The 55,602-nt window shown below is 66.5% G+C and carries 54 protein-coding genes (2 of these 54 running past the window's edge); 23 read left to right on the top strand and 31 right to left on the bottom strand.

Annotation, left to right across the window (positions count from 1 at the left end):
• Positions 1–856, top strand: the final stretch of a protein-coding gene (locus tag IFT65_RS10735; RefSeq protein ID WP_192081423.1) for a prolyl oligopeptidase family serine peptidase. 1,106 nt of this gene lie to the left of the window's left edge; only the last 856 of its 1,962 coding nucleotides appear in the window; its start codon lies off the left edge, out of view; the stop codon is at positions 854–856.
• Positions 857–881: 25 nt separating this feature from the next.
• Here IFT65_RS10735 and IFT65_RS10730 read toward each other — a convergent pair whose 3' ends face one another.
• Positions 882–2,630, bottom strand: a complete 1,749-nt coding sequence (locus tag IFT65_RS10730) for an oligopeptide:H+ symporter (protein ID WP_192081422.1) — start codon at positions 2,628–2,630, stop codon at positions 882–884.
• A gap of 19 nt (positions 2,631–2,649) precedes the next feature.
• Complete coding sequence (locus tag IFT65_RS10725) at positions 2,650–3,801, bottom strand: heparan-alpha-glucosaminide N-acetyltransferase domain-containing protein (RefSeq protein WP_192081421.1); 1,152 nt, start codon at positions 3,799–3,801, stop codon at positions 2,650–2,652.
• A gap of 142 nt (positions 3,802–3,943) precedes the next feature.
• On the opposite strand from IFT65_RS10725, the gene IFT65_RS10720 reads away from it, so the two are divergent.
• The 3 genes from IFT65_RS10720 to IFT65_RS10710 all read left to right on the top strand — a co-directional run bounded on the left by IFT65_RS10720 (position 3,944) and on the right by IFT65_RS10710 (position 9,496).
• On the top strand, positions 3,944–5,911 hold the full coding sequence (locus tag IFT65_RS10720; RefSeq protein ID WP_192081420.1) for an oligopeptide transporter, OPT family: 1,968 nt from the start codon (positions 3,944–3,946) through the stop codon (positions 5,909–5,911).
• 138 nt (positions 5,912–6,049) lie between these two features.
• The gene (locus tag IFT65_RS10715; protein ID WP_192081419.1) at positions 6,050–8,128 is read left to right on the top strand and encodes a S9 family peptidase; all 2,079 of its coding nucleotides are present in this window, start codon (positions 6,050–6,052) and stop codon (positions 8,126–8,128) included.
• A 126-nt stretch (positions 8,129–8,254) separates the two neighbouring features.
• Positions 8,255–9,496, top strand: coding sequence for a DUF819 family protein (locus IFT65_RS10710; RefSeq protein ID WP_188326483.1), 1,242 nt, complete (start codon positions 8,255–8,257; stop codon positions 9,494–9,496).
• Between the two features lie 172 nt (positions 9,497–9,668).
• On the opposite strand, the gene IFT65_RS10705 is transcribed toward IFT65_RS10710, so the two are convergent.
• The 5 genes from IFT65_RS10705 to IFT65_RS10685 are packed head-to-tail and all read right to left on the bottom strand — an operon-like array spanning position 9,669 to position 12,705.
• A complete protein-coding gene (locus IFT65_RS10705) occupies positions 9,669–10,148 on the bottom strand; it encodes a hypothetical protein (protein WP_192081418.1) in 480 nt (159 codons plus the stop codon).
• A gap of 46 nt (positions 10,149–10,194) precedes the next feature.
• The gene (gene minE, locus IFT65_RS10700) at positions 10,195–10,455 is read right to left on the bottom strand and encodes a cell division topological specificity factor MinE (RefSeq protein WP_188326485.1); all 261 of its coding nucleotides are present in this window, start codon (positions 10,453–10,455) and stop codon (positions 10,195–10,197) included.
• Between the two features lie 2 nt (positions 10,456–10,457).
• Positions 10,458–11,267 carry a septum site-determining protein MinD gene (minD, locus tag IFT65_RS10695; RefSeq protein WP_188326486.1) on the bottom strand — a complete coding sequence of 270 codons (810 nt, stop codon included), beginning with the start codon at positions 11,265–11,267 and terminating at the stop codon, positions 10,458–10,460.
• A gap of 36 nt (positions 11,268–11,303) precedes the next feature.
• Entirely contained in the window at positions 11,304–12,095 is a 792-nt protein-coding gene (gene minC / locus IFT65_RS10690; RefSeq protein ID WP_192081417.1) for a septum site-determining protein MinC, read from the bottom strand.
• A 13-nt stretch (positions 12,096–12,108) separates the two neighbouring features.
• Positions 12,109–12,705 (bottom strand): GNAT family N-acetyltransferase, encoded by a 597-nt coding sequence (locus IFT65_RS10685; protein WP_188326488.1) that lies wholly within the window; start codon positions 12,703–12,705, stop codon positions 12,109–12,111.
• A 140-nt stretch (positions 12,706–12,845) separates the two neighbouring features.
• Here IFT65_RS10685 and IFT65_RS10680 point away from each other — a divergent pair, with 140 nt between their 5' ends.
• The 4 genes from IFT65_RS10680 (at position 12,846) to IFT65_RS10665 (ending at position 16,435) form a co-directional block, all read left to right on the top strand.
• Entirely contained in the window at positions 12,846–14,036 is a 1,191-nt protein-coding gene (locus IFT65_RS10680; protein ID WP_188326489.1) for a sensor histidine kinase, read from the top strand.
• Positions 14,036–14,677 carry a response regulator transcription factor gene (locus IFT65_RS10675; protein WP_188326490.1) on the top strand — a complete coding sequence of 214 codons (642 nt, stop codon included), beginning with the start codon at positions 14,036–14,038 and terminating at the stop codon, positions 14,675–14,677. Before IFT65_RS10680 ends, IFT65_RS10675 begins: the two co-directional genes overlap by 1 nt.
• 229 nt (positions 14,678–14,906) lie before the next feature.
• Positions 14,907–15,980 carry an SRPBCC family protein gene (locus tag IFT65_RS10670; protein ID WP_188326491.1) on the top strand — a complete coding sequence of 358 codons (1,074 nt, stop codon included), beginning with the start codon at positions 14,907–14,909 and terminating at the stop codon, positions 15,978–15,980.
• 83 nt (positions 15,981–16,063) lie between these two features.
• A complete protein-coding gene (locus tag IFT65_RS10665; RefSeq protein WP_188326492.1) occupies positions 16,064–16,435 on the top strand; it encodes a DUF423 domain-containing protein in 372 nt (123 codons plus the stop codon).
• Between the two features lie 175 nt (positions 16,436–16,610).
• On the opposite strand, the gene IFT65_RS10660 is transcribed toward IFT65_RS10665, so the two are convergent.
• The 6 genes from IFT65_RS10660 to IFT65_RS10635 all read right to left on the bottom strand — a co-directional run bounded on the left by IFT65_RS10660 (position 16,611) and on the right by IFT65_RS10635 (position 20,620).
• Positions 16,611–17,420: a M15 family metallopeptidase gene (locus tag IFT65_RS10660; RefSeq protein ID WP_192081416.1), complete on the bottom strand. Its 810-nt coding sequence runs from the start codon at positions 17,418–17,420 to the stop codon at positions 16,611–16,613.
• A gap of 80 nt (positions 17,421–17,500) precedes the next feature.
• Positions 17,501–18,049, bottom strand: coding sequence for a hypothetical protein (locus IFT65_RS10655; protein WP_342029557.1), 549 nt, complete (start codon positions 18,047–18,049; stop codon positions 17,501–17,503).
• A 29-nt stretch (positions 18,050–18,078) separates the two neighbouring features.
• Positions 18,079–19,365: an alpha/beta fold hydrolase gene (locus IFT65_RS10650; RefSeq protein ID WP_249405133.1), complete on the bottom strand. Its 1,287-nt coding sequence runs from the start codon at positions 19,363–19,365 to the stop codon at positions 18,079–18,081.
• A gap of 2 nt (positions 19,366–19,367) precedes the next feature.
• Positions 19,368–19,544: a DUF4177 domain-containing protein gene (locus IFT65_RS10645; protein WP_188326495.1), complete on the bottom strand. Its 177-nt coding sequence runs from the start codon at positions 19,542–19,544 to the stop codon at positions 19,368–19,370.
• A complete protein-coding gene (locus IFT65_RS10640; protein WP_188326496.1) occupies positions 19,541–19,720 on the bottom strand; it encodes an Arc family DNA binding domain-containing protein in 180 nt (59 codons plus the stop codon). Before IFT65_RS10640 ends, IFT65_RS10645 begins: the two co-directional genes overlap by 4 nt.
• Before the next feature lie 21 nt (positions 19,721–19,741).
• A complete protein-coding gene (locus tag IFT65_RS10635; RefSeq protein WP_192081414.1) occupies positions 19,742–20,620 on the bottom strand; it encodes an SPFH domain-containing protein in 879 nt (292 codons plus the stop codon).
• A 132-nt stretch (positions 20,621–20,752) separates the two neighbouring features.
• On the opposite strand from IFT65_RS10635, the gene purT reads away from it, so the two are divergent.
• A complete protein-coding gene (purT, locus tag IFT65_RS10630) occupies positions 20,753–21,937 on the top strand; it encodes a formate-dependent phosphoribosylglycinamide formyltransferase (RefSeq protein WP_192081413.1) in 1,185 nt (394 codons plus the stop codon).
• Between the two features lie 476 nt (positions 21,938–22,413).
• On the opposite strand, the gene IFT65_RS10625 is transcribed toward purT, so the two are convergent.
• A complete protein-coding gene (locus tag IFT65_RS10625; protein WP_192081412.1) occupies positions 22,414–23,631 on the bottom strand; it encodes an endonuclease/exonuclease/phosphatase family protein in 1,218 nt (405 codons plus the stop codon).
• Positions 23,632–23,669: 38 nt separating this feature from the next.
• Positions 23,670–24,425: an arginyltransferase gene (locus tag IFT65_RS10620; protein ID WP_188326500.1), complete on the bottom strand. Its 756-nt coding sequence runs from the start codon at positions 24,423–24,425 to the stop codon at positions 23,670–23,672.
• Positions 24,426–24,582: 157 nt separating this feature from the next.
• On the opposite strand from IFT65_RS10620, the gene IFT65_RS10615 reads away from it, so the two are divergent.
• Positions 24,583–25,152, top strand: coding sequence for an EF-hand domain-containing protein (locus tag IFT65_RS10615; RefSeq protein ID WP_192081411.1), 570 nt, complete (start codon positions 24,583–24,585; stop codon positions 25,150–25,152).
• 74 nt (positions 25,153–25,226) lie between these two features.
• Here IFT65_RS10615 and IFT65_RS10610 read toward each other — a convergent pair whose 3' ends face one another.
• The 5 genes from IFT65_RS10610 to IFT65_RS10590 all read right to left on the bottom strand — a co-directional run bounded on the left by IFT65_RS10610 (position 25,227) and on the right by IFT65_RS10590 (position 29,281).
• Complete coding sequence (locus tag IFT65_RS10610; RefSeq protein WP_192081410.1) at positions 25,227–25,469, bottom strand: hypothetical protein; 243 nt, start codon at positions 25,467–25,469, stop codon at positions 25,227–25,229.
• Between the two features lie 192 nt (positions 25,470–25,661).
• On the bottom strand, positions 25,662–26,882 hold the full coding sequence (locus tag IFT65_RS10605) for a sigma-70 family RNA polymerase sigma factor (protein WP_192081409.1): 1,221 nt from the start codon (positions 26,880–26,882) through the stop codon (positions 25,662–25,664).
• Positions 26,883–26,996: 114 nt separating this feature from the next.
• Complete coding sequence (locus IFT65_RS10600; RefSeq protein ID WP_192081408.1) at positions 26,997–27,521, bottom strand: pathogenicity-like protein; 525 nt, start codon at positions 27,519–27,521, stop codon at positions 26,997–26,999.
• Between the two features lie 13 nt (positions 27,522–27,534).
• A complete protein-coding gene (gene tesB, locus IFT65_RS10595; RefSeq protein WP_188326504.1) occupies positions 27,535–28,443 on the bottom strand; it encodes an acyl-CoA thioesterase II in 909 nt (302 codons plus the stop codon).
• A gap of 61 nt (positions 28,444–28,504) precedes the next feature.
• Positions 28,505–29,281 carry an enoyl-CoA hydratase/isomerase family protein gene (locus IFT65_RS10590; RefSeq protein WP_192081407.1) on the bottom strand — a complete coding sequence of 259 codons (777 nt, stop codon included), beginning with the start codon at positions 29,279–29,281 and terminating at the stop codon, positions 28,505–28,507.
• A 34-nt stretch (positions 29,282–29,315) separates the two neighbouring features.
• On the opposite strand from IFT65_RS10590, the gene IFT65_RS10585 reads away from it, so the two are divergent.
• Entirely contained in the window at positions 29,316–29,768 is a 453-nt protein-coding gene (locus IFT65_RS10585) for a copper chaperone PCu(A)C (protein WP_188326506.1), read from the top strand.
• A gap of 445 nt (positions 29,769–30,213) precedes the next feature.
• Here the strand turns inward: IFT65_RS10585 and IFT65_RS10580 are convergent, their stop codons facing one another.
• On the bottom strand, positions 30,214–30,621 hold the full coding sequence (locus IFT65_RS10580; RefSeq protein WP_192081406.1) for a thioesterase family protein: 408 nt from the start codon (positions 30,619–30,621) through the stop codon (positions 30,214–30,216).
• Positions 30,621–33,623: an excinuclease ABC subunit UvrA gene (uvrA, locus tag IFT65_RS10575; RefSeq protein WP_188326508.1), complete on the bottom strand. Its 3,003-nt coding sequence runs from the start codon at positions 33,621–33,623 to the stop codon at positions 30,621–30,623. The genes IFT65_RS10580 and uvrA overlap by 1 nt, the downstream gene beginning before the upstream one ends.
• 292 nt (positions 33,624–33,915) lie before the next feature.
• Between uvrA and rplU the strand changes: the two genes are divergently transcribed.
• The 3 genes from rplU (at position 33,916) to cgtA (ending at position 35,749) form a co-directional block, all read left to right on the top strand.
• The gene (rplU, locus tag IFT65_RS10570) at positions 33,916–34,236 is read left to right on the top strand and encodes a 50S ribosomal protein L21 (RefSeq protein ID WP_188326509.1); all 321 of its coding nucleotides are present in this window, start codon (positions 33,916–33,918) and stop codon (positions 34,234–34,236) included.
• Positions 34,237–34,247: 11 nt separating this feature from the next.
• On the top strand, positions 34,248–34,511 hold the full coding sequence (gene rpmA / locus IFT65_RS10565) for a 50S ribosomal protein L27 (protein WP_188326510.1): 264 nt from the start codon (positions 34,248–34,250) through the stop codon (positions 34,509–34,511).
• Positions 34,512–34,693: 182 nt separating this feature from the next.
• The gene (gene cgtA, locus IFT65_RS10560) at positions 34,694–35,749 is read left to right on the top strand and encodes an Obg family GTPase CgtA (protein WP_188326511.1); all 1,056 of its coding nucleotides are present in this window, start codon (positions 34,694–34,696) and stop codon (positions 35,747–35,749) included.
• 913 nt (positions 35,750–36,662) lie between these two features.
• Here cgtA and IFT65_RS10555 read toward each other — a convergent pair.
• Entirely contained in the window at positions 36,663–37,490 is an 828-nt protein-coding gene (locus IFT65_RS10555) for an inositol monophosphatase family protein (protein ID WP_192081405.1), read from the bottom strand.
• A gap of 115 nt (positions 37,491–37,605) precedes the next feature.
• Between IFT65_RS10555 and IFT65_RS10550 the strand changes: the two genes are divergently transcribed.
• From IFT65_RS10550 to IFT65_RS10540, 3 genes are all read left to right on the top strand, one after another.
• The gene (locus IFT65_RS10550; RefSeq protein WP_192081404.1) at positions 37,606–38,370 is read left to right on the top strand and encodes an RNA methyltransferase; all 765 of its coding nucleotides are present in this window, start codon (positions 37,606–37,608) and stop codon (positions 38,368–38,370) included.
• A gap of 77 nt (positions 38,371–38,447) precedes the next feature.
• Positions 38,448–39,380 (top strand): phosphate/phosphite/phosphonate ABC transporter substrate-binding protein, encoded by a 933-nt coding sequence (locus IFT65_RS10545; protein ID WP_192081583.1) that lies wholly within the window; start codon positions 38,448–38,450, stop codon positions 39,378–39,380.
• A complete protein-coding gene (locus IFT65_RS10540; protein WP_188326810.1) occupies positions 39,377–41,503 on the top strand; it encodes a GGDEF domain-containing phosphodiesterase in 2,127 nt (708 codons plus the stop codon). Before IFT65_RS10545 ends, IFT65_RS10540 begins: the two co-directional genes overlap by 4 nt.
• Before the next feature lie 79 nt (positions 41,504–41,582).
• Here IFT65_RS10540 and epmB read toward each other — a convergent pair whose 3' ends face one another.
• Positions 41,583–42,587, bottom strand: a complete 1,005-nt coding sequence (gene epmB, locus IFT65_RS10535; RefSeq protein WP_192081403.1) for an EF-P beta-lysylation protein EpmB — start codon at positions 42,585–42,587, stop codon at positions 41,583–41,585.
• A 120-nt stretch (positions 42,588–42,707) separates the two neighbouring features.
• Between epmB and efp the strand changes: the two genes are divergently transcribed.
• The 5 genes from efp (at position 42,708) to IFT65_RS10510 (ending at position 46,940) form a co-directional block, all read left to right on the top strand.
• Complete coding sequence (efp, locus tag IFT65_RS10530) at positions 42,708–43,274, top strand: elongation factor P (protein ID WP_188326812.1); 567 nt, start codon at positions 42,708–42,710, stop codon at positions 43,272–43,274.
• 156 nt (positions 43,275–43,430) lie between these two features.
• Positions 43,431–44,774: a TRZ/ATZ family hydrolase gene (locus IFT65_RS10525; RefSeq protein WP_192081402.1), complete on the top strand. Its 1,344-nt coding sequence runs from the start codon at positions 43,431–43,433 to the stop codon at positions 44,772–44,774.
• Between the two features lie 42 nt (positions 44,775–44,816).
• Positions 44,817–45,533 (top strand): bifunctional 2-polyprenyl-6-hydroxyphenol methylase/3-demethylubiquinol 3-O-methyltransferase UbiG, encoded by a 717-nt coding sequence (ubiG, locus tag IFT65_RS10520; RefSeq protein WP_192081401.1) that lies wholly within the window; start codon positions 44,817–44,819, stop codon positions 45,531–45,533.
• Positions 45,530–46,225, top strand: coding sequence for a phosphoglycolate phosphatase (locus tag IFT65_RS10515; protein ID WP_192081400.1), 696 nt, complete (start codon positions 45,530–45,532; stop codon positions 46,223–46,225). Before ubiG ends, IFT65_RS10515 begins: the two co-directional genes overlap by 4 nt.
• A 10-nt stretch (positions 46,226–46,235) precedes the next feature.
• Positions 46,236–46,940, top strand: coding sequence for a squalene/phytoene synthase family protein (locus IFT65_RS10510; protein WP_192081399.1), 705 nt, complete (start codon positions 46,236–46,238; stop codon positions 46,938–46,940).
• Positions 46,941–47,553: 613 nt separating this feature from the next.
• Here the strand turns inward: IFT65_RS10510 and IFT65_RS10505 are convergent.
• From IFT65_RS10505 to yidD, 3 genes are read right to left on the bottom strand one after another with little or no spacing between them, the layout of a single operon-like run.
• Positions 47,554–48,396, bottom strand: a complete 843-nt coding sequence (locus IFT65_RS10505) for a M23 family metallopeptidase (RefSeq protein WP_192081398.1) — start codon at positions 48,394–48,396, stop codon at positions 47,554–47,556.
• Positions 48,396–49,742, bottom strand: a complete 1,347-nt coding sequence (locus IFT65_RS10500; RefSeq protein ID WP_192081397.1) for a dihydroorotase — start codon at positions 49,740–49,742, stop codon at positions 48,396–48,398. Before IFT65_RS10500 ends, IFT65_RS10505 begins: the two co-directional genes overlap by 1 nt.
• A gap of 1 nt (position 49,743) precedes the next feature.
• Complete coding sequence (gene yidD / locus IFT65_RS18710; RefSeq protein ID WP_223203044.1) at positions 49,744–49,998, bottom strand: membrane protein insertion efficiency factor YidD; 255 nt, start codon at positions 49,996–49,998, stop codon at positions 49,744–49,746.
• Between the two features lie 374 nt (positions 49,999–50,372).
• Between yidD and dksA the strand changes: the two genes are divergently transcribed.
• Positions 50,373–51,608 (top strand): RNA polymerase-binding protein DksA, encoded by a 1,236-nt coding sequence (dksA, locus tag IFT65_RS10490; protein WP_192081395.1) that lies wholly within the window; start codon positions 50,373–50,375, stop codon positions 51,606–51,608.
• A 250-nt stretch (positions 51,609–51,858) separates the two neighbouring features.
• Here the strand turns inward: dksA and IFT65_RS10485 are convergent, their stop codons facing one another.
• The 4 genes in view from IFT65_RS10485 to IFT65_RS10470 are tightly spaced (at most 37 nt apart) and all read right to left on the bottom strand, a layout consistent with a single transcriptional unit that may run on beyond the window.
• Positions 51,859–52,863 carry a cytochrome C biogenesis protein gene (locus IFT65_RS10485; protein WP_342365879.1) on the bottom strand — a complete coding sequence of 335 codons (1,005 nt, stop codon included), beginning with the start codon at positions 52,861–52,863 and terminating at the stop codon, positions 51,859–51,861.
• Positions 52,860–53,291, bottom strand: a complete 432-nt coding sequence (locus IFT65_RS10480; protein ID WP_249405138.1) for a cytochrome c-type biogenesis protein — start codon at positions 53,289–53,291, stop codon at positions 52,860–52,862. The genes IFT65_RS10485 and IFT65_RS10480 overlap by 4 nt, the downstream gene beginning before the upstream one ends.
• A gap of 37 nt (positions 53,292–53,328) precedes the next feature.
• A complete protein-coding gene (locus IFT65_RS10475; protein WP_192081393.1) occupies positions 53,329–53,946 on the bottom strand; it encodes a DsbE family thiol:disulfide interchange protein in 618 nt (205 codons plus the stop codon).
• 14 nt (positions 53,947–53,960) lie between these two features.
• Positions 53,961–55,602, bottom strand: partial view of a heme lyase CcmF/NrfE family subunit gene (locus IFT65_RS10470; protein ID WP_188326823.1) — the 3' portion only. Its footprint extends 278 nt past the window's final position; the window shows 1,642 of its 1,920 coding nt (coding positions 279–1,920); its start codon lies off the right edge, out of view — the gene reads right to left on this strand; the stop codon is at positions 53,961–53,963.

Here is a 55,602-nt window from a genome sequence, read left to right as displayed (position 1 = left end):
CCAGAAGGCGAAGGCGGCCGAGCACGTGGTCAGCCGCAGCCAGTGGATCGATCCGGCGCAGGCCGCACCGGTCCGCGCTGTCACCCTCAAGGCCCGCGACGGCATGGTCCTGCATGGCTTCCTGACCACCCCGCCCGGTGGCCCATCGCGCAACCTGCCCACGGTGGTGATGCCGCATGGCGGACCCTTCGGCGTGTTCGATGAAGGCACCTACGACGTGCAGTCGCAGATGCTGGCCGCTGCCGGCTATGCGGTGCTGCAGCTGAACTTCCGGGGCTCGGGCAACTATGGCCGCGCGTACAAAGCGGCCGGTGCCCGGCAATGGGGCGGTGCCATGCAGGACGATGTGACCGATGCCACGCGCTGGGCGATCAGCGAGGGCATCCCCGACAAGGGAAAGATATGCATCTACGGCGCGAGCTACGGTGCCTATGCGGCGCTGATGGGCGCGGCCAAAGAGCCTGCTCTGTATAAGTGCGCGGCCGGTTATGTGGGCGTCTACGACCTGCCGATGATGCATGCCCGCGGCGACATCCAGCAGAGCGACTCGGGCGTGAACTACCTGCGGGAGTGGGTGGGCGAGCCGGCGACGCTGGCGGCGGTCTCACCGGTCAACCTGGCGCAGCAGATCAAGGTGCCGGTGTTCCTTGCCGCCGGTGGCGAGGACGAACGCGCCCCGATCCAGCACACCCAGCGCATGGAAGCCGCCCTCAAGCGTGCCGGCGTGCCGGTGCAGAGCCTCTACTACCCCCGCGAAGGCCACGGCTTTTATGTCGATGCCAACCGCCGCGCGTACTACGGCAAGCTGCTCACCTTCCTCTCGCAGAACCTCGAAAAAGGGGACGGAGGGAATTAATTTCAATTAATTACCTCCGTCCCCTTTATTTGACGCCGTGCATCATGCGCCGCAGCAGCGGCGCACAGGCGAAGGCGATCACCGCGCAGCCCAGCCCGATCCACATCAACAGCCAGAACAGGTGGGCGTAGCTGGCTGACGCGGCGACGATGTCCAACGTCTCGCCTTCGGGTACTTCGATGGCGGCCAGTTTGCCGAACAGGGCCGCCAGCGTTTCGGAAAACGCGGTGGCCAGGAACCAAGTGCCCATCATCAGGCTGACCACGCGCGGCACCGCCAGCTGGCTGACTGCCGACAGGCCCACCGGCGACAGGCACATCTCGCCACTGGCCAGCAGGAAGTACGCCAGCACCAGCCACCACACGCTGGCCATCTGGCCGGTTTCGCCGACCTGCTGTGCGGCCAGCGCCAGCGGCACGAAGGAGAGCGCGCCGATCACCAGGCCAATCGCGGATTTGTACGCCTTGCCCGGTTCGGCGCGACGGCGGTCCAGCCACGCCCACAGCAGCGCGAACAACGGCGCCAGCAGCACCAGGAACAGGCTGCCGAGGTAGGTCAGCGAACCGGCGGTCTGCGGTATGACCAGGCAGTCGCGCACCAGCAGCACCACCATCACCAGACCGATGGCAATGAACATCCGCCGTGGCAGCGCCGAGCCGGGATGGCGATCGGACAAGCGCGCGCTGACCACGAAGCCCAGCGGTGCCAACACCAGCGAGAGGATCGACCACGGCAGCGGGGTGCCTTCGCGGATCACCAACGCGGGCACGATGTCCTTGGTCAACAGGCGGTCGGTGAAGGTGACCCATGACCCATACGACTGCTCGTACAGGGTGAAGAACACCAGTGCCATGGCGATCAGCGCCATCAGCGCGATCATCTGCTGGCGTTGCACCGGCGTGCATTGGGTGCCGGTGAACCAGGCAAACCACACCAGCACACCGCCCAGCACGACGATCATCAGCAGCAACGCCAGGCTGATCTCGCCACCGAGCGCGAAGGCGCCGTTGCCGGCGGCCCACATCAGCCAGGCGATCGGCAGCACGGCGATCACCGCGCCGGCGTAGATCAGCCACTCGCGTGGCAGGCCGAGCACGCGGTCTTTCAATGAGGCCGGATCGCGTGGCTCGGCCAGCCCATGCAGGTATTTCTGGCCCCACAGGAACATGCCCAGGCCGACCAGCATGCCGATGCCGGCGGCACCGAATCCGTATTTCCAGCCGTAGGCTTCCCCCAGGAAACCGCAGATCAGCGAGGCGAACAGCGCACCGAGGTTGATGCCGGCGTAGAACAGCGAGAAGCCGGAGTCGCGACGCGGATCGTTCTCGGCATACAGCTTGCCGACGATGGTGGAGATGTTCGGCTTGAGGAAGCCGACGCCCATGATGATCAGCGCCAGCGACAGGTAGGTGATGGACAGCGCGCCCGTATCACGCACCACCTGGCCGTCGCGCACGTAGGCCGCGTGGCCTTCGAAGGCCATGCCCAGGTGCCCCAGCACCAGCAGCACACCGCCGAACAACACGGCCCGGCGCATGCCCAGCCAGCGATCGGCGAGCAGCCCGCCGAACACCGGGATGCAGTAGACCAGTCCGCCATACGCGCCGAGGAGGTCCAGCCCGGCCTTGTCGCCGAACAGGTGGTACTTGGTGAGGTAGAGCAGCAGCAGCGCCTTCATCCCATAGAAGGAGAAGCGCTCCCACATTTCGGTGAAGAAGCAGACGTAGACGCCCTTGGGGTGGCCGAGGAAGTCGTCGGAGGCAGTGGTGGTCATCGGGCAGAGTATGAGCCCGTTACAGATACCTCAGCCAGAGCAGATCCTTGCGTCGTGCCTTCAGGGCAGCAAACGCGCGCGTGGGCAGGTACAGCAGCAGCGCCAGTGCGGTGCTGATCAACAGCAGGGCGGCCACCGATTCCACCGCGAACAGGGACCCGTTGGTGGGCCCCCACAGTGCGAGCGCGCCCAGGTACATCAGCTTCAGCACATACAGGTGCAGCAGATAGAAGAACATCGGCGCCGCGCCGATCCGCGCCAGTGGCCGCAATGCGGCGTCCACGGCAGGTACTTCGTACAGGCGCAGCAACAGCAGCCCGACGCCGAGCGTGGCCAGCAGGAACAGCAGCGAGGGCGGGTACTTGGTGATGTTGACGATGCTCATCAGCGTCCGCAGCGCGGTGTCCTGCACCTGCCACGGTGCATCGCCATACCCATTGAGCGCGCGCAGCATCACGAACGCGGCCAAGGCGCCGATGCCGCCCATCAGCAGCCAGCGCTGGCGCTGTGCAGCCGGCCGGCCGTTGGCGAACCACGGTCCCATCAGGTAGCCCAACGTGATCACGCCGATCCACGGCAGCAGGGGGTACGAGGTGCGCAGGCGCAGCCCGTCACCGAGTGCGATCCAGTCGCGCTGGTGCAGCACTTTCCACAGGGTCGCCACGATGCCGTTGCCGTCCATATGCACACCGTCCAGCAGGTTGTGCCCGGCGACCAGCAGTACCGCCAGCGGCAGCAGCACCGCACGCGGCAGCCACACCAGCCCGGCCAGCGCGATCATGCTCAGGCCGATCACCCAGATCACCTGCAGGTAGATCGTGTCCGGCGGGAACTGGAAGGTCCACGCGAAGTTGACCAGGGTCAGCTCCAGCACCACCAGGAACAGGCCGCGCTTGAACAGGAAGCCGGCGATGGCGCGCCGGGGATCGGCCTGTCGCTGGCCGTAAAGCCAGGCCGACAGCCCGGTCAGCAGCACGAACACCGGCGCACACAGGTGGGCCAGCAGGCGGCACGCGAACAGCGCCGGCGACACCGTGCCGACATCCATCGGGTCGCTGACCTGATACTGCATGAAGAAGGTTTCGCGCACGTGGTCGAGCAGCATCAGCAGCATCACGGTGCCGCGCAGCTGGTCGATCGACGCCAGCCGGGTGGAAACAGAAGGGGGCATACGGGCGGCAGGAAAGGGTGTGGAAAAGATATAACATATCATTTGGAAGGTGTGCCAAGCCAGTCTTCCTGCGTGCGCGTGCTGGACTTGCCGCAGCCCGGACGCTAGCGTTGCAGGGATTTTTTTCGTATCAGGGGCTTCAATGAACAACGTCGCTGCGCCCAAGCAGCTCACGTTCCGCGCGGTGGTGCTTTCCATCGTGCTGGCCGTGGTGCTGTCGGCCGCCAACGCCTATCTGGGTCTGTTCGCAGGCCTGACCATCGCTACGGCGATTCCTGCCGCAGTGATCTCCATGGGCGTGCTGCGCCTGCTCGGCGGCGGTTCCATCCTGGAAAACAACATCGTGCAGACCGGTGCGTCTGCCGGCTCGTCGATCGCTGCCGGTGTGATCTTCACCATCCCGGCGCTGGTGATCATGGGCTACTGGCCGGACTTCAAGTACTGGTGGGTGCTCGGCATCGCCGGTCTGGGTGGTCTGCTGGGCGTGCTGTTCTCGGTGCCGCTGCGGCGCTCGATGATCGTCGAAGATCCACTGCCGTTCCCGGAAGGAAAGGCCGCGGCCGAAGTGCTCAAGGCCGGTGAGAACCCCGGGCCGGGCATGAAGATTCTTGCCGTGTCGGCGGTGATCGGCGCCGTGGTGAAGGTCGCCGCCGCCAGCGGTCTGCGGCTGATTCCCGACGCGTGGGCCACCGCAGCCTACGTGGGCAGCTCCAAGGTCACCGCGTTCATCGGCACCAACCTGTCGCCGGCATTGCTGGGCGTGGGTTACATCGTCGGCCTCAACGTCGGCATCGTGGTGGTGGGCGGCTCGATCCTCACCTGGCACATCGCCATTCCGATCTACCAGGCGTTCTTCCTCAACACCGACCCCGCCCTGGCCGCGTCCATCGCCACGGCATCGGCCACCGATGCGGCCTTCGCCATCTGGGGCGCGAAGATGCGCTACCTGGGCGTGGGCGCGATGCTGATCGGTGGCATCTGGACCCTGTTCTCGCTGCGCAAGTCGCTGCTGAGCGGCGTCAAGAGCGGCTTCGCCGCAGCCCGCAAGAGCACCGGCCCGGCCGTCGCCGAGACCGAGCGCGACCTGCCGATGAAGTGGATGCTGGTGGCGCTGGTGGTGTTCACCCTGCCGCTGCTTGCGCTGTACCAGGCGATCGTTGGCCAGTGGCATGTGTCGATCCCGATGACCATCATCATGATCGTCGCCGGCTTCCTGTTCGTGTCGGTATCTGCGTACCTGGCCGGCCTGATCGGCTCGTCGAACAACCCGGTGTCGGGTATCACCATCTCCACCATCCTGTTCGCGTCGGCGGTGCTGGTGCTGCTGCTGGGCAAGGACGGCCTGACCCCGGTCGGCGCCTTCGGGGCCCCGCTGGGTGCGGTCGCGGCGATCATGATCGGCGCGGTGGTGTGCTGCGCCGCTGCCGTGGGCGGTGACAACCTGCAGGATCTGAAGGCCGGTTACATCGTCGGCGCCACCCCATGGAAACAGCAGCTGATGCTGGGCATCGGCGCGTTCTCGTGCGCGCTGATCATGGCCCCGGTGCTGAACCTGCTGGCTACCGCCTACGGCATCGGTGCGCCGACGCCGGAGCATCCCAACGCGCTGGCCGCACCGCAGGCCAACCTGATGGCGTCGGTGGCCCGTGGCCTGTTCGGCGGCGAGCTGCCGTGGAACTTCATCATCATGGGCGCCGTGGTGGGTGCGGCGATCATTGCCCTCGACGAGTGGCTGAAGAAGACCGGCAAGCGCTTCCGCGTGCCGGTGCTGGCGGCCGCCATCGGCATCTACCTGCCGCTGGAACTGATGGTGCCGATCTTCCTCGGCGGCCTGATTTCCTATCTGGTGGAACGCTTCCACAAGATCCGCGCTGAAGACGAAGAGGGCCGTGACCGCGTGCACCGCCCGGGCGTGCTGTTTGCCGCAGGCCTGATCACCGGTGAAGCCCTGATGGGCATCGCCATCGCCGTGCCGATCGTGGTCAGTGGCAGCGCCGACGTGCTGGCGCTTCCGGTCACGCTGCCGGCTGCGCAGTGGATCGGGCTGGCCGTGCTGTTCCTGGTCGGCTGGCTGATCTACCGCACCGGCAAGCGCGCCAGCGCTGCCTGATCACGTGCTGATCCGGGGTCGGATCCCGTTTGCCCTGCGAACGGAATCCGGCCCCGACCTGGCCCCATGACCGATGGGCTAGGCAGGGTGGGCCGCGCAGGCCTACCATCGACGTTTTGCCGTCCTGCGGAGAACCCGATGAAACTGCGCCATGCCCTGTTGCCGTTGAGCCTGCTTGCGGCCCTGCCGTCCGTGGCGGCCGCCCGCGGTCTCGATGTCCGCGACATGATCGCGATGGACCGGGTGTCTTCGCCCGTGCTCAGTGCCGACGGTGGCACCGTGGTGTTCGCCAAGCGCAGCGTGGATGCGCAGCAGAAGGCCAGCAGCGCGCTGTTCGTGCGCAACCTGCGTACCCGCGATGCGGCGCCGCCGAAGCAGGTCACCCCGGCCGGCTGGAACGTCAACTCGGCGTCGCTGTCCGCCGACGGCCGCACCGTGTACTTCCTCAGCAGCAAGAACGGCAGCCAGCAGCTGTACGCGCAGGGCCTCGACGGCGTCGCACCGCGCCAGCTGACCGATTTCCCGGTGGACGTGGACAGCTACCACGTGTCGCCGCAGGACGACCGCGTGCTGTTCAGCGCTGGGGTGTTCCAGGACTGTGGCTCCGACCTGGCCTGCACCGAGAAGAAACTCGCCGCGAAGAAGGACACCAAGGCCAGCGGCCAGGTGTTCGACACGATGTTCGTGCGTCATTGGGATACCTGGAACGATGGCCGCCGCAACACCTTGTTCGTCGCTCCGCTGCCCACGGGCAAGGCCGCTGGCGTCAAGGGCGCCTCGGCGCTGAGCGCCACTCTGGCCGGTGATGCACCGTCCAAGCCGTTCGGCGGCAACGATGATTTTGCGTGGTCGCCCGATGGCCGCAGCGTGGTGGCGAGCATCCGCGTGGCCGGTCGCGAAGAGCCGTGGTCGACCAACTTCGATCTGTACCGCTTCGATGCCGCTGGCAAGCAGGCGCCGGTCAACCTGACCGCCGACAACCCCGCGTGGGATGCCGGCCCGGTGTTCAGTGCCGACGGCAAGACGCTGTTCTACCGCGCGATGAAGCGTCCCGGCTTCGAGGCCGATCGCTACGCCCTGATGGCGATGGACCTGGGTACCGGCAAGCGCCGCGAAATCGCCGCAGACTGGGACCGCTCCGCCGGCGGCATCGTGCTGTCGGCCGACGGCAGCACGATCTACACCACCGCCGACGACATGGGCGAGCATCCGCTGTTCGCGGTGGACGTGGCCAGCGGCAAGGTGGAAAAGCTGGTGGGCGAGGGCAGTGTCACGGCGGTGGATGTGGCCGGCGGCAGCGTCGCCATTACCCGCAACAGCCTGAAGAGCAATGACCAGGTGCTGGTCGGCCTGCTGCCTGCGGCAGGCGAGGCGATGGGTGCGCTGCGTGCCCTGACGCCTTCCGCGGAAGAGGTGCTGAAGGACGTTGATTTCGGCGACTTCGAGCAGTTCTCGTTCAAGGGCTGGAACAACGACACCGTGCACGGTTACGTGGTCAAGCCGCACGATTACGTGGAAGGCAAGCAGTACCCGGTGGCGTTCCTGATCCACGGTGGCCCGCAGGGCAGCTTCGGCAATGGCTGGAGCTACCGCTGGAATCCGCAGACCTATACCGGCCAGGGCTATGCGGTGGTGATGATCGATTTCCACGGCTCCACCGGCTACGGCCAGGCGTTCACCGATGCGATCAGCCAGCATTGGGGCGACCGTCCGCTGGAAGATCTGCAGAAGGGTTGGGACGCTGCGCTGAAGCAGTACGCGTTCCTGGATGGTGACAAGGCCTGTGCACTGGGTGCCAGCTACGGCGGCTTCATGGTCAACTGGATCGCCGGCAACTGGAACAGCCCGTTCAAGTGCCTGGTCAACCACGATGGTGTGTTCGACCAGCGCATGATGGGGTACGCCACCGAAGAGCTGTGGTTCACCGAGTGGGAGCAGGGCGGCACGCCGTTCGCCAAGCCGGCCAACTACGAGAAGTTCAACCCGGTCAACCACGTGGCGGACTGGAAGAAGCCGATCCTGATCATCCACGGCCAGCTGGATTACCGCATCCCGGTGGAGCAGGGGTTGGCCGCGTTCACCGCCGCGCAGCGCCAGGGCATCGACTCGAAGTTCCTGTACTTCCCCGATGAGAACCATTGGGGGCTGAAGCCGGCCAACAGCGTGCTCTGGCACGACACGGTCAACGCGTGGCTGAAGCAGCACATCGGGCAGTAAGGCCCGTTTGAAGCGCCGCTCCTCGGGGCGGCGCTTTCATGTGAGGTAGAGCCGACTTTAGTCGGCTGCCATTCCGTTTCACTGACAGCAGCCGACTGAAGTCGGCTCTACCGGGTGCCTGCGTCCATGCCTTCGACTCCCTTGATCCAGAACGACATCGTCGTCTTCGGTTTGATTGCCGCTACCCTCGGTGCGGTGTTCTGGACGGCTTCCCGCGAGCAGGGGCTGTGGAAGCGGTTCTACGCCTTCGTGCCGGCGCTGCTGTTGTGTTACCTGCTGCCCGGCATCTACAACACGGTGGGCCTGATCGACGGCCAGAACACCAAGCTGTACAACCCCATCGCCCGCGACGTGCTGCTGCCGGCCGCGCTGGTGCTGCTCACCCTGGCGGTGGACATCAAGGGCATCCTGCGGCTGGGGCCGAAACTGGTGCTGATGTACCTGGGGGCGTCGGCCAGCATCATGATCGGTGCCGTCGTGGCGTTCCTGCTGATGCGCGCGCTGCACCCGGAAACGGTCGCCGGCGATACGTGGGCCGGCATGGCGGCGCTGGCCGGCAGCTGGATTGGTGGCGGCGCGAACATGCTGGCGATGCGCGAAGTCTTCGACGTCAATGCGACCACGTTCGGCCAGTTCGCGGTGGTCGATGTCGGCGTGGGCTATGTGTGGATGGCCGTGCTGATCTTCATGGCGGGGCGTTCGGCGAAGATCGATGCGCGCAGCGGGGCCGACACCACGCCCATCGATGAGCTCAAAGAACGCATCGCCCGCTTCCAGGCCGAACACGAGCGTGTGCCGACCTTGACCGACCTGATGCTGATCGTGGCGGTGGCCTTTGGCGGTGTGGGCCTGGCCCATGCGCTGGGTGCGCCCTTGGCGGCGTGGTTCAAGCTCAATGTCAGCTGGGCATCGCAGTTCAGCCTGGACGCGCCGTTCGTCTGGGTGGTGGTGCTGTCCACCACGTTGGGCCTGGCCCTGAGCTTTACCCGGGCACGCACCCTGGAAGGTGTGGGTGCATCGCGCGTCGGCTCACTGCTGCTTTACTTCCTGATCGCCTGCATCGGCATGCAGATGGACCTGCTGGCGCTGCTGGACCGGCCGTGGCTGTTCCTGCTGGGCATCATCTGGATCGCGGTGCACATCGTGCTGCTGTGGCTGTTGGCGAAGCTGCTGAACGTGCCGTTCTTCTACTTCGCCATCGGTTCGCAGAGCAACATCGGCGGGCCGGCATCGGCACCGGTGGTGGCCGCGGCATTCCATCCGTCGCTGGCGCCGGTGGGCGTGCTGCTGGGCACGATGGGCTACGCGACCGGCACGTACCTGGCCTACGTGGTGGGCATTACATTGCGGGCGCTGGCGGGGCAGTAGTTTTTTCGTCTTTCGTGGTGGGACCAGGCAGAAGCAGGTAGCGCCGAGCCATGCTCGGCGGAATCCATCCGTGCCCGTCAGCAGAAAGCCGCCGAGCATGGCTCGGCGCTACCGCTTTTGCGTTTGCTTTTCTTCCCGCCCTCGGCCCACCCGCACACACGGACACACCCGCTCAGCCGACCAACAACCCCCGTTCGACCAACCATGCGCGCGCGTCTTCGGCGTCCTGCTCGAACCAGGCGCGGGTGGAGCCCAGCCGGTAGGTGTAGCCCCAGGCATCCATGTCCGCCATCAGGCGGTCGCTGCCCACGCCGGGCAACTGCCCGGCCAGCACGATCTGCAGATAACAGGTGGCGTCTTCTTCGGGCACCGAATCGGTGGCGTCGGTGTGCACCAGCGCGCGGCGCTCCGGCGGCAGCACGATCAGATGGCAGGACTCGTGCAGCATCGAATGCACCGGGGTGTCATCGCGCACGTAGACATTGTGGGCGATGATGCCTGCCTCCGGTTCGCCCCAGTAACTGCCGGGGATCGGTTCCCCCGCCGCCACATGGTGCAGGTGCAGGCCGTGCGTGGCGAGCAGGCACGCGGCATCGGCGAAGGCGATGTCGCCCACGCAGGTGACGATGGGATCGGATGCAGGATCGGTCATGGCAGGTGTCGACCCCGTCCGCACCGGGTGCGGACGGGGCAAAGAATCAGGGCTTGTCAGGCCCTTCGGGCAGGGCCACGGAAATATCCAGCACGTCGTGCTGTCCATCCTTGACCAGGTCCACCCGTACCGCATCAACGTCGATGTTGACGTACTTGCGGATCACTTCCAGCAGCTCGCGCTGCATCAGCGGCAGGTAATCCGGACCGCCGCGATGGCTGCGTTCCTGCGCGATGATGATCTGCAGGCGGTTCTTCGCGGTCTCGGCGGTGGTCTTCTTCGCTTTCAGGAAATCGAACAGGCCCATGCTTACCCTCCGAACAGCTTGCTGAAGAAGCCCTTCTTGTCTACGGCGGTGAAGCGCATCGGGCGGTCTTCGCCCATGATGCGCGCGACGGCATCGTCATAGGCCTGGCCGGCCGGTGAGGTGCCATCCAGAATGACCGGCTCGCCCTTGTTGGAGGCATTGAGCACGTCGCCCGATTCCGGAATCACGCCGATGGCCTTCAGGCCCAGCACTTCTTCCACGTCGGTGATGCTGAGCATTTCGCCAGCTTCCACCCGGGTCGGGGTGTAGCGGGTCAGCAGCAGGAAGGCGGGTACGTCCTGGCCGTTCTCGGCCTTGTGGGTCTTCGAGTCCAGCAGACCGATGATGCGGTCCGAGTCGCGTACCGACGACACTTCCGGGTTCACCACCACGACGGCGCGGTCGGCGAAGTACATGGCCAGGAACGCGCCTTTTTCGATGCCGGCGGGCGAATCGCAGATGACGTACTCGAAGCCGTCGGCGGCCAGATCCTTCAGGACCTTGCCCACGCCTTCCTGGGTCAGTGCATCTTTGTCACGCGTCTGCGAGGCCGCCAGCACGTACAGGTTGTCAAAGCGCTTGTCTTTGATCAGGGCCTGCTTGAGGCTTGCTTCGCCATGCACGACGTTGACGAAGTCGTACACCACGCGGCGCTCGCAGCCCATGATGAGGTCAAGGTTGCGCAGGCCGACGTCGAAGTCGATCACCGCCACCTTTTTGCCACGACGTGCCAGGCCGCAGGCAAGGCTTGCGCTGGTGGTGGTCTTGCCGACGCCGCCCTTGCCGGAGGTGACTACGATGATTTCAGCCAAAGGACTTCTCCTGCTCTAGTTCTGGTTGGGGCTGCGTCAATCAAGCGCAGCGATCATGATCTGGTCCTGTTCCAGCCAGACCTGCACGGCCTTGCCGCGCAGGTTGTCCGGTACATCGTCCAATACCTTGTAGTGGCCGGCAATGGCTACCAGTTCGGCATGGAAATCGCGGCAGAAAATACGCGCCGCGGTGTTGCCTTGGGCACCGGCCAGCGCGCGTCCGCGCAGGGTGCCGTAAATATGGATGCTGCCATCGGCGATGACTTCGGCGCCGGCGCCCACGGTTGCCATCACCGTCAGGTCGCAGTTTTCCGCGTACAGCTGCTGGCCCGATCGTACATTGGCCAGTTGCATGCGGCCCGGCTTCGGTGCGCCGCCGGTGGCCGGCGGGGGCGCCGCCAGCGCTGCGCTTGCCGCCGCCGCACGGCGCGGTTCACGCGTCGGCGCGGGCGCAGCAGCAGCAGGGGCCTGGCGTGCCGTTACCGGCTCGGCATCCCCGCGTTCGTACTGGGCGCGGAACTTGGCCAGCAGCGGCAGGCCAAGCTGCTGGGACAGCAGCTCGATTTCCGACGTGCCGTAGGCCAACGCCACCGGCAGCACGCCGGCGCCGCGCAGCCCGTCCAGCAGCGCCTGCGCACTGGCAACATCCGGTGCGCGGGTCAGGCCGCCGAAATCCAGGATCACTGCGGCGCGGCCGAACAGCTTCGGCGCCCGCGTGACCCGCTCGTTCATTTCCTGCACCAGCCGTTCGACATCCATCGTGCGGATGCGCAGGTTGGCAATGCCCACCTGGCCGATCTTCAGCTCACCGGCCTGTTCGTAATCCATGTTCACCGCCACCTCAAGTACCCGTCGGCTGCTGTGCGTGCGCCGGCAACTGCCGGCCACGCGCCCATGCCACGTCTGGCAGCTTGCCGCCGTAGGTATCACTCACCCAGGCGTAGCTGCACAGTTCCTTGGCCAGCATGCTGGCGCGTACATCGACGTGCGGCATGGTGTTCTGGCCCAGTTCGCGGAAGCCGAAGCTGCCGTGGAAGAGCAGTGCCGCATCGGCGCCGTGGTCCTGGAAGACCTCGCACGTCATCTGCGGGTAGCGCAGTTCGGCATAGCTCTGCGCGTCGGCGTAGAACGCCCGCCCGACACCGCCGCCACGCCGACGGCTGGCGACCACGATGCGGTCGATATAGAAGAATCCGCTGTCCAGGTGCTGCTTGAACCAGGCGAAGTTGCTGCTGTCGTGCTCGCTTGCGCTGCCGAACCCGATCAGGAAGCCGGCAAGGTTGCCGTCGCGCTCGGCGACGCGGAAATATTCGGCCGTTTCATAGAACAGATGCAGCCGGTGCGCGTCCAGCGGCAGGATCGCCAGGCCGGCATTGTTGTTCAAGGCCAGGACGGAATCGAGCTCATGCTCGCGCACGTCGCGGATGACAATCGACATTGTGACTCCGTGGGGTGGTGCGTGTGGCCCGTTTCCGGACCGCTCCCATTGATTATTGCATGGGGGGACCGTCGCCGGGGGAATCCGGGGCATGACTTCCGTGGGAGTGACGCGGGCCGGGTTCAGCCTAAGATGCAGGGATGTTGGGAGCCCTCAGTCATACCCGCGTCCTCCGGCTGGCCGGCCTGTTCACCTGGGTCATGGTCGGCCTGCCGCTGGTTTATTCACAGATAGAGAACCTGCAGCGGCAAGGCGCTGACAACGGGCCGGCCATGCTGTTGTTCGGTGCCTACCTGGTGTTCGGCGGGGCCTACTTCCTGCTCACACGTGATCTGCGCAGTGGGGGCCACGCCAGCTGGATGGACCGCGGCATGCTCGTACTGCTGACCATTTCCGCGCTCGGCGTCAGCTTCCTGAGCGGCTCGGGGCTGGGCAGCATCCTGATGATGGTCGCCGCCGGGGTGATCCCGTGGATGCTTGCCGCGCACTACGGCGTGATCTGGCTGCTGTTGAGCCAGTTGGCGGTGGCGCCGGTGTACTACGTGCTGCTGCGCTTTCCCCTGTTCGAGGCGGTGATGCAGTCGCTGCTGTACGGCGGGTTCTCGATGTTCATCTTCGTCACCAGTCTGGTGGCCCGACAGCAGACCGATGCCCGTGAAGAACAGCGTCGTCTGAATACCGAGCTGCGCGCCACCCGTGTACTGCTGGCCGAAAGTGCCCGCGTCAACGAGCGCACGCGCATTTCCCGCGAGCTGCATGACCTGCTGGGCCACCACTTGACCGCGCTCAGCCTGAATCTGGAGGTCGCCGGTCACATCACCGAGGGGCGCGCGCAGGAGCACGTGCATCAGGCACACACGCTGGCGCGGCTGCTGCTGACCGATGTGCGCGAAGCGGTCAGCCAGCTGCGCGACAGCGGCGCGATCGATCTGGCCGCGGCGCTGCGCCCATTGACCCTGCGCGTACCGGCGCTGGAGGTGCACCTTGACGTGCCCACGCCGCTGTATGTGGAAGATCCCGAGCGCGCCCATGTGCTGCTGCGCTGCACCCAGGAGATCATCACCAATACCGTGCGCCACGCCGGTGCGCGTAATCTGTGGCTCAAGGTCCGCCGGGAAGAGGGCGGAGTGAGCCTGGAAGCACGCGACGATGGTGCCGGTACGGACGGAATCGTGGTAGGTAATGGCCTGCGCGGAATGCGCGAACGCCTGCAGCAATGCGGCGGGCAGCTGGAGATTGAAACCCGCCGTGGCGAAGGCTTCTGCCTGCGTGCCACGGTTCCCGGTGTTCCGGCCTTGGCGCTGAGCACTGCACCTGAAGGAGTTCGTTGATGATTCGCGTATGCCTGGTCGACGACCAAACCCTGGTGCGGCAGGGAATCCGCTCGCTGCTTGCACTGGACGATGGCATCGAAGTCATCGCCGAGGCGGCCGACGGCCGGCAGGCGGTGGAGCTCATTCCGCAGGTGAAGCCGGACGTCGTGCTGATGGACATGCGCATGCCGGCGATGTCGGGGCTGGAGGCGCTGCAGATGCTGTCCAAGCTGGGGCAGCTGCCGCCCACCATCATCCTCACCACCTTCGACGATGACCAGCTGGTGCTGGCGGGGCTGAAGGCCGGTGCGAAGGGCTATCTGCTCAAGGATGTGACCCTGGACCAGCTGGTCGGGGCGATCCGCACGGTGTCCGAGGGCGGTTCGCTGGTACAGCCGGCGGTGACCCAACGGCTGCTGTCCGGACTGGAGCACATGCGCAACGAGTTCGTCAGCCTGGACCGGCCGGACCCGTTGACCGATCGCGAGACGGAGATCCTCCGGCTGATGGCCAGCGGCTTCTCCAACAAGGAGATCGCCAATTCGCTCGGCGTGGCCGAGGGCACGATCAAGAACCACGTTTCCAACATCCTGTCCAAGCTCGGCGTGCGCGACCGTACGCGCGCCGTGCTCAAGGCATTCGAGTTGCAGTTGGTGTGAAAAACCTTGAATGACAAGGGTTTGGCGATAAACTGAACGACCCCCTGAAGGGGAACCCCTACTGGTGGGTAGCGGATGTGCGCTACCCTTCGGTCCCTTGTATGTACAAAACGGTTGCCGGCACGGAAACCGGTACGCCAAAACCAGATCTACAACGCCAACGAAGCTGCTAGGATTGGCGCTTCGCTTCAATCAACCCGGCCGTGGGATCGGCCCCGGAGACTTCTGAATGACCCGTATTATCGAGTTCCTGATCGCTTTGGGGATCGTGGCTGGCCTGTTCGTCATCATCGGCGTGGTCTTGCCGGGCCAGCGCCATGTTTCGGAAAGCATCGAAACCAACCGCAAGATGACGATCGTGTTCGACACGGTGAACAGCTTGCGCCGCTTCAAGGATTGGAACCCACTCCTGCTGCGTGATCCCGCTGCCGAACTGAAGTTCTCCGGCCCGGCTGCCGGCGTCGGTGCCACCTTGGATTACACCTCCAAGGACCTGGGCAACGGCACCTGGAAGATCACCGAGAGCGAAGAAAACAAGCGCGTTGCCATCGCTGTCGACGATGCCACCAAGGGCAGCGACAAGGTGACCACGTTCCTGCTCGAGCCGACTGGCAAGGGTGGCCGCAACGTCAAGATCACCCAGGATTACAGCGTCAACTACGGCTTCGATCTGTTCGGTCGTTATGCCGGCCTGTACGTCAGCCGCCACATCGGTGACGACCTGAAGCTGGGTCTGTCGCGCATGGCGAACATGCTGGCCACGGTGCCGAACATCGATTACCGCACCGCCGAAGCACCGTTGAACGACCTGGCCATCGTGGATGTCCCGGCCGAAGATCTGCTGGTCGTCAACGCGGGCAACGTGGATCGTGGCGAAGCCACCATCACCAAGTCCATCGCTGACAACGAGGAGTGGATCAAGCGCGTGATGGAAGCGAACAACCTGGAAGCTGCAGGTCCGTTCCGCCTGATCACCACCGATTTCGGTGCAGAGAAGTACGCCTTCGACGTGGCCCAGCCGGTCAAGAAGAAGGGCACCGAGGGCGTGTCGGCTGAAGAGCTGACCGTCAAGATCGACGGTGGCGCGCCGGTGAAGTACGTCCGCGTTGCACCGCACCGCTCGGCCCATGCGACCTTCACCGGTCACATGGCTGGCCTGGACATTGCCCGCAATGCCCTGCGCGCCTGGTCGGTGACCGGCGGCAACGAAGTGATCGACCGCCCGTACGAGACCTGGAATGGTGGCGTGCAGAAGTCCTTCACTGCAGAAGGTACGTACGACATCTATTGGGCCGTCAAGTAAGCCTGGACGCCTGATGTAACGTACGAACGAAAACGCGCCGCTCACTGCGGCGCGTTTTTTTTTGTAGTGCCCAAGGAGCCGCTATGTTTTCCATGGATCGACGTACCCGCAGGCCTTCGTTGCTGGCCTGCATCGGCGCGCTGTTGGCCGCAGCGTCCATCGGCGTGTCTGCCTACGCCTCGCACGGTGTCAGCGACCCGCTGGCGCAGCAGCACCTCAACATGGCCGCGCTGTATGCGTTCGCGCACGGTGCGGTACTGGTGGCATTGGGGCCGCGGGCGAGCACGTTCTTCGCGCAGTTGGGGTTGTGCGTGCTGCTGCTGGGCACGCTGCTGTTTGCCGGCAGCCTGGCCGGCAACGCGCTCTGGCAGTGGCCGACACGCTTCGCACCGATCGGCGGCAGTGCATTGATGCTGGGGTGGGTGCTGGTGGCGGTAGACGCCTTGCGGCGCTGAGTGACCTGGTAGCGCCGAGCCGTGCTCGGCGGAGGTGTCAGGCGCCGCTGCGCTCGCCGAGCGTGGCTCGGCGCTACCGATCACGGGCATTTCGGGGCAGGCTGTTGTAGCGCCGAGCCGTGCTCGGTGGAGGGGTCAGGCGCCGCTGCGCTCGCCGAGCGTCAATCAGGCGCGTTCAGGCGGCGGCCGGGTGCCATCGCCAATGCCACGGTTCGTAGACGATGCCATGCGGGTTGTCCTGCGGGTAACTCATCCGGAATCCATGCCGGTGCGCATGTTCCTGCAGCCAGGCGAACGCCGGGCTGTGCTCGAACGACGTTTCCGCAGGCGGCTCGCCAGGCGTGCCGATGTCCAGCGCCATGCCACTGTGGTGCTCGCTGAAACCCGGCGCCGCGTTCACCTGCAGAATCTGTTCGACCTGCTGCCCGCGGGCCCGCTTGCGTTCAAAAATTCCCAGCTGGTACGCGTGGCTGCGGTAACCGGAAATCGCGTCCAGGGCGACGCCGCTGCGTGCTGCCTGCAGGCGCATGCGTCGCCACGCCAGGGCGGCCGCTCGACGCAGCCACAGGGGGCGATGGAAACGGTCGCGACCGGCGTAGTGAAGCAGCACCGGTTCCGGCTCAAGCATCAGGCCACTCTGGTCCGCGTACGCATCAGCATCCAGCCCAAGCGGCTCGAGCCGATCCCGCAGGCCCTGCGGGGACAGCAGGTGCGTGTCCAAGGCGCCCGCGCCGCGTGCAGGATCCAGCCACGACAGCGCGTCGAGCGCCTCGGCGGTTCCGGGTTCCCGTGGCAGCTGGGCGATCAGCGAATGCACGCCCTGATCGAGCACCGCGGCAAGATAGCGGCCGTCGCGCTTGCGCCGGAGCACCCAATCCGCCCGCGCCAACAGGCGCGCATCGGCATTGCCGTGGGCGCGCAGCAGCGGGGCGGGCCACACTTCGATGGCGTCGGTGTTCAGCAGCAGGGGGATCGAGCGGTGCATGCGGTCAGCTTAGCGCGAAGCGCCGTGGGGGGCAGCCTGGGCAGGCCGCTCGGTGGCCCCGACCATGGCGCAGCCCCCGCTCACCCGCGATCGTTACGCAGCGCCTGCAGCAGCTGCTGTGGCTGCTCCACGCTCAGCAGCAGGGTAGGCCCCTCGCGCACCGGGATCACCAGCACCCGGCGCAGGTCGGTCACCAGGGCGAAGCCCTTGCCGCCACCGCGCAGGCGGTAATGGCCGGAGTGGAAGCCGGGCAGGCTGTATGCATTCGTCCTGCACTGCAGCCCTTGCCGCCGGTCCCGCGTCATGTCGATCACCACGGCTTCGTCCAGTTGCATGTCCAGGACGGCCGTGCGGCGGCGATAGAACGTGGACCACACCGTCAGCACGCCATTGTCCAGCTGCACCCGGCGCTGGAAGTACTTCCAGCAGAGCACGCCAGTGACGGTGATCGCCACCAGCAGACTCCATCCGGGGCTGCCCCCCATCGTGAAGTAAGGGGGCGAGGCGGTGATGTCGAAGATGAGCGTCGAGAAGGGCGCCGGTTCGCGCAGGTGCCACGCCGTCACGCCGATGAAGGACAGCATGGGCAGCAGGATCCAGAGCAGGCGCAGTGCCGAATCCTCGCTCACGTCGAAACAGCGGGGGTCGCTGCCGCCGCTCACTTCTGCGCCTCGATCCAGGTGGCGATGTCATCCACCAGCTGATCATCGACGTGGCCGGTCTGCGTGTATTCCTTCAGCGAACTGGGTCCGGTGCCGGCGATGCCGATGTGGTTCAAGGCCGGATAGCGCTTCCAGGCCACGTCGTTGCGTCCGTTCAATGCGGCTTGCCACAGCGCCCAGTCGGTGTCGGTGATCTGGAAGTCGCGCCCGCCGTGGACCAGCAGCAGCGGTTTGCGCAGGGCCTTGGCATCGGCGCGTGCATCTACTGCTTCGATGCTCTTCCAGAAGTGCTGGGGCACGCCCAACGGCAACGTGTCGGCGGCAGCAGGAACGTCGCTGCGCGCAGCGGCGATCTGTGCGTCCAACGTGTCGAGGAAGGCCTGTTCGGGGGCAGTGATGTCACCGTCCAGCCCCAGCAGGTAGCGGTTCTGTTCGGGCAGCAGGTCCAGCAGGCCGCGCGCCGGCGCCGCCCACATCACCACGCCGCGTGCCTGCGGCCAGCGGCTGGCGATGCGCGGTGCCAACATGCCGCCCTGGCTGTGGCCCAGGACGAACACACGGCGGCCATCGATGCGGGGATCGGCGGCCAGTGCGGTCAGTGCCGCGACGGCGTCGTCGGTGGTCTCGTCATCGATGTCGAACGGTTGCTGGAAATCCTGCGGGCGGGCGAGGGTGCGCTTGTCATAGCGCAGTACCGCGATGCCGTGTGCCGCCAGGCCGCGCGCGATGTCCAGGAAAGGGCGGTTGCCGCCGACGGTCTCGTCGCGGTCCTGCGGGCCGGAGCCGTGGACCAGCACCACTGCAGGGAAGGGGCCCTTGCCCTTGGGCAGCGCCAGCGTGCCGGGCAGTGCGCCGCGCTGCTGGGGAACGCTGAACTCCAGCTCCAGGAAGCGGGCGTCCGCTGCGGGCGCGGGTGCCTTCGCGGCCGGGGCAGGGCGCAGCAGCAGGCCGGCGATGTTGTCCTGTGGGTCTACCGCGATCTGGGCGATCAAGGCCGCGCTGGCGAACTGCAGCGGAACCTCCACCATCTGCATTCCCTGCTGCGTACTCACGCGTGCATCGCCGCGCTGTTGCAGATCACCCAGTGATTGCCACAACGCACGCAGCTTGGCAGCGGGCACGGCAGCGCGCATCTGCGGGGTGAACATGGATTCGGCGTCGTCGACACGCCCTGCCTGCAGGTGGTCGAGCAGTTGCACCGCGCGCGTCGCCGGTTCGCCTGCACAAGCCAGGCCGGCAGACAGTGACAGCGCCACGGCGAGCATCGTGCGATAAAAACGCATGCTCAGGCCTCCTTCTTGAAGACCAGGATCATCGGATTCAACGGAGCGAAGACGATGTTGACCAGCTCCCAGCCGAGCTGCCCCTGTCGATTCAGTTCCGTCTGCACTTCATCGACCTTGAAGCCGCCCATCAGGCCGGGCTTGATCTCGATGGTTTGATAGGTCCAGCGCTTGCTCATTCCTTGTGCTCCTTCGATGGGGGGGATTTGGGCAGCCGCCCGGCCTTGCGCAGCGCATCGCGCAGCACGTACTCGATCTGGGCGTTGAGGCTGCGCAGCTCGTCGTCAGCCCAGCGCTGCGCCGCGGCCAGGACATCGGCGTTGATGCGCAGTGGATAGGCTTTCTTCTCGCTCATGGAAACTCCTGTGACACCGACTCAGTACAGCGATCCGGCATTGATGACCGGCTGCGTGCCGCGGTCAGAGCACAATACCGTCAGCAGGTTGCTGACCATGTGCGCTTTGCGCTCTTCGTCCAGCTGCACCACACCGTTCTTCTGCAGTTCGCTCAGTGCCATTTCCACCATGCCCACCGCACCGGCGACGATGCGCGTGCGCGCGGCGATGACCGCGTTGGCCTGCTGCCGCTGCAGCATCGCCTGGGCGATCTCGGCGGCGTAGGCCAGATGGCTGATGCGCGCATCGATGATCTGCACGCCGGCATCGGCCAGCCGCTCGGCCAGCTCGTTCTTCAGGTGCAGGGAGATCTCGCTGGCATGGCTGCGCAGGGAAAGCTGGCCTTCTTCATGCTGGTCATACGGATAGCTGGTCGCCATCGCGCGCAGCGCGGATTCGGACTGGATATGCACGAAGCTCTCGTAGTCGTCCACGTTGTAGACGGCTTCGGAGGCATCCACCACCTGCCATACGATCACGGCCGCGATCTCGATCGGGCTGCCGTCGAGCTCGTTGACTTTGAGCTTGCCGCTTTCGACGTTGCGTACGCGCTGGCTGACACGGCGCTTGGCATAGAAGGGGTTGTTCCAGCGCAGGCCGTTGTCTTTCACCGTGCCGACATACTTGCCGAACAGGCTCAGCACAGCCGCCTGGTTGGGCTGCACGGTGTACAGGCCGATCAGCGGCAGCACCGCCACCATCATCAACACCACGCTGCCCAGCAACGGGACCGGGCTGGGGCGCACTCCGCTCGCACCGGTGATGCCGACCAGGAATACAACGCCCGCAATGCCGGCGATGACCAGAATGGCGGCCAGTACGGCCAGGCCATTGAGGGAGCGGATGGGCTGTTCTTTCATGGCGATACGTCCTTGAGGTGTCTGAGCTGGAAGATATCAAATTGATATCACTTTGCAAGTTCCGCTGTTCGGCCGGAAGGCCGGAGCGGCTAGAATGCCCCTCCGCCATCAGCTCGCCGTTGGATCGCCGCCATGTCTGCATTTGGAACCCCCCTGTCGCCCTCCGCTACCCGTGTATTGCTGCTCGGTTCGGGTGAACTCGGTAAGGAAGTGGCGATCGAACTGCAGCGGCTGGGCGTGGAAGTCATTGCGGCCGACCGCTATGCCGATGCGCCGGCGATGCAGGTTGCGCACCGGGCGCATGTGATCGACATGCTGGACGGCATGGCGTTGCGTGCGCTGATCGCAGAGGAGAAGCCGCATCTGGTGGTGCCCGAAATCGAAGCCATCCATACCGAAACGCTGGTCCAGCTGGAACAGGAGCAGGGCCTGCGCGTCGTGCCGACGGCGCGTGCCGCGCGGCTGACCATGGACCGCGAAGGCATTCGCCGGCTGGCAGCAGAAACGCTCGGCTTGCCGACCTCGCCGTACCGTTTCGTGGATACCGAGGCAGAGTATCGCGCGGCCGTGCAGGCCATCGGGCTGCCGTGCGTGGTCAAGCCGGTGATGTCGTCGTCGGGCAAGGGGCAGAGCACGCTGCGCAGCGAATCGGACATCGCGCCGGCGTGGGCGTATGCACAGACCGGTGGTCGCGCCGGTGCCGGCCGCTGCATCGTTGAAGGCTTCATCGACTTCGAGTACGAGATCACCCTGCTGACCGTGCGCCACGCGGGCGGCACCTCGTTCTGCGCGCCGATCGGCCACCTGCAGAAGGATGGCGACTACCGCGAGAGCTGGCAGCCGCAGGCGATGACGGCCGCGGCGCTGGCCCGCGCCGAGCAGATTTCGCAGGCCGTCACCGATGATCTCGGGGGCTGGGGGTTGTTCGGCGTCGAACTGTTCGTCAAGGGCGACGAGGTGTGGTTCAGCGAGGTCTCACCGCGCCCGCACGACACCGGCCTGGTCACGTTGGTATCGCAGGAACTGAGCGAGTTCGCCCTGCACGCGCGGGCGATCCTCGGCCTGCCGATTCCGGTGATCCGGCAGAGCGGACCGAGTGCCTCGTGTGCGCTGCTGGCACACGGCGAAGGCGTGCCGCACTTCGCCGACGTCGCCGCCGCGCTGCAGGTACCGGATACCGCCGTGCGCCTGTTCGGCAAACCCAGCGTGCACGGCCATCGCCGCGTCGGCGTCACCTTGGCCCGCGGCGAAAGCACGGATCAAGCGCGCGCCATTGCCCGCGACGCCGCCGCCGCCATCGGCGTAAGCCTGAAGTAGGGCCGCTGCTGTCTTTGGTAGGTAAAGCCGACGGGTAGAGCCGACCGGGTAGAGCCGACTTCAGTCGGCTGCCGTTAGGCGGACTCGCAGAGCAGCCGATGGGTAGAGCCGACTTCAGTCGGCTGATGTTGTGCGGACGCGCGGAGCAGCCGACAGGTAGAGCCGACTTCAGTCGGCTGCCGTTATGCGGACTCGAAGAGCAGCCGACAGGTAGAGCCGACTTCAGTCGGCTGATGTTATGCGGACGCGCGGAGCAGCCGACTGAAGTCGGCTCTACCGGCGTGGGCTGATGTTATGCGGACGCGCGGAGCAGCCGGCAGGTAGAGCCGACTTTAGTCGGCTGATGTTACGCGGACGCGCAGAGCAGCCGACTGGTAGAGCCGACTTCAGTCGGCTGATGTTATGCGGACGCGCGGAGCAGCCGACTGAAGTCGGCTCTACCCGTCGGCTCTACCGGTCGGCGCTACCCCTCAGCGTTACCGGACGTCGGCCCAGACGAGGTGGTGGTCGCTGCCGTCTGCGATGCGGGACTCGGGGCTGCCTTCGGCGGGCCAGAAGACACCGCCGCCGTGGTACGCGAAGCCGACGGAGGGCAGCACGTAATCCAGCCGCATCGTGCCCGACTTCGGGCCGAAATCGCCGGTTGCGTGCTGCGGGGCGCCACGGCGGGTGATGCCTTTGGCGGCGTAGGCCAGGCTGGTCTGCTCACCGCCCACGCTGGAGGGGGTGGCGTGGCGCAGCACGCGCGGGTGTTCCAGCAGTTCGACAATCGCCTCGTGGCGGCCATCGCCGTCCACCGGATCATTGTTGAGGTCACCCAGGATCACGAAGCGGGCATCCTGCGCCAGGCCGCCGCAGCGCTTCTGGTCATCGCACAGCCACGCGGTGTCACCGGCCGACAGGTAGGCCTGCCACAGCTTCAGTTCGTCATGGTTGCGCGCGGCATTGCGCTTTTCCGGGCCGTCGAACACCGGTGGGGTGGGGTGGGATACCAGGGCGTGCACCACGCCGGACGGGGTCTGCACCGGCACGTCCCAATGCGATTTGGACGACAGCCGCAGCTGGGCCCATACCGCGTCGCTGTAAAAATGCGTGCCGGTGCGCGGGTCCACCGGGCGGATCGCTCCGGGCAGCGCGCTCCACTTCAGCAACTGGAAGCTGCGCACCTTGGCTTCATCGATCGGGTAGCGCGACAGCACCAGCATGCCGTATTGGCCGGGGTGCAGGCCGTAGCCCCATGCATCGTTGCCGCGGCTGCGGCCCTCCCCGCCGATTTCGCCGTTGTTGTCCAGGTCCAGCCCGCTCTGCACGCCGGTATTCACCGGGGCCAGGTAGCGGTAGGCGAAATGCAGCGGCTCACCGCCGCCGTCCTGCGCGACCTCCAGATAGCGTTTCTGGAACAGATCGGCAGCCCGATGGGCGTCGTCGAAGTCGAACTCGTTGAGCAGCACCAGGTCCGGGCGCACCTGCTGCAGTACCGCGGCAATCTTGCGCGCATGCGCGCTGTCGCCTTCCAGTTCGGCGATCAACCCCCCGGTCTCGTCCGAGTACAGCGAGGTGTTGTAGGTGGCCAATCGCAGGGGCGAGGCGGCGTCGGGCATCGTGGCGGTACGCTCGGGGGTCTGCGCGCAGCCGCCGCACAGCAGGGCCAGGGCGACGGTCAGGGCAGGGAGGCGGAAGGCGGGAATTTTCATGGTCGGTATTGTGCACCGGCGCCTGTGTCAGTGGCTTGTCAGCGACCGGCCAGTTCCAGGTCGAACTCGTTCCAGCGGCGTCCGTCATAGGCTTCAAGCGGGCGGAACCTCCGCTTGTAATCCATCTTCAGGTGGTCGCGTATCCAGTAGCCGAGGTAGAGATGGGGCAAGGCCTCGCGGCGCGCCCATTCCACCTGCTGCAGGATCGCGAACGTGCCCAGACCGCGCTGGGCGTGGTCCGGATCGAAGAACGTGTAGACCGCCGACAGGCCCTGCTCGGTCACGTCGGTGACCGCCACCCCGATCAGGGCGCCGGGACCGCCCTGCGGCGGCGGCAGGCGGATCTCCATGAAGCGGGTGTGCGACCAGCTGCCGATCAGGAACTGCTCGAACTCGTGCGGGCCGTGGCTGTCCATGCCGCCGTTGGCATGCCGGTGCGACAGGTAGCGGCGATACAGCGCGAACAGTTCGTCGCTGGCAGTGGCGGCGGTGATGCGGATTTCCAGGTCAGCGTTGCGCGCGGCGCAGCGGCGCTGGCTGCGGTCGGCGGCGAAGCGCTGCACCGGGATGCGCACTGCTACGCAGGCATGGCACTGCGCACAATGCGGCCGGTAGACCAGATCGCCACTGCGCCGGAACCCCCAGCTGAGCGCCATCGGATACAGGCCACCCAGCCGGCGGTCGTGCGGGTCCAGCACCAGGTCGCGCGCGGTTCGGTCCGGCCAGTAGCCGCACGGGTGCTCGCCGGTCTGGAACAGGCGCAGGTCGTCGTCTCGGTTGCCATGTAGTGCCATGCGGACAGCATAACTTCTGGCTGTCGCATCAGCCGCGACTGTCTGCCTGATGAACGCGGCGGGGTGGCCGGTCAACCGTGGCTCCGCCCGGGCGTTGTTCGTATATCGAGGGTGACAGACATGCACCCCCGTTACCCCCTTCTACTGGAGCGACACCATGACCCTGCGTACCCCCCTGCTGCTGGCCCTGCTGTTCAGCACCTCTGCTACCGGCATCGCACTGGCCGCGGACGCGCCGCCCGCTCCGCAGCGTCCGGCCAAGCTGGACACCAACAACGACGGCTTCGTGGATCGTGCCGAAGCGGCCGCGTCGCCGCGTCTAGTCGCGCGTTTCGACCAGATGGACGCGAACAAGGACGGCAAGCTGTCGCGCGAGGAAATGCCGCGTGGCAAGCACGGCCACCGCGGCCCGGGCCGCGGCCACGCCGAGCAGCTGGCGAAGCTGGACACCAACAAGGACGGCCGCATCAGCCGTGAGGAAGCCAAAGCCGATCCGCGCTTGGCCGAGCGCTTCGATCAGATGGATATCAACAAGGATGGTTTTCTGGACCAGGCCGACAGCGAGCTGCGCATGAAGCAGCATCGGGATGCCTGGTTCACAGCGGCCGATACCAACAAGGACGGCCAGTTGAGCAAGGCCGAGTTCGATGCAGCGAAGGGCCCGATGCACGGTCCCCGCGGCCAGGGCCGGGGACCGGCGGGTCCGGCTCGCCCCGCAGCCAAGTAACCGCGAAGCACAATGGCCTGCCATCGTCGGGCATCCGACGATGGCAGGCGGTCGTTGCCGTTACCCCTGACGGGTTATGGAAGGATCGCGCCTGGGTTGCAGCGGACGCGGTCCTTGCTGATAGGCAGGTTCAGGGGACTGCTCTTCAGCAGAATGTAGCCCTTGTCCACGGCCTCTGCGTTTGAATTGGCGCCGACCTGCACCTTGAGTCCGGGGTGTTTGGTATCAAAGCAGATAAAAGACGAGGCGCGTTCCGATGCAGTCGCTGTAAAGCAGGCAAGCATCAGGGTAGAAAGCGCTGCGGCGCGCAGGATCATTGTCGATCTCCTTGAATCATCGGGATGTGCGCCGGAACGAATCATCTGGGCGCGTGACCAGCTTGACTGCACACATCGCCGAGAGCATTGAGGAACAATGCAGATTCCGATTGGGAGAAAGCATCTGAAAACGGTGCTGACGGCCAGCGGATACGCAGCGCAGTGACGCCCTTCGGTCGCTGCCGCTTTGAACTACAGCGAACCGTTTCTCCACAGCAACGCCCCGACCACGATCAATGCACCCAGGCCAGCGCCCAGCATGCCCTGCTTGCCGTACATCGCTTCGTACGTCCAGTTCCGCTTTCCCTGCCGTCCGCGCCGTTCGGCATCCCGGTCGATCAGCGGCTGCATGATCTGCCGCAGTGGAACCAGACATTGCCAGCACACCAGCGACAGGCCTGCGAACAGAGCGAACAGACCCACCCACACCGGTGCCGCCAGCAGCGAAAGCGCCAGCACGGTGATGCAGACCACGAGCGCAGTGAGCGTGTTGAGGTACACGAAACGCCGGATCTGCGTGCGTTCCTGCGGCGATTCCGCGAATGACATCAGGTAGCGACCGCCGAGGTAACTGAAGGTCGTACCCCCCACCACGGCGCCGATCGTCGCGCCCACGCTGAGTTGGTCCGCAAACACCGGCAGCTGGGATGCCGCTGCGGTCAACGAACCCAGCGCCGTGCCACCGGTCGCACTGGCGCCGCCCAGGCCCAGCTTGGTGCTGCCCGCGCCCACGGTACCCAGCACGATGGCCGCGCTGGCCGTACCCGGCGCCACCACCATCAGCGTCGACACCACCGCTGTAGCGAACGCGGCGCTGGGCGCCGTGCTGCGGGCGAACTCGCCGAAGCGTTGCAGCAGGCCCTCGCGCACCATGCCGCGCGCGCGCGACAGGCGCTTGCGTACCGCCGCGTCACTCAGGCCCAGCAGGTTGGCCACGTGCTGCGAGCGCTGGCCCTCGCGGTAATACAGCAACAGCACTTCGCGGCTGTCTTCAGGCAAGGCGGAGATGATGTCTTCGGCCGCCGTTTCTTCTTCGATCTGTTGCAGGCGGTCGGCTGCATCGGGCGATGGATCGGCCGCCATCTGGATGGCCAGATCGGCCGCATCGCCGGACAGGGGGCGACCGCGCTGACGGCGCAGCCAGTCACGGGCGAGGTTGCGGGTGATCTGCCGCAGCCACGGCATGAAACTGGACGGATTGCGCAGCGTCTGCAGTTGCTGCCAGCCGCGGACAAAGGCGTCTTGGGCGATGTCTTCGCTCGCCTCGCGATCACGGGTGATGGCCAGGGCGATGGCGGTGACCGTGTTCTGGCACGCCTGCACGATGCGGCCATACGCGTGCTGGCAGCCCTCTGCGGCGGCCGGCAGTTCGCGGTGCAGGACATCATCGAAGGGTGCGGCAACAGTCGTCATGGGCGGCGCTCCTGCGGGGATTGTGTCCCAAGACGAAGCGGCACGGCGAATGTGACCGCCCGGTAGTGACGGCCGCGGGCGGTCAGCGTTGACGGCCAGCGGTCGTCTTCGCGGTCAGCGTTGCGGGGCGGCTGGCTGGATGCGCACGCGGACTTCTTCTTCCTCTTCCGGCGCGGCGGGCGGGGTCGGTGCGGCAGGCTGCGGCTGGGCGGCGGGTTCCGGTGCAGCGGGAGCAGGCTGCGGGGCCTGAGCGCCGCGATGGCCCATCGCGATGAACAGCGCGACGCCGGCGATCACCACCAGCAGGGCGATGCGGATGCGCCACGCCCAGCCGCGGCCGCTGGTGGCAGCGGCGGGTTCGCGGAAGGCGAATTCCGCGGTCGGATGGTCGCGGCGCGTGGTGTCGAGCAGCCGTGCATCACGCAGGATTTCGCGCGCCTTCGGCTGGTCGTCGGCCCGCACCACCCACACCGTGGGCGGTCGGATGTTCTTGTTCTGGTCGAGGTAGCTGAACTGGCCGCGGCGTTTGGTGTGGTACGTGCGCCCATCGGTCACACGTACTTCGATGTCATGGCTGCGCAGCAGTTCGGCCACGCCCTCCACGGTTTCCACGCGCTGGCTGCTGAATATCTGTCTCATGGGATGGGGTCCTTCAGTCCTTCGCCGGTACGGCGGCTGCGGCGACGCTGTCGGGCACCACGCGGATCAGGCCTTCCTGTGCCGTGCTGGCGACCAGCCGACCCTGGCGGTCGAAGAACTGGCCGCGTGCCAAGCCGCGCGAATCCTGCGCGCTGGGACTGTCCAGCGAGTACAGCAGCCAGTCGTCGGCGCGGAATGGCCGGTGGAACCAGATGGCGTGATCCAGCGAGGCCATCTGCACGTGCGGCTGGTAATAGCTGATGCCGTGCGGGAACGTTGCCGTGCCCAACAGGTGGAAGTCCGATGCATAGGCCAGCAGCGCCTGGTGCAGCTCCGGGGAATCGCCCACCGGCTCGCTCAGGCGGAACCAGACCTGGTGATACGGCGGGCGCTTGGGCGGGTTGAGTTCATCGCGCGGATAGACGTGGCGGAACTCGAACGGACCGCCGCGTGACAGCCAGCGCTGCACCTTGATCGGCAGCCGCTCCAGCACATCCTGCGGCAGCGGGCGGTTGGGTTCCAGGTCTTCCGGCTGCGGCACTTCCGGCATCTTGTGCTGGTGCTCGGCGCCGTGCTCGGCCTGCTGGAACGAGGCCGCGCAGAAGAAGATCACCTTGCCGTGCTGGATGGCGGTGACCCGGCGTACCGAGAAACTGCCGCCGTCCCGGGTGCGGTCGACGTCGTACACGATCGGATGATCGATGTTGCCCGCCCGCAGAAAGTAGGCGTGCAACGAATGGACGTGGCGGCCGTTCTCCACCGTGGCCTGGGCTGCAGCCAGGGCCTGGCCCAGCACCTGTCCACCGAACACATACTTGGTGCCGATGTCGCGGCTCTGGCCACGGAACAGGTTGTCTTCCAGCCGCTCCAGGGTGAGCAGGTCGATCAGTTCGGAGACGACGGGTTCGTGCGTGTCGTTCAAGAGGGACAGCCGGTGTCAGGACAGGGGGCGATTATAGCGGGGACGCCCCCGGACCCACGGTTCATTTACCCAGCCGGGCGACCAGTTGCTGCAAGGCCTGCTGCGCATCGGGCGCGTACCAGGATTCGATGAAGCGATCCAGCTGTATCAGGTCCGGGTGCAGGGCTTCGTGCAGCTCGGCGCGGGCGATGGCCCGGGTCAGCAGCATGGGCTGGCGCGGCATCTTCAGCAGCCGCTGCAGCCACGCCACGGCGCGGGCCACCACCAGATCGCCGTCCGCCAGCTCATCCACCAGGCCGATCTGCAGCGCCTGCTCGGCCGGCACCATCGCCGCAGTGGTAAGCAGGATGCCGGCGCGGTGGACGCCTACGGCACGGCGCAGCAGGCGCTGGATGCCTTCAGGCGCGACCAGGCCGACCTGCACCTCGTTCAATCCGATGGTGAAGGGCTGGGCAGGGTCAATGCTGCGCGCCATCACCCGGTAGTCGCAGCACAGCGCCAGCACGCAGCCCCCTGCCGGCGCGTGGCCGGTCAGCGCGGCCACCACCGGGATGCGGCTCTCGGCCAGCGTGCGCACCGCGCCGAAGAACGCCTGCCAGCTGTCCAGCAGGGCACGCTGGTCATCGCCATGGGCCATCAGGTGCGGTACGTCCATGCCGCCGGTGAACACGCGCTCGTTGCCGGACAGCACCAGGCCGTGCACGTCCTCGGCCATGGCCTGTTCGATCGCGTGGATCAGCTGCCGGCACAGCTCGGTGTCGAGCGCATTGACCGGCGGCCGCGCCAGGCGCAGTTCGCGGATGGGGCCGTGGTTGTACACCTCGATGAGGGTGGTCATGCTGCGATCTCTTGCCGTGAGGGAACGTGGTCCGATGATAACCAAACCATTCGTTGGCGTACTGTTCGGGATCTGCGCCTGGGCTGCGCCCCTTGTGGGCTCCGCCGCGACGGTGACCTGCCTGGAAGTAAAGGAGGGCTGGGCGCGATTGCCGCCGACCGCCTCCACGCCGATGACCGCCGGCTACGGGAAGATCCGCAACGCATGCGGAAAGGCCGTCACGGTGGTGGGCGCGCGCAGTGCGGCCTTCGCCGATGTGTCGCTGCATGAAACCCGGGTGCAGGGCGATGTCAGCCGCATGCAGCACCTGCACCATCTGGCGATACCGGCGGGCGCGACGATCGAATTGAAACCCGGTGGCATGCACCTGATGTTGATGCAGGCAACTGGCGCAGTGAAAGAGGGGCAGGCGGTGCCGGTCGTATTGGCGCTGGACGGCGGTGACGAAGCCAGCATCACCCTGCAGGTGCGGAAGGCCGCCCCCTGACACCCCGCAGTCGTGCGGACGGATGCCGGGTAGCGCCGAGCCACGCTCGGCGAGCGCAGGGGCAGGGTCTACGTGCAGAAGCCGCCGAGCACGGCTCGGCGCTACCGGGGTGGAGTCAGTAGCGCTGAGCCACGCTCGGCGAGCGCAGCGGCAGGGTCTACGTGCAGAAGCCGCCGAGCACGGCTCGGCGCTACCGGGGGGTGTCTGTAGCGCCGAGCCACGCTCGGCGAGCGCAGCGGCAGGCTCTACGTGCAGAAGCCGCCGAGCACGGCTCGGCGCTACCGGGTGGGTGTCTGTAGCGACGAGCCACGCTTGGCGAGCGCAGCGGCGGGTCTACGTGCAGAAGCCGCCGAGCACGGCTCGGCGCTACCGGGGTGGTGTCTGTAGCGCCGAGCCACGCTCGGCGAGCGCAGCGGCAGGGTCTACGTGCAGAAGCCGAGGCCGCTCAGGTCGAGGCGTTGCGCACTGCATCCGGCAACGGCGCGCTCTTGCCGGTCTGCGTATCCATCCACACCACCACCACGTTGCCATCCGAGTACAGGCGCGTTTCGTCCTGCTGGTCGACGATGCGATGGCCGATGGTGACGCTGCTGTTGCCCAGCCGCTCCACGAACAGTTCCACCAGGATGTCGTTCGGCCACACGATCGGCAGCCGGTAGTTGACGTTGGTGGCGGCCACCACCGGCGCGATGCGGTCGGTCATCGCCACGCCTTCCACGCCCAGCATCCAGCGCACGCGCGCTTCTTCCAGGTACGAGATGTACTTGGCGTTGTTGACGTGGCCCATGCTGTCCATGTCGCGCCAGCGCACGCTGATCGGTATGCGGGCGAGGATCTTGTGCTCGTTGCTCATCAGGCGTCCTTCTTCTTGCGCGTCGCGGGGGTCTTGGTCGCGGCGGACTTGGTCGTGGTGCCGGTGCTCTTGGCGGCGGCAGCCTTCTTCTTGGGTTCCGGCTTCACCTTGCGCGGCGGGCGGGCATCCGGCTTGTTCGCCACCGCGGCCGGCTTGTCCGGACGCGCGCTGATCGAAGGCAGCATCTTCGCCAGGAACTGGCCGGTGTACGAGGTCGGGCAGGCTGCCACGTCTTCCGGCGTGCCGGTGACCAGGATCGTGCCACCGCGGTGGCCGCCTTCCGGGCCGAGATCGACGATCCAGTCGGCGGTCTTGATGACATCCAGATTGTGCTCGATCACCACCACCGTGTTGCCTTCGTCGCGCAGCTTGTGCAGCACGCCCAGCAGCGCTTCGATGTCGTGGAAATGCAGGCCGGTGGTCGGCTCATCCAGGATGTACAGCGTGCGCCCGGTATCGCGGCGCGACAGTTCCTTGGACAGCTTCACGCGTTGTGCTTCACCACCGGACAGCGTGGTCGCGCTCTGCCCCAGCTTGATATAGCTCAGGCCCACGTCGACCAGGGTTTCCAGCTTGCGCGCGATGCTCGGCACCGGCTCGAACAGCTTCAGCGCATCTTCGACGGTCATCTGCAGCACGTCGTTGATGTTGTAGCCCTTGTACAGAATCTCCAGCGTCTCGCGGTTGTAGCGCTTGCCATGGCAGACATCGCACGGCACGTACACGTCCGGCAGGAAGTGCATTTCGACCTTGATCAGGCCATCGCCCTGGCAGGCTTCGCAGCGGCCACCGCGCACGTTGAAGCTGAAGCGGCCCGGCGAGTAACCGCGCGCACGCGATTCGGGTACCTGCGCGTACAGCTCGCGCAGGGGCGTGAACAGACCGGTGTACGTGGCCGGATTCGAGCGCGGGGTGCGGCCGATCGGCGACTGGTCGATGTCCACGACTTTGTCGAACAGGTCCAGCCCGTCGATTTCCTTGTACGGCGCGATGTCGTGCGATGCGCCGTTGATCTCGTTGGCGGCCAGCGAGAACAACGTGTCGTTGATCAGCGTGGACTTGCCCGAGCCGGACACGCCGGTGATGCAGGTCATCAGGCCCGCCGGAATCGCCAGGTCGACGTTCTTCAGGTTGTTGCCGCTGGCGCCGCGCAGGTGCAGGGTCGTCTTCGGATTCGGCTTGTGCCGGCGCGCCGGGATCTCGATCCCGCGCTTGCCCGACAGGTACTGGCCGGTCAGCGAACGGGGCGAATCCAGGATGTCCTGCAGGGTGCCCTGGCCGACGATCTCGCCACCGTGCACGCCCGCGCCCGGACCGATGTCCAGCACGTAGTCGGCCAGACGGATCGCATCTTCGTCATGCTCCACCACGATCACCGTGTTGCCCAGGTCACGCAGGCGGGTGAGGGTGCCAAGCAGGCGTTCGTTGTCGCGCTGGTGCAGGCCGATGGACGGCTCATCCAGCACATACATCACACCGACCAGACCCGCGCCGATCTGCGACGCCAGGCGGATGCGCTGGGCCTCACCACCGGACAGGGTATCGGCCTTGCGTTCCAAGCTCAGGTAATCCAGGCCCACGTCCACCAGGAAGCCGAGGCGTTCACCGATTTCCTTGACGATCTTGCTGGCGATTTCGCCACGCCAGCCCGGCAGGCTCAGCGTGTTGAAGAACGTCAGTGCCTCGTCGATCGGCATCACCACCAGGTCCGGCAGCGGACGGTCGGCCACGAACACGTTGCGCGCGGCACGGTTCAGGCGGGCGCCCTTGCACTCCGGGCAACTCTGCTCGCTGATGTACTTGCCCAGTTCTTCCTGCACCGCCGACGATTCGGTTTCCTTGTAGCGGCGTTCCAGGTTGGGAATGATGCCCTCGAAGCGGTGCTTGCGCTGGGTGCGCCCGCCTGCCTCGGTGAAGTAGGTGAAGCTGATGGTTTCGTCGCCGCTGCCGTACAGCACGGCCTTCTGCACGTTGGCCGGCAGCGTGTTCCAGGCCGCATCCACATCGAACTTGTAGTGCTTGGCCAGCGAGGCGATCAGCTGGAAGTAGTACGCGTTGCGACGGTCCCAGCCGCGCACGGCGCCGGCCGACAGCGGCAGCTCCGGGTGCACGACCACGCGGGACGGATCGAAGAACTCGGCCATGCCCAGGCCATCGCAGCCGGGGCAGGCGCCCATGGGGGCATTGAACGAGAACAGGCGGGGCTCCAGCTCGGGCAGCGAGTAATCGCAGACCGGGCACGAGTACTTGGACGAGAACAGCGCGGGCGCCGCATCGGCTGCGTCCAGCGACTGCACCGACACCATGCCGTCACCGAGCTTCAGTGCGGTTTCAAAGCTTTCGGCCAGGCGCTGCTTGATGTCATCGCGCGGGCGGAACCGGTCGATCACCGCCTCGATGGTGTGCTTCTGGCGCAGCGCCAGCGGCGGCACTTCGTCCACTTCGTACAACACGCCGTCAACGCGCACGCGGACGTAGCCCTGCGCACGCAGCTGGTCGAAGACCTGCGCATGCTCGCCCTTGCGGTCGCGGATCACCGGCGCCAACAGCATGTAGCGCTGTTCCGGATCCAGCGTCAGCACGTGGTCGACCATCTGGCTGACGGTCTGCGCTTCCAGCGGGTAGCCGTGGTCCGGGCAGCGCGGGGTGCCGACGCGCGCGTACAGCAGGCGCAGGTAATCGTAGATTTCGGTGATGGTGCCGACGGTCGAACGCGGATTGTGCGAGGTCGACTTCTGTTCGATCGAGATGGCCGGGGACAGGCCTTCGATGTGGTCCAGGTCCGGCTTTTCCATCACGCTGAGGAACTGGCGGGCATAGGCCGACAGGGATTCGACGTAACGGCGCTGGCCCTCGGCGTAGATCGTATCGAACGCCAACGAGGACTTGCCCGAGCCGGACAGGCCGGTGATCACGATCAGCTTGTCACGCGGCAGATCGAGATCGATGTTCTTGAGGTTGTGCGTCCGCGCGCCGCGGATGCGGATGAAATCCATCGCCATGGGGGATCCGGTAGTGGGGACTTGGGCTGGGGCCCGGCCAGCAGGAAGGGCGTCGGGGACGGCAATCAAGCAGCCTACCGAGCAGACCAGATGGGGGCAATGGGCGACAATGCCAGCCGCCAGTCGCATGGGATGAGATTGCCAGTCAGGGTGATGAAGGCCTTGTGCCGCCTGCGTTTGCGTGGCGTGGGGCTGGGTTGACCGGGGCAGGGGGCTCGCGTACAATTCCGCTCCTGTTTGCCCTCGATGGCAACAGCCAATAGACCACAATAACTACAAAGGAAGTCTGGTCATGTACGCAGTACTGGTCACCGGCGGTAAGCAATACCGCGTCGCGCAGGGCGAAAAGCTCCGCGTGGAAAAGCTCGAAGTCGAAGTCGGCAGCGAGATCAAGTTTGACAACATCCTGCTGCTCGGCGACAGCGATGGCATCAAGATCGGCGACGCCCTGAGCGGCGCTTCGGTCACTGCCACCGTCCTGTCCCAGGGTCGTGCCGACAAGATCCGGATCATCAAGTTCCGTCGTCGTAAGCACCACATGAAGCGCCAGGGTCACCGTCAGTACTACACCGAAATCGAGATCACCGGCGTTGCCGGTGGCAGCAGCAAGTAAGGAGATAGGTCATGGCACATAAAAAAGGCGTAGGCTCTTCGCGCAACGGTCGCGACTCCAACCCGAAATACCTCGGCGTGAAGATCTTCGGTGGCCAGGCCATCGACGCCGGCAACATCATCGTGCGTCAGCGCGGCACCCAGTTCCATCCGGGTACCGGCGTCGGCCTCGGCCGTGACCACACCCTGTTCGCCCTGGTGAACGGCAAGGTGGAGTTCTCGGTCAAGGGTCCGAACAAGCGTCGTACCGTCAGCGTGGTGTCGGTCGAAGCCTGATCCAGGCCTGGCTGGCAGCCCATGCTGGTCATGGGTTCGCTGCAGAAGAGCCCCGCTTCGGCGGGGTTTTTCGTTGAATGAAGTACCCGGCCCACCGCCCAGGTGGCCGTGCTCCGGCTGCGCCGGCGCGCTAGAATCCCAAGGCGACGGCAGGCTGCCGCGCCCATCGTAGGCATCGAAAAATGAAACTGGTAGACGAAGCAGAAATTGAAGTGTTCGCCGGCAACGGCGGCAATGGCTGTATCGGCTTCCGTCGCGAGAAGTTCATCCCGCTCGGTGGCCCCGATGGTGGCGATGGCGGCGGCGGTGGCAGCGTGTGGATCCGCGCCGACGAAAACCTGAACACCCTGGTCGATTTCCGCCATGACCGCATCTTCAAGGCGCAGCGCGGCGAGAACGGGATGGGCCGCCAGGCCTATGGCAAGGGCGGCGAAGACCTGATCATCACCGTGCCGATCGGCACGACGGTGACCAACGTGGCCACCGACGAAGTGATCGGTGACATGACCACGCACGGCGATCGCCTGTTGGTGGCCAAGGGCGGCCGTGGCGGCCTGGGCAACATGCATTTCAAGAGCTCGACCAACCGCTCGCCGCGCCAGGCGCTGCCGGGCGAGCCGGGCGAAGAGCGTTCGTTGAAGCTGGAGCTGAAGCTGCTGGCCGACGTCGGTCTGCTGGGCTTCCCCAATGCCGGCAAGAGCACGCTGATCCGCGCGGTGTCGGCGGCAACGCCGAAGGTGGCCGATTACCCGTTCACCACGCTGTACCCGAACCTGGGTGTGGTGAAGGTGGAGAACTACCGCAGCTTCGTGATCGCCGATATTCCGGGCCTGATCGAAGGCGCGGCCGACGGTGCAGGCTTGGGTGCGCAGTTCCTGCGCCACCTGCAGCGCACCCGCCTGTTGCTGCATCTGGTGGACATTTCGCCGATGGAAGGCGGGGTGGAAATCTCGCCGGTGGAGCAGGTGCGTGCGATCGAGCGCGAGCTGGAACGTCACGATCCGGAGCTGCTGCAGAAGCCGCGCTGGCTGGTGCTGAACAAGGCCGACCTGATGTTCGAGGACGAGGCCAAGGCTGCGGCCGAGCAGATCATTGCGGATCTGGGCTGGAAGGAGCCGTGGTTCCTGGTGTCGGCGCTGGGTCGCGAGGGTACGTTCCCGGTGATGAGCAAGATCATGGCCTTCTTTGATCGCCAGAAGGAAGACGAGCAGCAGGCGCGTCACGCGGCTGGCGAGTAATCGATTCTTCTTTTGATTGCACGCGAAAAGCCCGGCTTCGGCCGGGTTTTTTGTTGGCTGTTGGTTGGCAGCGAACGGCGGAGCCCCTCGTGGTGGGTCGCGGACAGCGGTGTCCTGGGAGTGGGCCGGGCGGGAGGGGTTGGTGGGGGACGGCAAGGGCTGCATCCATGCGGGCCTCGTTTCGCGCCATCCATGGCGCTCAACGCCCCCACCAACCCCTCCCGCCCGGCCCTGACAGTCCGCGCGCGTCCCGCCACGTAATGAAAAAAGAAAAGCGGTAGCGCCGACCCATGGTCGGCGAGCGTAGCGGGCCGTTGGCGGAAACATTCCGCCGACCATGGGTCGGCGCTACCGGTGGCTCCGTTGACCCGTCTGGGGGAGGGAGCCCCTGAGTCAGCGTCGGCGCGCGCGTCCCGCCACGTAATGAAGAATGAAAAGCGGTAGCGCCGACCCATGGTCGGCGAGCGTAGCGGGCCGTTGGCGTGAACATTCCGCCGACCATGGGTCGGCGCTACCGGTGGCTCCGTTGACCCGTCGGGTGGAGGGAGCCCCTGAGTCAGCGTCGGCGCGCGCGGCCCGCCACGTAATGAGAAATGAAAAGCGGTAGCGCCGACCCATGGTCGGNCGCTACCCATGTCGGTATGCCCGACGGCTCCTTGGCCACCATGGACCTGCCGATCCTGCTGTTGCACCGTTCGACCAGCCGGATGTTGAAGCGGTAGCGCCGACCCATGGTCGGCGAGCGCAGCGGGCCGTTGGCGGGAACATTCCGCCGAGCACGGCTCGGCGCTACCCATGTCGGCATGCCCGACGGCTCCTTGGCCACCATGGACCTGCCGATCCTGCTGTTGCACCAGACAGTAGAACGGCGCCCGCAGGCGCCGTTCGACCAGCCGGATGTTGAAGCGAAGCGTCAGAACTTCGCGTCGAACTCGGCGGCATAGCCGGTGTTGACCAGCACCTTCTGCAGCGCCTCGGCCACCTTCAGGTTGCCGGCGACCACCTGGTGGTTTTCCGGGCCGCGGTTGTCCATGCGGCCCAGGGGGGCGCCCTTGTAATCGCATACCTTGCCGCCCGCCTCGCGCACCAGCAGCACACCTGCCGCGATGTCCCACGACTTCACGCCGGCTTCGAAGTAGGCATCGGCGCGACCACAGGCCACGTAGGCCAGGTCGAGTGCCGCCGAGCCGGTACGGCGCATGTCTTCGGCCTGCACCAGCAGCGTATCGACCGTCTTCAGCTGGGCGCTGGCGCGGGCGCGCTCGCGCGGCGCGAAGCCGGTGTGGATCATCGTGCCTTCCAGGTCCTTGCGGTCCGACACGCGGATGCGGCGATCGTTGAACACCGCGCCGGCGCCACGGCTGGCCGTGAACAGCTCATTGCGCAGCGGGTCGAAGATGACCGCATCGATCGGCTCGCCGTTCTCGACCAGTGCAATGGACACGCAGTAGTGCGGAAAACCGCGCAGGTAGTTGCTGGTTCCGTCCAGCGGATCGATCACCCACATGTAGCGGTTGGCGCCCTGGATGCCGCCCTCTTCGCCGATCACGCCGTACTCGGGGTAGGCGCGCTTGAGTTCCTTGATGATGACCTTTTCCGCATCGCCATCCACCTCGCTCGCATAGTCCATACGGCCCTTCTGAACGACGTTCAGCGTCTCGAGCTTGTTGATGTTGCGCAGCAATACATTGCCGGCGAGGCGGGCGGCCTTGACCATGACGGTGACGGCGGGTTTCTGCATGGTAATAGCTCCCGGGAGGGCAGAGGGGGGATTGGCGGGGGAAAAGAGCAGGTCCGGCGCAGTGGCCGGCCGCACAGTTTACCATTGCAGGCCGTCCAGCTCGACTACTGCGTTCATGTCCGATCCATCCCTAGCTCCCCGTATCCGTTTTGTCCTGGTGGGCACCCAGCATCCCGGCAACATGGGTGCCGCCGCACGTGCCATGAAGACCATGGGCCTGAGCCGGTTGGTCCTGGTCGCCCCGGAAAAGCCGCTTGATGAAGAAGCCTTCCGCCGCTCGGCCGGGGCCGAGGACGTGCTGGGCGACGCGCCGGTGGTGGCCACCCTGGCAGACGCCGTTGCGGACTGCACCCTGGTGCTGGGCTGCACGGCCCGCGCGCGTCGGGTGCAGCTGGAAGAGCTGCTGCCCACCTTGGCTGCCGAACGGGTGGCTGGCAAGGCGGCCGAAGGCGCCGAGGTGGCGGTGGTGTTCGGCCGGGAGCGCACCGGCCTGACCAACGAAGAACTGCAGCTGTGCCACGTCGCGGTGCACATTCCGTCCGATCCGGCCTTCAGTTCGCTCAATCTGGCTGCCGCGGTGCAGGTGCTGGCCTACGAAGTGCGCATGCGCTTGTTGGGCGATGCCGCCGTGCCGGTGGTCGAGCCCGGCCTGCGCGAGCAGCCTGCCAGCCACGAGCAGATGGAGAGCTTCTTCGGTCAGCTGGGTGAGACGCTGGAAGAGATCGAGTTCCACAAGGGAAGGGCGCCGGAATCGGCGATGCGCAAGCTGCGTCGCCTGTTCCTGCGCAGTGCGCCGAGCGAACAGGAAGTCCGCCTGCTGCGCGGCATTCTGGCCGACGCCCAGCGGATGGCCCGGATTGCCCACGAGGGCGACAAATAGCCTGACGCAGTTCTCACTTTTTCGGGTAGTCTTTCCCCTACACCAAGGGGGTCATCGTGATCGGTTGGCTGGGACGCATGCAGTGGGGACTGCTGGGCCTGGCGTGTCTGCTGTCGGCAGGCACGTGCTTTGCTGCGTCCGCACCCGTACCCACGAACCGCCAGGGCGACAGCCATGTGCTGGTGCTGGGGCGCATCACCGATGACCCGCAGGCGCATTACCCACAGCTGCAGCCGTTGCTGGACTACGTGGTAGCGCACATGCACGACCTTGGCATCCGCGAGGGCCGCGTGCTGATGGCACGCGATGCCCAGCAGATGGCCAGCTATCTGCGCCGGGGTCGGGTCGACTGGGTCACAGAAACCGCCGGCACTGCCGTCGCGCTCGGGCAGCGTGCCGACGCGCGCCCGCTGCTGCTCACCGAGCGCAGTGGCGTGCGCGATTACCACAGCGTGTTTTTCGTGCGGAAGGAAAGCCCTGTGCGCCAGCTCGCCGATCTGCGCGGGCACACGGTGGCCTTGCAGAACGTGGCCTCCACCAGCGCGTACCTCGTGCCGGCGATGACCCTGCTCGAGCACGGGATGGTGCCGCAGATCCTGCAGTCGCCCGACGATGTGCCGACTGCTGACGCCGTGGGGTATGTGTTCGCCCGTACCGAATTGAACATCGCGACCTTCGTGCAGAAGGGCATGGTGGACGGCGGCGTGGTCAGCAGCGTGGACTGGGACGACGAGCGGCGCGTGCCGCCGGCGTTCAAGCATGACCTGCGGGTGATCTTCCGCACCGCGCCGTATCCGCGCGCGGTGGAAGTGGTGCGCGCCGACCTGGACGTGCGCGTGCGCGACCGGCTGCAGCAGGTGCTGCTGGATGCGGCGAACGATCCCGCTGCGCGCGGTGCGCTTGAACGGTTTTTTGGTACATCCGGCTTCCACCGCGTCGATGCGCGGATGCAGCAGCGCCTGGATGATTTGAAACAAGGCTTGGTACGCGTGCGGATGGAAGTGGAATGAGGCGGCTAGGGTCTGGGATGCAGGCGCGCTTCGTGCTCGCGATGGGCGGGGCGATGCTGGTGGTGGTGGCGATCCTCGGTGTGTTGCTGGGGAGGCAGGCTGCGTCGCAGCGGGAGGTCACGCGGCTGAGCGGCACGGTGATCCATGAACTGTTCGACCGCAGCACGCGCAGCCGTGGCGAGATCATGGCGCGCGAGCTGGCGGATGCGCTGGCCAATCCGATCTACTACAACGACCTGGAGCAGGTCGGCGCGTTGGTGCGCAACATCGCCCGCCAACGCGCGGTGGGGTATGTGCTGGTGTTCGATGGCAAGGGCCGTCTGCTGCACGACGGCACCGTCGCGGTGCCCGGCTACGGGCGGGCGATGTCCGATCCGCTGGCGGCTGGCGCGATCGCGGCCACCGGTCCACTGGTGCAGGAGTCGCCGAAAGTGCTGGAAAACAGCATGCCCATCATGATCGGCAACCAGCGCCTTGGGGGCGTGCGCGTCGGCATGGCCTTGCAGGAGATCCAGGCGCTGGAGGCGCAGGCCAGCCAGACCCTGGCCCAGCGCCTGCAGCAGGTAGGCACGCGCCACCTCGGCTGGCTGCTGCTGATGCTGGGGCTGCTGCTGGCGATCGGCGTGGCCGTTGTGATGTATGTACAGCGCACGCTGGTCGCCCCGATACGAGGGCTGGCGCTGGCCGCACGGCAGATTGAAGCCGGCGATTACCAGGTGCCACTGCGCGAGAACCATCGCGATGACGAGGTAGGTGAGCTGGTGCGCGCTTTTGCCCGCATGCGGGATGCGATAGCGCGGCATGACCGCGAAGTCCGCCACATGGCCTACACCGATGCCCTGACCGGCCTGACCAACCGGCTCGCCTTCCGCGAGGCCTTGGACCATCGCCTGATGGCCGCACGTGCGTCGGGCCAGCGCTTGGCGTTGCTGTTCGCCGACATGGATGATTTCAAGCGGGTCAACGACACGCTGGGTCACGATGCCGGGGACGAGGCCCTGTTGCAGTTCGTGCAGCGTATCGGCGATGCCGTGTCAGAGGCGGGGGGCGACGATGCGCTGCTTGCCCGCTTCGGCGGCGACGAATTCGTGATCCTGCTCGGCGAGGGCGACGTGGCGGCACGTGCGCGCGAGCTGGCCGACCGTCTGGTGCACGAGCTGGGCAAGCCGCTCCGGGTGCACGGCAAGGAACTGTTTCTGGGCGCCTCCATCGGCGTCACCTTGTTCCCCGATGATGCAGCCGATGCCACGGCGCTGCTGAAGAACGGGGACGTGGCGATGTACCAGGCCAAGATGGCGGGAAAGAACTGCCACCGGTACTACAGCCGGGCGATGGACCATGCGGTGGAGCGTCGCGTGCACATGGAGCAGGAGCTGCGCGGTGCATGGGAGCGCGGTGAACTGCGGCTGGCCTACCAGCCGATCTTCCGCACGCGCGATCGCCGCATGGTCGGCGTGGAAGTGCTGCTGCGCTGGCAGCACCCGACGATGGGCACGATTCCGCCTTCGGTGTTCATCGAAGTGGCCGAGCAGAGTGGGTTGATTGAAGTCATCGGGCCGAAAGTCCTGCGTGCGGCCTGCATGGAAGCGGCGCAGTGGCCCCGCAACGTGGATGACGAAGGTCTCTTCGTGTCGGTCAACGTGTCGCCGCGGCAGCTGCGCGGGGGCGAGTTGCCGGATCTGGTCGCGCAGTGCCTGCATGAATCCGGTCTGCCCGCCTCGCGCCTGCACCTGGAGCTGACCGAAACCGCGGTCATCGGCGATGAAATGCTCGCCGCACAACTGTTGGACAAGCTGCACCGGACAGGCGTCAAAGTCTGGCTGGACGATTTCGGTACGGGGTTCTCCGGCCTGAGTCATCTTCGCCAAGTGCCGGTGGACGGGGTGAAGATCGACAAGAGCTTCGTGGCCGACATGCAGCGCGACCCGGACGACTTGGCCCTGACTACTGCGATCATCGCCATGGCCCATGCGCTGGGCATCACCGTGGTCGCCGAAGGCATCGAACAGGAAGTGCAGTTCGAGCTGTTGAGCCAGCGTGGCTGCGACCTCGCCCAAGGCTACTGGCTGAGCCACCCGGTCACCGCCACGGCGATCGTGCAGATGATCGAATCCGGCGCCTGAAAAAAGGGGACGGAGGGGATTAAGTCGCATCTGGCCCGCGTGGGCCAGATGCGACTTAATCCCCTCCGTCCCCTTTTTTCTACAGCGGGCGCTTGCTGGGGTCGCCGGGGAGTTCGCGTACCAGCTTGGGCACGAGGTAGCCGGACAGGCGGGCGGTCAGCGCGGCCAGCAGCGCCTTGGCGCGGGCGTCGTCGACTTCGAAGTGCGCTACGCCTTCCACCTTGTCCAGCTGGTGCAGGTAGTAGGGCAGCACGCCGGCGGCGAAGCTGCGTTCGCTCAGCGCGGCGAGGGCTTCGACGCTGTCGTTGACGCCGCGCAGCAGCACGGCCTGGTTGAGCAGCTGGACGCCGGCCGCGCGCAGTCGCGCCATCGCGGTGTCCACGCTGTCGTCGAACTCATTGGCATGGTTTGCATGCACCACGAAAGCCAGCGGCCAGGGAAGGCTGCCGAGCCAGGCGATGAGTTCGTCATCCACCCGTTCGGGCAGCACGATCGGCAGGCGGCTGTGGATGCGCAGGCGGCGGATGTGCGGGATGGCACGCAGGGCGTCGGTCAATTCGACCAGTTTGTGCGTGGCCAGCGACAGCGGGTCACCCCCGGACAGAATGACTTCATCGATGGACGGGTCTTCGGCGATTGCCTGCACCGCATCCTGCCATCCGCCCTTGGCCGCGTTTTCCGTACCGTAGTCGAAGTGGCGACGGAAGCAGTAGCGGCAGTTGATCGCGCAGCTGCCGGTGGTGACCAGCAGCGCCCGCCCGCGGTACTTCTGGATGACGCCGGTGGCCTTCTTTGCGGCACCGTCGCCCACGGCATCGAAACTGAATCCTTCGACCTGCCGCATTTCCTCGTTGACCGGCAATACCTGGCGCAACAGGGGGTCGTGCGGATCGCCATGCCGCATGCGCCCGGCGAAGCCCTCCGGCACCCGCTGCGCGAACTGCTGCAGGGCGGCCTCGGATACGCCCAGTGCCACCGGATCCAACCCCAGCCGGGACAACAGCTCGGCCGGGTCGCGGATCGCCTGGCGCCAGAGCTGCTGCCAGCGGGCGGAGACGGGGCGGGGAGCGGCAGAGAGCTGCATGGACAGGGGGCCTGCGGTTATCATGGGGATATAAATCAGCGCCCACCGGCCTCCGGTGGGCGTTCCATTCTATCCGGCTCGCCGCACATGCGGCGGTTTCGCCATTTGAGGAGCTTGAGCATGGCCACTGCGGGCATGAACGATGTCAAGAACGGGATGAAGATCCTGGTCAACAATGAACCGGCGGTCATCTCGGAAACCGAGTTCATCAAGCCGGGCAAGGGCCAGGCCTTCACCCGCGTGCGCTACCGCTTCATCAAGTCCGGCCGTACGGTCGAACTGACCATGAAAGCCACCGACAACGTGGAAGTGGCCGACGTCGTCGACACCAACATGGACTTCATGTACAGCGACGGCGAGTACTGGCACTTCATGGATCCGGAATCCTTCGAGCAGGTCCAGGCCGACAAGGCCGGCATGGGCGGCGCGGAGAAGTGGCTGAAGGGCGAAGAGTCCTGCATCGTGACCCTGTGGAACGGTTCGCCGATCTTCGTGCAGCCGCCGAACTTCGTCGAGCTGAAGATCACCGAGACCGATCCCGGCGTGCGCGGCGACACCTCCGGCGGCGGCGGCAAGCCGGCCACGCTGGAAACCGGCGCAGTGGTGCGTGTGCCGCTGTTCGTCAACCAGGAAGAAATCATCAAGGTCGATACGCGTTCGGGCGAATACTCCGCACGCGTAAAGTAATCCGGCCAAGCCGGATTACGGCAGAGACGGCCGCTGGCCGTCTGCTGCTGCTCCACCTGGCAGACGGCCGCCGGCAGTCTGCTACCTGCTCTACAGGGTGGACGGCCAACGGCCGCCCCCACGGCAGGCCCGCCGCCCCCAGCCAAGTGAGCCCGCATGACCGATACCCTGCGCACCCCCGAAGCCTGTGACCTGCTGATCGAAGCCGGCTACGTGGTCCCGATCGAGCCGCATGCGGTGGTGCTGGAAGACCACGCGGTGGCCATCCGCAACGGAGAGATCATCGCCGTCCTGCCGCGCGCCGATGCCCGCGAGCGCTTCAGCGCCGCCCAGGTGGTGAGCCGTCCGGACGCTGCATTGATGCCCGGGCTGGTCAATGCCCACACGCACAATCCGATGACGCTCCTGCGCGGGGTGGCCGACGACCTGCCGCTGATGACCTGGCTGCAACAGCACATCTGGCCGGTGGAAGCGGCGGTGATCGGGCCGGAATTCGTGGCCGACGGCACCACGCTGGCCATCGCCGAGATGCTGCGCGGCGGCACCACGTGCGCCAACGAGAACTATTTCTTCGGTGACGTGCAGGCGGCTGTCTACAAGAAACATGGTTTCCGCGCGCTGGTCGGCGCGGTGATCATCGATTTCCCCACGGCGTGGGCGAAGTCCGATGACGAGTACTTCGCGAAGGCTGGCGAGCTGCATGACCAGTGGCGCAACGATCCGCTGATCGGCACGTCGTTCGCCCCGCACGCGCCGTATACGGTCAACGATGCGAACTTCGAGCGCGTGCGCATGCTGTCCGACCAGCTGGACATGCAGGTGCACCTGCATACGCATGAAACCGCTCAGGAGATCACCGATTCGATCAAGCTGCATGGCCAGCGTCCGCTCGCGCGACTCGATCGCCTGGGCCTGGTCAACGACCGCCTGATCGCCGTGCACATGACCCAGCTGACCGAGGCGGAGATCCACCTGTGCGCCGAACGTGGCGTGAGCGTGGTGCACTGCCCCGAATCCAACCTCAAGCTGGCGTCCGGCTTCTGTCCGGCGTGCGCGCTTGAGCGGGCCGGCGTCAATCTCGCGATCGGCACCGATGGCTGTGCCAGCAACAACGATCTGGACATGTTCAGCGAGAACCGCACCGCGGCGATCCTGGCCAAGGCCGTCGCCAACGATGCCACCGCACTGGATGCGGCGACCACGCTGCGTGCCTCGACACTGGGCGGTGCCCGCGCGCTGGGCTTCGGCGAGCGCATCGGTTCGATCGAAGTCGGCAAGCAGGCCGACCTGGTCTGCGTGGACCTGTCCGCACTGGAAACCCAGCCGCTGCACAACGTGCTGTCCCAGCTGGTGTATGCCACCGGCCGGCAGCAGGTGAGCGACGTCTGGATTGCCGGACAGCCCAAGCTGGTGCAGCGCGAGCTGGTCGGCATGGACCTGCCGGGCATCATCGCCAACGCACGCCAGTGGCGCGAGCGCATCCGCCACGTACGTGCCTGAACTGCCCATCCGCGTGCGTCTAGCGCCGCAAGGACTCCCGACATGAATGCCCCCAATCCTTCTTCCAATTTCGACCAGGCCGAACTGGACAAATTCGCCGCGCTGGCGACCCGCTGGTGGGATGCCGACGGCCCGCAGAAACCGCTGCACGCACTCAACCCGGTGCGCCTGCAGTACGTGGCCGAGCGCGCTCCGCTGCGCGGCCTGCGCGTGCTGGATATCGGCTGCGGTGGTGGCCTGTTGAGCGAAGCATTGGCCCAGGCCGGTGCGGAAGTCACCGCGATCGACCTTGCCCCGGAGCTGGTAAAGGTCGCCCGGCTGCATGCGCTGGAAAGTGGAGTGACCGTCGACTACCGCGTACAGGCAGCCGAGGACCTGGCGGCCGAGCAGCCGGCAGGTTTCGACGTGGTCACCTGCATGGAAATGCTGGAGCACGTGCCCGATCCCGCCGCCATCATCGAGGCGTGCAAGCAGCTGCTGAAGCCGGGCGGGCAGCTGTTCCTGTCCACGATCAACCGCACCGCGGCCGCGTTCGCGGTGGCGATTGTCGGTGCCGAGTACGTGGCGCGCCTGCTGCCGAAGGGGACGCATCACTACCAGGAATTCATCAAGCCGGCCGAGCTCTCGCGCTGGCTGCGCGAAGCGGACCTGCAGTTGCAGGATGTCAGTGGCATGGCCTACGAGCCGTGGCGCAACCGTGCGCGCCTGAGCAGCCGTACCGACATCAATTACCTCGCCCACGCGGTCAAGCCCGCATGACCGCAGCGCGCTTCCCGCGCGCGGTGCTGTTCGATCTGGACGGCACCCTGCTGGACAGCGCGCCGGATTTCGTGGCCACCACCACGGCGATGCTGGCGGCACGCGGCCGCGCGGCGGTGTCGCTGGAGCAGCTTCGTCCCGTGGTGTCCAAGGGCGCGCGCGCGATGCTGGCCGTTGCGTTCCCCGAGCTGCCCGACACCGCACGCGATGGATTGGTGCCGGAGTTCCTGCAGCGCTATGAAGTCCTGATCGGCCAGCATGCCGTGCTGTTCGACGGAGTGGCGGACATGCTCGATGCGTTGGACGCCGATGGCGCGCGGTGGGGCATCGTCACCAACAAGCCGGAGTACCTGGCGCGGCTGATCCTGCCCCAGCAGCACTGGCAGGACCGGTGTGCGGTGTTGATCGGCGGCGACTCGCTGCCGCAGCGCAAGCCGCACCCCCTGCCGCTGCTCCACGCCGCGCAGCTGATGGGCGTCAGTGCCCCGCACTGCGTCTATGTCGGCGACGACGAGCGCGACATCATCGCGGCACGCGCGGCGGGCATGCGATCGATCGCCGCGCTCTGGGGCTACCGCCTCGCCGAGGACGATCCAGCGACCTGGCAGGCCGACACCAACGTTGAAGATGCGGTTTCCCTGCAACAGGCCTCGCAGTGGCCCACTTTCCCGGCCGTGCCGGGTTCTATTTGAAGGACGTGTAGTGAACAGCAGTGGGTTGGACAGTTTCCTCGACAAATGGCGAGCCCGCTGGCCGGAATGGTCGGTCGCCGAGCCATTCGTGGCGCCAGACCTCCGCGCGCGCACCGTGGCGTGGTTCGCGCTGCTGCAGGAATTCGACGACATGCTCAACACCAGCGGCGACCCGCTGCCGGCCGATGCCAAGCTGGCCTGGTGGGGCGAGGAGCTGCGCAGCTGGGCGTCACAGCGCTCGCGGCATCCGCTGGGGCGCGTGCTGGAGCCGGTGCGTGCGCCGTGGGCGCAGCTGGCTGATGCACTGCCGTCGCTGGTCGATGCGCGTGCCGTTGCGCCGGATGCGCCGGCCGCGGAACGCGCGCTGGGCGACTACGCCAACGCTGTGGCAGGCGTGGAGGCGGTGCTGTTCGAGGATCGATTGCGCAGTGGGGCAGGGCATGCGGTGCTGACGCAGACACTGGCGCAGCGGCTGTTCGATGCCGGTGTTGCCGGTATCCCGCGATCACTGCTGGAGCAGGACGCCACAGGGGCCGCCCAGCGCTGGGCCAGCATGCTGTTGAAGCCGTGGCGTCGCCGCGTTGCCGGCCCGCGGCCGCGTCGGATCTGGGCAGCATTGGCCCGTGCCCGGCTGCAGGCACAGGCCAACGGCAAGCCGATAGAAGCGACCCCGGTGCGCACGTTGTTGCGTGTGTGGTGGGCCGCGCGGGGCTGATGCCAGCGCGTCGACAGTAGCGCCGAGCCACGCTCGGCGAGCGCAGCGGGCCGTTCGCTGGACGATTCCGCCGAGCGTGGCTCGGCGCTACCGATGCAGCATCTGCGACGCCCGGAATTCGTAGCGCCGCCCCATGGTCGGCGAGCGCAGCGGGCCGTTGCCTGAAAGATTCCGCCGAGCGTGGCTCGGCGCTACCGATGCAGAATCCGCGACGCCCGGAATCCGTAGCGCCGACCCAGGGTCGGCGAGCGCAGCGGGCCGTTGGCTGGACGATTCCGCCGAGCGTGGCTCGGCGCTACCGATGCAGCATCCGCGACGTCCGGAATCCGTAGCGCCGACCCAGGGTCGGCGAGCGCAGCGGGCCGTTGGCTGGACGATTCCGCCGAGCGTGGCTCGGCGCTACCGATGCAGCATCCGCGACGCCCGGAATCCGTAGCGCCGACCCATGGTCGGCGAGCGCAGCGGGCCGTTGGCTGGACGATTCCGCCGAGCGTGGCTCGGCGCTACCGATGCAGCATCCGCGACGTCCGGAATCCGTAGCGCCGACCCAGGGTCGGCGAGCGCAGCGGGCCGTTGCCTGAAAGATTCCGCCGAGCGTGGCTCGGCGCTACCGTTATTTCCGTTCGAGCACCAGCAGCGGATCCATGCGGGTGTCGAACCAGTTCATGCCCCAATGCAGGTGCGGGCCGGTCGCTCGCCCGGTCGCGCCGACGGCGGCGATCACCTGACCCTGCTCGACACGGTCCCCCACCTTTACGTCGATGCGCGACAGGTGCAGGAAATTCGAACTGACCCCGAAACCATGGTCCAACAGCAAGGTGCCGCCGGTGAGATACAGGTCAGGCGCGGCAAATGTGACCACACCTGCGGCCGGTGCCTTCACCGGGGTGCCGGTGGGCACCGCGATGTCCATGCCGGAGTGGCCCGAACCGGGCTGACCGTTGTACACGCGTGCATTGCCGAAGCGCCCGCTGATGCGCCCCTGCACCGGCCACGTGAACGGCTGCGCGAAGTCGGCGCGGTTGTCATCGCGGGCGCGGGCGGCAGTGACCTGCGCCTGCTCCCGCTTGATGCGCTCGGCAATGGCCGCGGGCGGATTGACCGTCTTCGGCGGGACGCCGTTGACGCGCTCCACCGGCCAGTCGCGGGCCGTGACGGCGATACGCACGGTCTCGCTGCCGCCGTCGGGGCGCTGGACGTCCACCTGCAGCGGACCCTTCTCGTCACGACCGATGCCGAACACCACGCTGCCATAACCGCTAACGCGCAGCGTGCGTCCGCCGAAACGCACGGTGCTGCCCGCGGGCACTTTTCCGATCACCATCGCGCCTTGCGATGCACTTGCCGGGAACACCACCCGGGCCTCGGCGGACTGCGCGGCGGCAGGCGAGATCGGAAATGCCAGCACGACCGGCAGGGCGCCGGCCAGGATCGACGCGAGCAATGTCCCGCGCATCAGCGGCTGAACGCCAGACGCTGGCCGTTGGCCGCACCGACAATCTGGCTACCGTCCCAGGCCAGCTGGCCGTTGATCCAGGTGGACGCGATGCGCGACTGGAACGTGGTGCCTTCGAAGGGCGACCAGCCGCACTTGGACAGCACGTCCTCGCGCTTCACGGTAAACGGCTTGTCTTCCACCAGCACCAGGTCGGCGAAATAGCCTTCGCGCAGGAACCCGCGCTCGGCCACGTCGAACAGCTGCGCCGGCGCATGCGCGAACTTCTGCACCACGCGCGTGATGTCGAGCTTGCCTTCGTGCACCAGTTCCAGCGCGGCCGTCAGGGCGTACTGCACCAGGGGCAGGCCGGACGGCGCCTGCGGGTAGGGTTTCTGCTTTTCTTCCCAGGTATGCGGGGCGTGGTCGGTGGCCAGCACATCGATGATGTCCTCCACCAGGGCGCGGGTCAGTGCCTCGCGGTCGGCCACGTCCTTGATGGCCGGGTTGCACTTGATCAGGTTGCCCAGCCGCGCGTAATCGGTGCGGTCGAAGCGCAGGAAATGGATGCAGGTTTCCGCGGTGATCTGCTTGCGACTGCCATCGGCACGGATCATCGGTCCGCGCTCGAACAGCATCAATTCGTCGGCCGTGGAGATATGCAGCACGTGCAGGCGCGTGCCGTGTTTCCTCGCCAGCGCCACCGCCAGCTGCGATGACTTCAGGCAGGCTTCGCGCGAACGGATGTCCGGATGCTGTTCAGCGCTCAGCGTATCGCCGTACTGCGCCTGGAACTGCTTGGCCAGCGCGTCGATCATCGGCGTGTCTTCGCAGTGGGTGATGATCGGCGTCGGCGCATCGCGGAAGATCGCATCCAGCGTGTCCGGGTTGTCCACCAGCATGTTGCCGGTCGATGCGCCCATGAAGACCTTGATGCCCGGCGCGGTCTTCGGATCCAGCCGCTGGATGTGCTCCAGGTTGTCGTTGCTTGCACCCATGTAGAAGCCGTAATTGGCGCGCGCGCGGCCCGCGGCGGCATCGTACTTGGCCTGCAGTGCATCGGCGTTCAAGGTGGGCGGATTGGTGTTCGGCATGTCCATGAAGGTGGTCAGTCCACCGGCCACGGCCGCCGCCGATTCGGTCGCGATGTCGCCCTTGTGGGTCAGGCCGGGTTCGCGGAAATGCACCTGGTCATCGATCATCCCGGGCAGCAGCCAGCGGCCAGCGGCGTCGACGACCTGCTCGCCATCGCCGGCGGCCAGGCTGCCGTCAATGCGGGCGATGCGGCCGTTCTCGATGCGCAGATCGGCAGTGAAGACCCGGCCTTCGTTGACCAGGCGGGCATTGGTGATCAGGGTGGACGACATGTCAGTGGTTTCCTTTACAGCGGCAGGCAGGGTCGTCGGTGCGCTCGGGCACCGGATCGAATCCGCCGGGATGGAAGGGATGGCAGCGGCCGATGCGGCGCACGGCAAGCCAGCTGCCGCGCAGCGGCCCGTGGCCGGCGATGGCCTGCATGGCATATTCGGAACAGCTGGGGAAAAAGCGGCAACGCGGCCCGAGCAACGGGCTGATGAAGCGCTTGTAGAAGCGCAGCACGGCGATGAGCAGGTGGGAGATCACCCGTTCATAGTAAAACGTGGTCCGTCCTTTGGGGTGAATCGCGGCGGCATGGCAGTCGGCGGCCTCAGGGCCCCCACAAGGACGTTGTCGCCCATTCAGTAGAGGCGACGCAGCGGGCATGGTTGGCAGCGGCGCGTATTTGTCGCAGGATGGGCCGTTGGCTGCCGCGCGCGTCCTGCGCCGCAGCCATGCCGGTGGCATGATCCGCCGGCCACGTTCCGTGCCGCGCGGGTGGTGAAGCGGGTCTGGGACAGCATGGGGTCCTGCAGTGGGAGGGCCGTGTGTGCGTCCTGTCACGCGGTTGCTGCTGTCGGCCGGGTAGGCTATAAAGGCCCGCTTTCCCGGGCCCCGGGGAATCCAAGGAAGAGCGTTTCGTGGCTGCTAAAAAAACTGCAAAGAAGGCCGTCAAGGCCGCCAAGAAAACCGCCAGCCCTGTTGCGAAGAAAACGGCGGCCAAGTCTGTAGCGAAGAAGCCGGCCAAGCCGGTAGTGAAGACAGCGAGCAAGCAGGGAACAGCCAGGACGGCGGCAAAAAAGGCCCCGGCAGCGAAGGCGCCGGCAAAGAAGGCGGTGGCCAAGGCAGCACCCGTCAAGGCGGCACCCGCCAAGGCAGTCAAGACGGCCAAGGTGGCCTCCAAGCCTGCGAAGTCCACCGGCAGAACGACGGCCGGCAAGGGCGTCGTCAGCACGTCGGCGGCAAAGAAGACCGCGGCCAGTAAGGCCCCGGTAAAGAAGGTTTCCAAGGTCGCCACGGCGACCAAGGCCGCCAAGCCGGTTACCGGCAAGGCGTCCGTCAACAAGCCGTCGGCCCGTCCGGCGGTGAAGAAGTCCGCGCCGGCCTCGCCGGTGGTGGGCAAGGCCGCGAGCAAGCCGGCAGGCAAGCCAGCGGCGGCGCCCGCAGTGAAGTCCGTACCGAAGCCGGCCCCGCCGGCTCCGGCCAAGTCTGTCCCGGCCAGTAACGCGGTCGCTGCGGCACCTGCAAAGGCTGCCAACGCAACTGCCAAGAAGGCCCCGCAAATCAAGAATCCCGTGCCCGTTTCGAAATCGCCCGCGAAAACTCCAGTGAAATCCGATGCCGCCCCGAAGACCGCAACCCGCCCGGTGGGCAAGGTTGCCGTGGCAGTGACCGCCCGCTCGACCGCTCCGGCGCCGCGCAGCAAGTACAAGGTGGTCGAGTACAAGACCGACGAAGCCACCGGCCGTCCGATCCTGCCTACCGGTTACAAGCCGGGTGCGGAAGAGGAATACATGAGCCCGCTGCAGCAGGAGTACTTCCGCAAGCGCCTGCAGGACTGGCGCGCCGACCTGGTGGAAGAATCCAAGCAGACCATCGAGAACCTGCGCGAGGAAGTGCGTGACATCGGCGATGAAGCCGAGCGCGCGACCCGCGAGACCGAGAACTCGCTGGAACTGCGTACCCGAGACCGCTACCGCAAGCTCATCGGCAAGATCGACAGCACGCTCAAGCGCCTGGAAGCCGGTGACTACGGTTACTGCGTGGATACGGGTGAAGAAATCGGCCTGGATCGCCTTGAGGCGCGCCTGACCGCTGAGCGCACCATCGACGCCCAGGAGCGTTGGGAACACATGCAGAAGCAGCAGGGCGACTAAGCCCTGGCTGCGCAAGCGGAATCAAAAAGCCCGGCTCACGCCGGGCTTTTTCGTGGGCGGCAGGATTCCGCCGAGCACGGCTCGGCGCTACCAGACGAGGCTCATGCGCAGTATCAGGCGAGAGTAGCGCCGACCCATGGTCGGCGAGCGCAGCGGGCCGTCGGCGCAGGCCGTTACCGCGCGTGCAGTATCAGGCGAGGGTAGCGCCGACCCAGGGTCGGCGAGCGCAGCGGGCCGTCGGCGGACCGTGTCACCGCAGCTGCAGCTGCAGCTCGCCGGACTGCGGCAGCTGCACGGTCACCGGTTCGCTTTCCAGGTCACCCTCGGTGTGCGACGCCGTCCCTGCGCGCGACAGGCGGGCCAGTACCTCCACGCGTGCGTGGGTAGACAGCGGCTGGGTCGGCATCGGGCTGTCGGCGTCGCTGAGCGTGACGCTGGACGGCAAGGCGTCGAGAGGATAACGGCGCACCGCCACCGGCATTGGCGGGCCCCCCGGGGCACGCGCCAGCACGAACAGGGCCGTTCCCTGCGGCCACTGCGCGGGATCAAAGCCAGCGGGCAGCGCAATGCGCACGCTCAGCAGCGGATCGGCGTTTCGCTGTGCCGGGGCCGGGCCCGGCGCGGGTACCTCGGTGCCGGCCGCGGCGCGTGCGATCGCCAGCTGCTGTTCCAGCGCCGTGGCCGCACCGGGCTGCAGCCGCGGCAACAAGGCCGACCACACCTTGACCGCTTCTGCATCGCGCCCGCGTTGGCGCAGCGCGATGCCCAGCAGCCAGGCGGCGCGCTCGGCGTCGGGTTGCACCGTCAGTGCATGCTGCAGCCACTGCAGTGCCGTGTCATCGAACCGCTTCGCGGCGTCGGCCTGCGCGCGAGCCTGTGCCGCTTCGACCAGCAGACCGGCATCATCCGGTGCCAAGGCGGCCGCACGGGCGAACGCATCGGCCGCCGCTGCGCTCTGGCCAAGCTCGCTGCGTGAGCGGCCCAGCAGTGCCCAGCCGTCGGCGCGCTGTGGCTCGCGCTGCAGCGAGGCCTCCAACGCTTCCACGCCTTGGCGAAGATCGGCCATGGACGGTGCGGCGGGCTGCTGCGCGGCGCGTGGATCGCCGACCAGCAGGTACAGGCTGGCGCTGACGATACCCAGACTGAGGCACGCCGCCATGAAGCCGGTGCGCCCGCGCTGTCGCAGCGGCCACAGCACGCAGGCGGCCAGCGCGACGCCGGCCAGCCCGGACAGCAGGGCAAGCCAGAGCGTCACCAGCCGTCTCCGCGTGCGTCATCCACCACCACGGCGCTGCCGCGACGGCGCACCAGCCGCCACAACAGCACGCCGCCGCCGAGCAGGAACAGCAGCGGCCCGCCCCACAGCAACCAGGTGCCCGGTTGCAGGGTGGGTTGATAGAGCACGAACTCGCCGTAGCGCTGCACCAGGAACTGCTTCACTTCGGCATCGTCATGGCCCTGGTGGATGAGCTCCAGCACCTCGCGGCGAAGATCCTGGGCGATCTGCGCGTTGGAATCGGCCAGCGACTGGTTCTGGCACTGCACGCAGCGCAGTTGCGCGGCCAAGGCATGGAAGCGCGCCTCTTCGGCGGCATCGGCGAACTGCAGCGGGCGCGCATCGTGCACCGGCTGCTGCGCACGCGTGGCGGTGCAGAACAGCGAAGCCACCAGCAGCACGGCCATCAGCAGGCCGTTGGCGAGCAGGCCCAGGCCGCGGCGGTCAGGGCGTGGCGCGCAGCGCATTGCCGGCATCGGCCTGGGCCTTTTCGATCTGTTCCAGCGCCGGGATCAGCTTCTGGTCGACGACGGCCTGGGTCATCGCGCCACTGTATTTCCAGCGCACCACGCCACTGCCGTCCACCAGGAAGGTCTCCGGTGCGGCGGTGATGCCCCAGTCGATCGCGGTGCGGCCTTCGATATCGCTCAGCACCACCATGAACGGGTTGCCCAGCTGCTCCAGCCAATGCAGTGCATCGGTGGGCTCGTCCTTCCAGTTGTAGCCGATCACGCGCACGCGCTTGCTTTCGGCAAAGCGGGTCAGCACCGGATGTTCTTCGCGGCACGCCGCACACCAGCTGCCCCATACGTTCAACAGGTACGGGGCGCCGCGCAGTTCTTCGCTGCGCACCATGATGTCCGGGTCATGCAGCACCGGCAGGCTGAACGCCGGTGCCTGTTTGCCGATCAGCGGCGAAGGCAGTACATCACGTTGTGGATCGTCGCTCTTCATCACCCCGTACACCATCAGCCCGAGCAGGCCGAAGAAGAACAGCACGCCGATCACGATGGCTACCGGCGGCAGCGGGCGGGAGGGGCGGGGGGCAGGGGATTCGGACATGGACAACGCAACTCCTAACGACGACGGAAACGACGATCAGCCGCAGCAACCAGGCCACCGAGCGCCATCAACAGCGCCCCGAGCCAGATCCAGCGTACGAACGGCTTGATATGCACGCGTACGGCCCATGCATTGTTGCCCAGCGGTTCGCCCATTGCTACGTACACGTCACCCGACAGCCGCGCATCGATGCCGGCTTCGGTCATCACCTGCCCGCCGCTGGCGTACAGGCGTTTTTCCGGGTGCAGCAGGGCCAGCTCACGCCCATCGCGGAACACGCGCAGGTGGCCGCGGTCCGCGCTGAAGTTCGGCCCCTCGCGGTGGTCCACGCCTTCGAAGCGGATTTCGTGGTCACCCACCACTACGGTCTGTCCCGGTGCGAGGGCCACCTCGCGTTGCACGTTCAGCGCCTCCACCAGCAACGCGCCGGCCAGGAACACCGCGACCCCGGCGTGGCCCAGCAGCATGCCGACCATCTCGGCGGTGAAGCGGCCGTTGCCGCGCAGCCGCTGCCAGATGAAGCGTGCAGTGCCGAGTCCCACCCAGGCGGCCGCGCCCACGCCCAGCCCGACCTTCCAGCCATTCTGCGGTGCGTGCCACCAGGCGACGGCCGCCAGCAGCACGGCCAGCAGCAGCCACGGGGCCAGCAGCGCAAGTGCGCGCGACGGCTGGTCGCGCTGCCAGTTGACCAGCGGTCCGAACGGCAGCAGCAGCACCAGCGGCGCCATCAACAGCAGGAACAGACTGCCGAAGTAGGGGGGACCCACGGAAATCTTGCCCATGCCCAAGGCATCGGCCAGCAGCGGATACAGCGTGCCCAGCAGCACCATGGCGCAGGCACAGGCCAGCAGCAGGTTGTTGGCCATCAACAGGGTTTCGCGCGAGGTCGCGGTGAAGCCTCTGCGTGGATCGGCACTGTCCACGCCCATGCGGCCGGCGCGCAGCACGTACAGCAGCAGCGCACCGCCGACCAGGATGGCCAGGAACAGCAGGATGAACATGCCGCGCGACGGATCGGCAGCAAACGAGTGCACGCTGGTCAGCACGCCGGAGCGCACCAGGAACGTACCCAGCAAGGAGAGCGCAAAGGCGGTGATGGCCAGCAGCAGCGTCCAGCTGGCGAACGTTCCGCGCTTCTCGGTGACCGCCTGCGAATGGATCAGCGCCGCGCCGGCAAGCCACGGCATGAAGCTGGCGTTCTCCACCGGGTCCCAGAACCACCAGCCGCCCCAGCCGAGTTCGTAGTAGGCCCACCAGCTGCCCAGTGCGATACCCAGGGTCAGGAACGCCCAAGCGACGTTGGTCCACGGCCGCGTCCAACGCACCCAGCGCGTGTCCACGCGACCGTCCAGCAGCGCCGCGACCGCGAAGGCGAACGGTACCGAGAATCCGACGTAGCCCAGATACAACATCGGCGGATGGATGATCAATCCGGGGTCCTGCAGCAGCGGATTGAGGTCGCGGCCTTCCAGCGGCGCCGGAATCAACCGGGTGAACGGATTGGAGGTGAAGATCAGGAAGGCGAGGAAGCCGACGCTGACCAGGCCCATCACCGCCAGCACGCGCGCCTGCACATCGTCGGGCAGCTGCCGCGAGCCCAGCGCCACCGCACCGGTCCATGCCGCCAGCACCAGCGCCCATAGCAGCAGCGAGCCC

It is taken from the genome of Stenotrophomonas sp. CFBP 13725 (assembly GCF_014841935.1).
GTDB lineage: Bacteria > Pseudomonadota > Gammaproteobacteria > Xanthomonadales > Xanthomonadaceae > Stenotrophomonas.
Note: the sequence above shows the minus strand (reverse complement) of the source record. Positions and strands in the feature narration are given on the sequence as shown.

What these genes read in the sequence shown, in the direction of transcription:
- IFT65_RS10730 (WP_192081422.1), bottom strand. Translation starts at nt 2,630, where the DNA reads ATGACCACCACTGCCTCCGACGACTTCCTCGGCCACCCCAAGGGCGTC.
- IFT65_RS10725 (WP_192081421.1), bottom strand. Translation starts at nt 3,801, where the DNA reads ATGCCCCCTTCTGTTTCCACCCGGCTGGCGTCGATCGACCAGCTGCGC.
- IFT65_RS10720 (WP_192081420.1), top strand. Translation starts at nt 3,944, where the DNA reads ATGAACAACGTCGCTGCGCCCAAGCAGCTCACGTTCCGCGCGGTGGTG.
- IFT65_RS10715 (WP_192081419.1), top strand. Translation starts at nt 6,050, where the DNA reads ATGAAACTGCGCCATGCCCTGTTGCCGTTGAGCCTGCTTGCGGCCCTG.
- IFT65_RS10710 (WP_188326483.1), top strand. Translation starts at nt 8,255, where the DNA reads ATGCCTTCGACTCCCTTGATCCAGAACGACATCGTCGTCTTCGGTTTG.
- IFT65_RS10705 (WP_192081418.1), bottom strand. Translation starts at nt 10,148, where the DNA reads ATGACCGATCCTGCATCCGATCCCATCGTCACCTGCGTGGGCGACATC.
- minE (WP_188326485.1), bottom strand. Translation starts at nt 10,455, where the DNA reads ATGGGCCTGTTCGATTTCCTGAAAGCGAAGAAGACCACCGCCGAGACC.
- minC (WP_192081417.1), bottom strand. Translation starts at nt 12,095, where the DNA reads ATGGATTACGAACAGGCCGGTGAGCTGAAGATCGGCCAGGTGGGCATT.
- IFT65_RS10685 (WP_188326488.1), bottom strand. Translation starts at nt 12,705, where the DNA reads ATGTCGATTGTCATCCGCGACGTGCGCGAGCATGAGCTCGATTCCGTC.
- IFT65_RS10680 (WP_188326489.1), top strand. Translation starts at nt 12,846, where the DNA reads ATGTTGGGAGCCCTCAGTCATACCCGCGTCCTCCGGCTGGCCGGCCTG.
- IFT65_RS10675 (WP_188326490.1), top strand. Translation starts at nt 14,036, where the DNA reads ATGATTCGCGTATGCCTGGTCGACGACCAAACCCTGGTGCGGCAGGGA.
- IFT65_RS10670 (WP_188326491.1), top strand. Translation starts at nt 14,907, where the DNA reads ATGACCCGTATTATCGAGTTCCTGATCGCTTTGGGGATCGTGGCTGGC.
- IFT65_RS10665 (WP_188326492.1), top strand. Translation starts at nt 16,064, where the DNA reads ATGTTTTCCATGGATCGACGTACCCGCAGGCCTTCGTTGCTGGCCTGC.
- IFT65_RS10660 (WP_192081416.1), bottom strand. Translation starts at nt 17,420, where the DNA reads ATGCACCGCTCGATCCCCCTGCTGCTGAACACCGACGCCATCGAAGTG.
- IFT65_RS10650 (WP_249405133.1), bottom strand. Translation starts at nt 19,365, where the DNA reads ATGCGTTTTTATCGCACGATGCTCGCCGTGGCGCTGTCACTGTCTGCC.
- IFT65_RS10645 (WP_188326495.1), bottom strand. Translation starts at nt 19,544, where the DNA reads ATGAGCAAGCGCTGGACCTATCAAACCATCGAGATCAAGCCCGGCCTG.
- IFT65_RS10640 (WP_188326496.1), bottom strand. Translation starts at nt 19,720, where the DNA reads ATGAGCGAGAAGAAAGCCTATCCACTGCGCATCAACGCCGATGTCCTG.
- IFT65_RS10635 (WP_192081414.1), bottom strand. Translation starts at nt 20,620, where the DNA reads ATGAAAGAACAGCCCATCCGCTCCCTCAATGGCCTGGCCGTACTGGCC.
- purT (WP_192081413.1), top strand. Translation starts at nt 20,753, where the DNA reads ATGTCTGCATTTGGAACCCCCCTGTCGCCCTCCGCTACCCGTGTATTG.
- IFT65_RS10625 (WP_192081412.1), bottom strand. Translation starts at nt 23,631, where the DNA reads ATGAAAATTCCCGCCTTCCGCCTCCCTGCCCTGACCGTCGCCCTGGCC.
- IFT65_RS10620 (WP_188326500.1), bottom strand. Translation starts at nt 24,425, where the DNA reads ATGGCACTACATGGCAACCGAGACGACGACCTGCGCCTGTTCCAGACC.
- IFT65_RS10615 (WP_192081411.1), top strand. Translation starts at nt 24,583, where the DNA reads ATGACCCTGCGTACCCCCCTGCTGCTGGCCCTGCTGTTCAGCACCTCT.
- IFT65_RS10610 (WP_192081410.1), bottom strand. Translation starts at nt 25,469, where the DNA reads ATGATCCTGCGCGCCGCAGCGCTTTCTACCCTGATGCTTGCCTGCTTT.
- IFT65_RS10605 (WP_192081409.1), bottom strand. Translation starts at nt 26,882, where the DNA reads ATGACGACTGTTGCCGCACCCTTCGATGATGTCCTGCACCGCGAACTG.
- IFT65_RS10600 (WP_192081408.1), bottom strand. Translation starts at nt 27,521, where the DNA reads ATGAGACAGATATTCAGCAGCCAGCGCGTGGAAACCGTGGAGGGCGTG.
- IFT65_RS10590 (WP_192081407.1), bottom strand. Translation starts at nt 29,281, where the DNA reads ATGACCACCCTCATCGAGGTGTACAACCACGGCCCCATCCGCGAACTG.
- IFT65_RS10585 (WP_188326506.1), top strand. Translation starts at nt 29,316, where the DNA reads ATGATAACCAAACCATTCGTTGGCGTACTGTTCGGGATCTGCGCCTGG.
- IFT65_RS10580 (WP_192081406.1), bottom strand. Translation starts at nt 30,621, where the DNA reads ATGAGCAACGAGCACAAGATCCTCGCCCGCATACCGATCAGCGTGCGC.
- uvrA (WP_188326508.1), bottom strand. Translation starts at nt 33,623, where the DNA reads ATGGCGATGGATTTCATCCGCATCCGCGGCGCGCGGACGCACAACCTC.
- rplU (WP_188326509.1), top strand. Translation starts at nt 33,916, where the DNA reads ATGTACGCAGTACTGGTCACCGGCGGTAAGCAATACCGCGTCGCGCAG.
- rpmA (WP_188326510.1), top strand. Translation starts at nt 34,248, where the DNA reads ATGGCACATAAAAAAGGCGTAGGCTCTTCGCGCAACGGTCGCGACTCC.
- cgtA (WP_188326511.1), top strand. Translation starts at nt 34,694, where the DNA reads ATGAAACTGGTAGACGAAGCAGAAATTGAAGTGTTCGCCGGCAACGGC.
- IFT65_RS10555 (WP_192081405.1), bottom strand. Translation starts at nt 37,490, where the DNA reads ATGCAGAAACCCGCCGTCACCGTCATGGTCAAGGCCGCCCGCCTCGCC.
- IFT65_RS10550 (WP_192081404.1), top strand. Translation starts at nt 37,606, where the DNA reads ATGTCCGATCCATCCCTAGCTCCCCGTATCCGTTTTGTCCTGGTGGGC.
- IFT65_RS10545 (WP_192081583.1), top strand. Translation starts at nt 38,448, where the DNA reads ATGCAGTGGGGACTGCTGGGCCTGGCGTGTCTGCTGTCGGCAGGCACG.
- IFT65_RS10540 (WP_188326810.1), top strand. Translation starts at nt 39,377, where the DNA reads ATGAGGCGGCTAGGGTCTGGGATGCAGGCGCGCTTCGTGCTCGCGATG.
- epmB (WP_192081403.1), bottom strand. Translation starts at nt 42,587, where the DNA reads ATGCAGCTCTCTGCCGCTCCCCGCCCCGTCTCCGCCCGCTGGCAGCAG.
- efp (WP_188326812.1), top strand. Translation starts at nt 42,708, where the DNA reads ATGGCCACTGCGGGCATGAACGATGTCAAGAACGGGATGAAGATCCTG.
- IFT65_RS10525 (WP_192081402.1), top strand. Translation starts at nt 43,431, where the DNA reads ATGACCGATACCCTGCGCACCCCCGAAGCCTGTGACCTGCTGATCGAA.
- ubiG (WP_192081401.1), top strand. Translation starts at nt 44,817, where the DNA reads ATGAATGCCCCCAATCCTTCTTCCAATTTCGACCAGGCCGAACTGGAC.
- IFT65_RS10515 (WP_192081400.1), top strand. Translation starts at nt 45,530, where the DNA reads ATGACCGCAGCGCGCTTCCCGCGCGCGGTGCTGTTCGATCTGGACGGC.
- IFT65_RS10505 (WP_192081398.1), bottom strand. Translation starts at nt 48,396, where the DNA reads ATGCGCGGGACATTGCTCGCGTCGATCCTGGCCGGCGCCCTGCCGGTC.
- IFT65_RS10500 (WP_192081397.1), bottom strand. Translation starts at nt 49,742, where the DNA reads ATGTCGTCCACCCTGATCACCAATGCCCGCCTGGTCAACGAAGGCCGG.
- IFT65_RS10480 (WP_249405138.1), bottom strand. Translation starts at nt 53,291, where the DNA reads ATGGCCGTGCTGCTGGTGGCTTCGCTGTTCTGCACCGCCACGCGTGCG.
- IFT65_RS10475 (WP_192081393.1), bottom strand. Translation starts at nt 53,946, where the DNA reads ATGTCCGAATCCCCTGCCCCCCGCCCCTCCCGCCCGCTGCCGCCGGTA.